This is a genomic window from Natronobacterium haloterrestre (assembly GCF_900112205.1).
Classification (GTDB): Archaea; Halobacteriota; Halobacteria; order Halobacteriales; family Natrialbaceae; genus Natronobacterium; species Natronobacterium haloterrestre.
In genome coordinates this window covers 1-45,198 of the sequence record NZ_FOKW01000016.1, presented here as the reverse complement: position 1 = coordinate 45,198, position 45,198 = coordinate 1, and the positions used below count along the sequence as shown (strand labels likewise).

Annotated in this window: 44 protein-coding genes, 2 tRNA genes, 2 rRNA genes and 1 pseudogene; 26 read left to right on the top strand and 23 right to left on the bottom strand. The window is 64.5% G+C overall.

The window, feature by feature from the left end:
- Positions 1-95: 95 nt before the first annotated feature.
- On the top strand, positions 96-395 hold the full coding sequence (locus BM113_RS22980) for a type II toxin-antitoxin system VapC family toxin (RefSeq protein WP_342708139.1): 300 nt from the start codon (positions 96-98) through the stop codon (positions 393-395).
- A 114-nt stretch (positions 396-509) separates the two neighbouring features.
- Here the strand turns inward: BM113_RS22980 and BM113_RS20770 are convergent, their stop codons facing one another.
- On the bottom strand, positions 510-719 hold the full coding sequence (locus BM113_RS20770; RefSeq protein ID WP_006673862.1) for a hypothetical protein: 210 nt from the start codon (positions 717-719) through the stop codon (positions 510-512).
- Between the two features lie 390 nt (positions 720-1,109).
- On the opposite strand from BM113_RS20770, the gene BM113_RS20765 reads away from it, so the two are divergent.
- From BM113_RS20765 to BM113_RS22495, 7 genes are all read left to right on the top strand, one after another.
- Entirely contained in the window at positions 1,110-2,360 is a 1,251-nt protein-coding gene (locus tag BM113_RS20765; RefSeq protein WP_089789912.1) for an archaellin/type IV pilin N-terminal domain-containing protein, read from the top strand.
- Between the two features lie 2 nt (positions 2,361-2,362).
- On the top strand, positions 2,363-3,022 hold the full coding sequence (locus BM113_RS20760) for an archaellin/type IV pilin N-terminal domain-containing protein (RefSeq protein ID WP_089789910.1): 660 nt from the start codon (positions 2,363-2,365) through the stop codon (positions 3,020-3,022).
- Positions 3,023-3,247: 225 nt separating this feature from the next.
- The gene (locus tag BM113_RS20755) at positions 3,248-3,742 is read left to right on the top strand and encodes a flagellin (protein ID WP_089789908.1); all 495 of its coding nucleotides are present in this window, start codon (positions 3,248-3,250) and stop codon (positions 3,740-3,742) included.
- Positions 3,743-4,216, top strand: a complete 474-nt coding sequence (locus BM113_RS20750) for an archaellum stator protein ArlG (protein ID WP_089789907.1) — start codon at positions 3,743-3,745, stop codon at positions 4,214-4,216. It begins immediately after the preceding gene.
- Between the two features lie 2 nt (positions 4,217-4,218).
- Complete coding sequence (locus tag BM113_RS20745) at positions 4,219-5,574, top strand: FlaD/FlaE family flagellar protein (protein WP_089789905.1); 1,356 nt, start codon at positions 4,219-4,221, stop codon at positions 5,572-5,574.
- A 99-nt stretch (positions 5,575-5,673) separates the two neighbouring features.
- Positions 5,674-7,401 (top strand): archaellar assembly protein FlaJ, encoded by a 1,728-nt coding sequence (gene flaJ / locus BM113_RS20740; RefSeq protein WP_089789903.1) that lies wholly within the window; start codon positions 5,674-5,676, stop codon positions 7,399-7,401.
- Positions 7,402-7,466: 65 nt separating this feature from the next.
- Entirely contained in the window at positions 7,467-7,622 is a 156-nt protein-coding gene (locus BM113_RS22495; RefSeq protein ID WP_177209246.1) for a hypothetical protein, read from the top strand.
- 143 nt (positions 7,623-7,765) lie between these two features.
- Here BM113_RS22495 and BM113_RS20735 read toward each other — a convergent pair whose 3' ends face one another.
- Positions 7,766-8,539: a DUF7500 family protein gene (locus tag BM113_RS20735; protein ID WP_089789901.1), complete on the bottom strand. Its 774-nt coding sequence runs from the start codon at positions 8,537-8,539 to the stop codon at positions 7,766-7,768.
- 284 nt (positions 8,540-8,823) lie between these two features.
- Here BM113_RS20735 and BM113_RS20730 point away from each other — a divergent pair, with 284 nt between their 5' ends.
- The 4 genes from BM113_RS20730 (at position 8,824) to BM113_RS20715 (ending at position 14,801) form a co-directional block, all read left to right on the top strand.
- Positions 8,824-11,352, top strand: a complete 2,529-nt coding sequence (locus tag BM113_RS20730; RefSeq protein WP_089789900.1) for a FlaD/FlaE family flagellar protein — start codon at positions 8,824-8,826, stop codon at positions 11,350-11,352.
- On the top strand, positions 11,345-12,100 hold the full coding sequence (locus BM113_RS20725) for an archaellum protein ArlH (protein ID WP_089789898.1): 756 nt from the start codon (positions 11,345-11,347) through the stop codon (positions 12,098-12,100). Before BM113_RS20730 ends, BM113_RS20725 begins: the two co-directional genes overlap by 8 nt.
- Positions 12,101-12,115: 15 nt before the next feature.
- A complete protein-coding gene (locus tag BM113_RS20720) occupies positions 12,116-13,789 on the top strand; it encodes a type II/IV secretion system ATPase subunit (RefSeq protein ID WP_089789896.1) in 1,674 nt (557 codons plus the stop codon).
- Positions 13,790-13,904: 115 nt separating this feature from the next.
- Complete coding sequence (locus tag BM113_RS20715) at positions 13,905-14,801, top strand: CheF family chemotaxis protein (RefSeq protein WP_089789894.1); 897 nt, start codon at positions 13,905-13,907, stop codon at positions 14,799-14,801.
- 110 nt (positions 14,802-14,911) lie between these two features.
- On the opposite strand, the gene BM113_RS20710 is transcribed toward BM113_RS20715, so the two are convergent.
- From BM113_RS20710 to cheB, 4 genes are all read right to left on the bottom strand, one after another.
- A complete protein-coding gene (locus tag BM113_RS20710; RefSeq protein ID WP_089789893.1) occupies positions 14,912-16,138 on the bottom strand; it encodes a chemotaxis protein CheC in 1,227 nt (408 codons plus the stop codon).
- A 6-nt stretch (positions 16,139-16,144) separates the two neighbouring features.
- Positions 16,145-16,501, bottom strand: coding sequence for a chemotaxis protein CheY (gene cheY, locus BM113_RS20705; protein ID WP_089789891.1), 357 nt, complete (start codon positions 16,499-16,501; stop codon positions 16,145-16,147).
- 163 nt (positions 16,502-16,664) lie between these two features.
- Positions 16,665-18,701, bottom strand: a complete 2,037-nt coding sequence (cheA, locus tag BM113_RS20700; RefSeq protein WP_089789889.1) for a chemotaxis protein CheA — start codon at positions 18,699-18,701, stop codon at positions 16,665-16,667.
- The gene (cheB, locus tag BM113_RS20695) at positions 18,689-19,756 is read right to left on the bottom strand and encodes a chemotaxis-specific protein-glutamate methyltransferase CheB (RefSeq protein ID WP_089789888.1); all 1,068 of its coding nucleotides are present in this window, start codon (positions 19,754-19,756) and stop codon (positions 18,689-18,691) included. Before cheB ends, cheA begins: the two co-directional genes overlap by 13 nt.
- A gap of 520 nt (positions 19,757-20,276) precedes the next feature.
- Here cheB and BM113_RS20685 point away from each other — a divergent pair.
- From BM113_RS20685 to BM113_RS20670, 4 genes are all read left to right on the top strand, one after another.
- Positions 20,277-21,095 carry a ParA family protein gene (locus tag BM113_RS20685; RefSeq protein ID WP_089789884.1) on the top strand — a complete coding sequence of 273 codons (819 nt, stop codon included), beginning with the start codon at positions 20,277-20,279 and terminating at the stop codon, positions 21,093-21,095.
- Positions 21,092-22,234, top strand: a complete 1,143-nt coding sequence (locus BM113_RS20680; protein ID WP_089789883.1) for a chemotaxis protein CheW — start codon at positions 21,092-21,094, stop codon at positions 22,232-22,234. The genes BM113_RS20685 and BM113_RS20680 overlap by 4 nt, the downstream gene beginning before the upstream one ends.
- Before the next feature lie 274 nt (positions 22,235-22,508).
- On the top strand, positions 22,509-24,050 hold the full coding sequence (locus tag BM113_RS20675) for a methyl-accepting chemotaxis protein (RefSeq protein ID WP_245758139.1): 1,542 nt from the start codon (positions 22,509-22,511) through the stop codon (positions 24,048-24,050).
- Positions 24,051-24,177: 127 nt separating this feature from the next.
- Positions 24,178-26,460, top strand: a complete 2,283-nt coding sequence (locus tag BM113_RS20670; protein WP_089789879.1) for a PAS domain-containing protein — start codon at positions 24,178-24,180, stop codon at positions 26,458-26,460.
- A 94-nt stretch (positions 26,461-26,554) separates the two neighbouring features.
- On the opposite strand, the gene BM113_RS20665 is transcribed toward BM113_RS20670, so the two are convergent.
- The gene (locus tag BM113_RS20665) at positions 26,555-27,001 is read right to left on the bottom strand and encodes a chemotaxis protein CheW (RefSeq protein ID WP_089789874.1); all 447 of its coding nucleotides are present in this window, start codon (positions 26,999-27,001) and stop codon (positions 26,555-26,557) included.
- 370 nt (positions 27,002-27,371) lie between these two features.
- Here BM113_RS20665 and BM113_RS20660 point away from each other — a divergent pair, with 370 nt between their 5' ends.
- The 3 genes from BM113_RS20660 (at position 27,372) to BM113_RS20650 (ending at position 29,185) form a co-directional block, all read left to right on the top strand.
- The gene (locus tag BM113_RS20660; RefSeq protein WP_089789872.1) at positions 27,372-27,851 is read left to right on the top strand and encodes a DUF5807 family protein; all 480 of its coding nucleotides are present in this window, start codon (positions 27,372-27,374) and stop codon (positions 27,849-27,851) included.
- A 62-nt stretch (positions 27,852-27,913) separates the two neighbouring features.
- Positions 27,914-28,612 (top strand): hypothetical protein, encoded by a 699-nt coding sequence (locus tag BM113_RS20655; protein ID WP_089789870.1) that lies wholly within the window; start codon positions 27,914-27,916, stop codon positions 28,610-28,612.
- 186 nt (positions 28,613-28,798) lie between these two features.
- Positions 28,799-29,185 carry a hypothetical protein gene (locus BM113_RS20650; RefSeq protein ID WP_089789868.1) on the top strand — a complete coding sequence of 129 codons (387 nt, stop codon included), beginning with the start codon at positions 28,799-28,801 and terminating at the stop codon, positions 29,183-29,185.
- A 67-nt stretch (positions 29,186-29,252) separates the two neighbouring features.
- On the opposite strand, the gene BM113_RS20645 is transcribed toward BM113_RS20650, so the two are convergent.
- Positions 29,253-30,506 carry a DHH family phosphoesterase gene (locus BM113_RS20645; RefSeq protein WP_089789866.1) on the bottom strand — a complete coding sequence of 418 codons (1,254 nt, stop codon included), beginning with the start codon at positions 30,504-30,506 and terminating at the stop codon, positions 29,253-29,255.
- A 135-nt stretch (positions 30,507-30,641) separates the two neighbouring features.
- Complete coding sequence (locus BM113_RS20640; RefSeq protein WP_089789865.1) at positions 30,642-31,157, bottom strand: universal stress protein; 516 nt, start codon at positions 31,155-31,157, stop codon at positions 30,642-30,644.
- A 159-nt stretch (positions 31,158-31,316) separates the two neighbouring features.
- On the opposite strand from BM113_RS20640, the gene BM113_RS20635 reads away from it, so the two are divergent.
- The gene (locus BM113_RS20635) at positions 31,317-31,781 is read left to right on the top strand and encodes a universal stress protein (RefSeq protein ID WP_089789863.1); all 465 of its coding nucleotides are present in this window, start codon (positions 31,317-31,319) and stop codon (positions 31,779-31,781) included.
- Here BM113_RS20635 and BM113_RS20630 read toward each other — a convergent pair.
- Both BM113_RS20630 and BM113_RS20625 read right to left on the bottom strand, forming a co-directional pair.
- Entirely contained in the window at positions 31,773-32,363 is a 591-nt protein-coding gene (locus BM113_RS20630; RefSeq protein WP_089789861.1) for a GNAT family N-acetyltransferase, read from the bottom strand. The two genes, BM113_RS20635 and BM113_RS20630, sit on opposite strands and share 9 nt — an antisense overlap.
- Positions 32,364-32,365: 2 nt before the next feature.
- On the bottom strand, positions 32,366-32,734 hold the full coding sequence (locus tag BM113_RS20625) for a universal stress protein (RefSeq protein WP_089789860.1): 369 nt from the start codon (positions 32,732-32,734) through the stop codon (positions 32,366-32,368).
- 159 nt (positions 32,735-32,893) lie between these two features.
- Between BM113_RS20625 and BM113_RS20620 the strand changes: the two genes are divergently transcribed.
- Positions 32,894-34,345: an ATP-binding protein gene (locus BM113_RS20620; protein WP_089789859.1), complete on the top strand. Its 1,452-nt coding sequence runs from the start codon at positions 32,894-32,896 to the stop codon at positions 34,343-34,345.
- 88 nt (positions 34,346-34,433) lie between these two features.
- A complete protein-coding gene (locus tag BM113_RS20615) occupies positions 34,434-34,877 on the top strand; it encodes an HIT family protein (RefSeq protein WP_089789858.1) in 444 nt (147 codons plus the stop codon).
- Positions 34,878-34,923: 46 nt separating this feature from the next.
- On the opposite strand, the gene BM113_RS20610 is transcribed toward BM113_RS20615, so the two are convergent.
- The 6 genes from BM113_RS20610 to BM113_RS20585 all read right to left on the bottom strand — a co-directional run bounded on the left by BM113_RS20610 (position 34,924) and on the right by BM113_RS20585 (position 37,915).
- Positions 34,924-35,604 (bottom strand): NUDIX hydrolase, encoded by a 681-nt coding sequence (locus tag BM113_RS20610; RefSeq protein ID WP_089789857.1) that lies wholly within the window; start codon positions 35,602-35,604, stop codon positions 34,924-34,926.
- 54 nt (positions 35,605-35,658) lie between these two features.
- Positions 35,659-36,075 carry a DUF5809 family protein gene (locus BM113_RS20605; RefSeq protein ID WP_089789856.1) on the bottom strand — a complete coding sequence of 139 codons (417 nt, stop codon included), beginning with the start codon at positions 36,073-36,075 and terminating at the stop codon, positions 35,659-35,661.
- A gap of 32 nt (positions 36,076-36,107) precedes the next feature.
- On the bottom strand, positions 36,108-36,599 hold the full coding sequence (locus BM113_RS20600; RefSeq protein WP_089789855.1) for a DUF5810 domain-containing protein: 492 nt from the start codon (positions 36,597-36,599) through the stop codon (positions 36,108-36,110).
- A 66-nt stretch (positions 36,600-36,665) separates the two neighbouring features.
- The gene (gene rimI / locus BM113_RS20595; protein WP_089789916.1) at positions 36,666-37,139 is read right to left on the bottom strand and encodes a ribosomal protein S18-alanine N-acetyltransferase; all 474 of its coding nucleotides are present in this window, start codon (positions 37,137-37,139) and stop codon (positions 36,666-36,668) included.
- A gap of 93 nt (positions 37,140-37,232) precedes the next feature.
- The gene (locus BM113_RS20590) at positions 37,233-37,415 is read right to left on the bottom strand and encodes a hypothetical protein (RefSeq protein WP_089789914.1); all 183 of its coding nucleotides are present in this window, start codon (positions 37,413-37,415) and stop codon (positions 37,233-37,235) included.
- A gap of 5 nt (positions 37,416-37,420) precedes the next feature.
- Positions 37,421-37,915: a ferritin-like domain-containing protein gene (locus BM113_RS20585; protein ID WP_029601394.1), complete on the bottom strand. Its 495-nt coding sequence runs from the start codon at positions 37,913-37,915 to the stop codon at positions 37,421-37,423.
- Between the two features lie 257 nt (positions 37,916-38,172).
- Between BM113_RS20585 and BM113_RS20580 the strand changes: the two genes are divergently transcribed.
- The 3 genes from BM113_RS20580 to BM113_RS20570 all read left to right on the top strand — a co-directional run bounded on the left by BM113_RS20580 (position 38,173) and on the right by BM113_RS20570 (position 39,533).
- Entirely contained in the window at positions 38,173-38,400 is a 228-nt protein-coding gene (locus BM113_RS20580; protein ID WP_089789854.1) for a hypothetical protein, read from the top strand.
- 109 nt (positions 38,401-38,509) lie between these two features.
- Positions 38,510-39,349 (top strand): DUF7119 family protein, encoded by an 840-nt coding sequence (locus tag BM113_RS20575; protein WP_089789853.1) that lies wholly within the window; start codon positions 38,510-38,512, stop codon positions 39,347-39,349.
- A 110-nt stretch (positions 39,350-39,459) separates the two neighbouring features.
- Positions 39,460-39,533: transfer RNA gene (locus BM113_RS20570), tRNA-Lys, on the top strand.
- 132 nt (positions 39,534-39,665) lie between these two features.
- Here BM113_RS20570 and BM113_RS20565 read toward each other — a convergent pair.
- From BM113_RS20565 to BM113_RS20550, 3 genes are all read right to left on the bottom strand, one after another.
- A complete protein-coding gene (locus BM113_RS20565) occupies positions 39,666-40,883 on the bottom strand; it encodes an MFS transporter (RefSeq protein WP_449406649.1) in 1,218 nt (405 codons plus the stop codon).
- A gap of 534 nt (positions 40,884-41,417) precedes the next feature.
- Positions 41,418-42,062 (bottom strand): helix-turn-helix domain-containing protein, encoded by a 645-nt coding sequence (locus BM113_RS20555; protein WP_089789851.1) that lies wholly within the window; start codon positions 42,060-42,062, stop codon positions 41,418-41,420.
- Between the two features lie 114 nt (positions 42,063-42,176).
- Positions 42,177-42,845: a hypothetical protein gene (locus BM113_RS20550; RefSeq protein ID WP_089789850.1), complete on the bottom strand. Its 669-nt coding sequence runs from the start codon at positions 42,843-42,845 to the stop codon at positions 42,177-42,179.
- Positions 42,846-43,172: 327 nt separating this feature from the next.
- Here BM113_RS20550 and BM113_RS23060 point away from each other — a divergent pair.
- Positions 43,173-44,302, top strand: a pseudogene (locus BM113_RS23060) (MBL fold metallo-hydrolase).
- Between the two features lie 238 nt (positions 44,303-44,540).
- On the opposite strand, the gene BM113_RS20535 reads toward BM113_RS23060, so the two are convergent.
- From BM113_RS20535 to BM113_RS20525, 3 genes are all read right to left on the bottom strand, one after another.
- Positions 44,541-44,616: transfer RNA gene (locus tag BM113_RS20535), tRNA-Cys, on the bottom strand.
- Positions 44,617-44,745: 129 nt separating this feature from the next.
- Positions 44,746-44,867 (bottom strand): 5S ribosomal RNA (gene rrf / locus BM113_RS20530).
- 127 nt (positions 44,868-44,994) lie between these two features.
- Positions 44,995-45,198 (bottom strand): 23S ribosomal RNA (locus tag BM113_RS20525); the annotation flags it as partial.

The window sequence follows — 45,198 nt, the reverse complement described above, 5'->3', positions numbered from 1 at the left end:
CCTGTCATGCCGACAGGTCGTGAACCAGCAAATATCCCAACTCAACGGCACGGTGCCGTGGGAAGCCTCGCCGTTTACGGCGAGGAGGAGGTCACATTTACGACGAGGTCGTTACGCTCACGCTCAAACGGGGTCAGGCATTCACACCGGCACAACGGATCGGTGAAAAGATTCGTGGTGTCGATCCGTACCCGCAGGTATACGAACTGGTTCGAGTATCAGCGGTCATATTCGACGATGCCGTGGACCTATTCGAACGCTACGACGACCAGGCGTTGAGTTTCACGGACGCGACGACGGTTGCACTTTGTCGGCGCCACGGTATTGACGCCGTCATGAGTTTCGACGACGATTTTGACGGTATCGTCGAACGGATCGACCCAGAATCCGTGTGACTCGAGCAGTGTTTTCGACCGCTCGGAGCGCCGGTGAGTAGCTGGAACGATGAGAGAAGAGCAGTGCCTCGAAACGAATCGGGCGGACGCTGCGATGCTGTCCGTCGCCGTCGGTCACTCGGTCGCCTTCGAATCCTGCTTGAGGTAGCTGACGTCGCGCTCGAGTTCGTACCCCTGCGGAACCCCCACCTTCTCGAGACAGTCGCCACAGATCGGTTTCGCGTAGGACCGGTTGTTGGTCTTGCCGAGGACGTTCGCGTCGTCGAGCGAGAGGAGCTCGTCACAGCGGCTACACTCTACCTTGTCGCCGTCGATGATTTCCATGCTATTGGGTTCGGGAGAGGGACGGAATAAGTGTCCCGGCCGCGGGCGGGCGATCGGCCCCGGGGTTCTCGAGGCGTGACACCCACCTGACTGGTCTCGAGAGAGTGGAGCCGACTCGAGCCTGCGACCGTCGACGCTCGAGGGTCGCTTCCGAACGGTGACTCGAGGGGACAGTATATAGGAGCGGAGGGTTCGGCAAGTAGAGTTAAGTGGGATATCTTCGGATCGGCAAGAAGGCTTAAGTCGATCTCCTGTTGGCAATTAGGCTTATATAGTGTCAGATTGGCGAGTAGATTTAAGGCTGGGTAGTCGGAATCGTGGCATACGTTCCAGCAGCGACTGAACCCCCGGTTCGGGCGGTCATGGACTGCTGGAGCAGGCAACCCAATCATGTTCGAACGAGTAACAGACGAGGAAGAACGCGGCCAAGTGGGGATCGGCACCCTCATCGTGTTCATCGCGATGGTGCTGGTCGCTGCGATCGCCGCAGGTGTGCTAATCAACACCGCTGGCCTCCTGCAGACGCAGGCGGAGGCTACCGGTGAGGAATCGACCCAACAGGTGAGTGACAGGATCTCGATAGTGAGTTCGTCGGGGAGTGTAGACACAGTTGCAGAAGTGAGAGACGATGATCCGGGTGATGCTGGAGACCTGACCGTTGACTTTACCGACACTGATGGTACCAACGGCGGAGACGACGTACAGGGAGAAGAAGTGACCATAACTGCTGCAACGGGCGGAGCAGCTGGATTTGAGGAAGTGAAGACAACGGTGATAGAGGACGACTCTTCAGAAGTTGTCTTCACGAACTTGCCAAATCCAAATGAGCTTACGAGTCCCCTCCATGTGACTGTTGACGGAGAGAACATCGGAGCATCAACTGAAACGCTTGATGGCAGTTCACTTGACGCCAATAACGATCATACGGTCTCCTACAGTGACCTTGCAGCTCCGACGGCTGATCCCGATGATGGTGGGTCCACAAATGGATTCACAACTACTGTGAACCTTGATAATGAAGGGGTTACTGACAATGAAGAAGGCCGAACGAAGGCGAAGGAAGACCTGACAGTTCGGTTGACTGACGAAGATCGAACAGAGCTCGCGTTTGATCAAATTAGTGCAGAAGACACGTTAGAGTACACCCTCCCGAACGATGAAGTCGCAACCGGTGACTATGCAGTGGAGGTTGTCGGCAGTACCACAGTTGAAGCAGACACCGTAACAGTGGCAGATGGAGCTGGTACTACCTCTGACAAGTCATTCAGTGGTGTTAATTTCGGTGTGACTGATAATCGAGTAAGCGGGATTCAGTTTGTGGTCGCAACATCACCCGGTTCAGACCCCATCGACCTGAAGCAGACATCTGTCCAATTTATTGGGGAGCAGGGTGAAGATACGATCGCAGTCGATAGCAGTCATGTTGAAAATATCCAGGGCGTTACTGATAGCGTTCTGACAGAGAGTACTGACCGGGCTGAAGTTTCTTTCTCGGTGGTCGAAGATCTTGACGGATACGCTGAATTAACTGAAGACGAACGGTTATCCGCCGTCTTCACGACTGATTCCGGCGCGACAACCGAAACGGAACTTCGCGTCCCAACTACGATCACGCAGGATGATCAATCGGTGAGGCTGTAACAATGTTCGAGACAATTACTAACGACGACCGCGGTCAGGTCGGGATCGGTACGCTCATCGTGTTCATCGCGATGGTACTGGTCGCCGCCATCGCCGCGGGCGTCCTGATCAACACTGCAGGGCTTCTGCAGTCACAGGCGGAAGCGACTGGCGAAGAGAGTACCGATCTGGTATCCGAACGGATCGATACGACGAGTGCAGTCGGTATCGTCGCTGATCCTGGTGGCGCAGATAATGGTGAACTCGAGGAAATTCGCGTCGGCATCACTGCTGCACCCGGAGCAGACGATATCGCACTCGGAGATACCGTCGTTCAAGTCGTCGGGCCAAATGGACAGGAAAACCTAGTCTACGATGATAATGTCGGTGGCCTCAACAACGAACCGACAGATTCGGATGGGAACGCTCTGGACGGCACCTTCGTCGCCGAAGACGATGAAGGAGAGTACATCCAGGCTTCGAACGCCGTTCTCGACGACGACAACGACGACTTCACGCTCGTCTTCAACCCAGAAGACGCACCGTTCGGGTCCTCTACTGAACCGTTCGGCGAGGGTGACCAGTCCACGCTGGACATCGTCTCCCCGTCGTCCGCAACGACTCAGGTCGACCTGACCGCGCCCGACCTCTTCAGTGAGGACGGCGAAGCGGTCCGTCTCTAAGCGAGACGCACCGACCCGAACCGATTCGAGCGGTCATTTTTTCTCGGCGTGTCCGATCCCCTCGAGTGGCGACGCCCCTCAGTAACCCCCTCGAGCGTCCCGAACGACCACCCCCACTGGTATCTACGACCTACGATCCACGACTTACGATCCGCGAGACACGTTCGCACGACGCGATCCGGGTGGCCAGAGCACTTTTACAAGTTACCTCCCTCCCAACACACAATGGGGTTCAGTACGAGCGGCGCTGTCGCGGTCATCCTGATCGGCGTACTCATCGCCGTCAGCGCCGTCGTTCCGACCCTCTTCGAGGTCACCGCCGCGACCGGTGATGCGTTCTCCGGACAGAACGAACAGTTCCGGGACCAGCAAAACACCGCGATCACCGTCGAGTCGTTCACCTACGATAGCGACGCGGACGTCTCGACCGTCCGAGTCACCAACGACGGTGCGACGGCGCTGTCGGTCGCCGAGACCGACGTCGTCGTCAACGGCGCGTACTACCACGTGGAAGGCGACGACGACCGGACAGCGGTGATCCGCGACGGCGAGGAGCGTCCCGACAGCGACGTCTGGACGCCGGGAACCGTCCTCGAGATCACGATCGACAACGCGGACCTCGAGACCGAGTACGAGGTCACCGGCGACGACGACAGCGTCCGGATCACGACCGAGAACGGAATCGCCGACCGAGTCGAGGTCGGCGGAGGTGGGAGCTAGATGTCGAGCGTCACGGCCACCCACCTGATCATGTTCGTCGCGAGCCTCGTGGTCGCCTCCGCCGTGGCGGGGACGGTCATCATGGAGGTGACGGAAGTGGGGAGTTCGATCGAGACCCGCGGATCGGCGGTCGCGGAGGAGATCGACACCGAAATCGAGATCATCAGCGACGAGACCAAGCCGAACGCGATGGTCGAGGAGGACGCGGACGGGAACGTGGTCGCGATCACCGTGCTGGTGAAGAACATCGGCGACGAGAGTATCGACGCCTATCCGGGGGCCGTCGACGCGCTCGTGGACGGGTCGTATACGAACGTCCAGCGCGTCGAGCGCGTCGACAGCGACACCGGAAACTGGGGGCCGAACGGGGTCGTCGAGATCGAGATCGACACCACGGACAGGGAGATAAGCGGGGATACCGAGGTGGCGATCATCGTCAACGGGAACGAAGACGCGATCGACTTCTATTACTGATCATGACACTACTGATACAACTGTTCGGCGAACTCGGCGACGACGGCGACGGGGAAGACACCGACGGCGACGCCGATGCCGCGGACGACCTCATGGGCGGCGCGGAAGACAGCCTGATGAACGACGACTCGCTGTTCGACGACGGCGACGACGGCGACGACGACGAGCAGGAACTCTCCTATCGCCTCGACGAGGTCGAGAAGGAAGTCGACGGCCTCGAGAGCAAGGTCGAAACCGTCCGCGGGGAAAACGAGAAGATCAGCGACTCGATCGAGACGGTCGAGCAGAACGTCGACAAACTCGTCGACATGTACGAGATCGTCACCCAGGGGATCAACCCGTTCGTCGGCGACCAGGAGATCGGCAGCGCATTCGAGTCGGCGACTGGACAGAGCGGCATGCTCGGCAGCGACCCCGAGGGCGAGATCGACGACGACCTGATAGAAGCCGAAGCCGACGAGTTCCTGGACGACGACCTCGAAGACGAGGACGAGGACGAGGACGAAGACGGCTTCGACGATGGGTTCGACGACGGGCTCGGAGACGTCGACGGGACCGACGAGGTCGAGGACGACTTCGACGACGGGATGGGCGGACTCGAGGACGACTTCGACGACGGCGAAGACGAGCTGGAGGCAGACGACGACTTCGCAGATCCGCTCGAGGAGGACGGGGACGACGGCGACCTCGAGGACGGGTTCGACGATGCCGACGACCTCGAGTCCGACGTCGAATCCGAAGCCGACTTCGAGGCCGACGCCGGACCCGCATCTGAACTCGAGACCGATACTGACTCGGTCGAACCTGAACCCGAGAACGAAGCCGAAACCGAACACGAGGAGGCCGAAAACGCCGAGGACGCCGAGGACGCCGAGGACGCCGACGCCCTCCCACAGAACGGGGACCTGGACGACCCCCCCTACCTGGCCCGGCACCCGTCCCGGACCGACGCCGAACTCGTGACCCTCGAGTGGCTCCAGTTTCTCGTCGAGGAAGCGGGTGCACGCGGGGCCGCACGAACCATCGCCTACTACGAGTCGATCGGCTGGATTTCGGAGCCGGTCGAAACCTACCTGCAGTCGATGTTGCGTGGGTTCACGGACGAACCGACGGTCGACCCGGACGAAGCGCCCGAGCCGAGATCGGTGCTGGGGACCGAAGACCACAAGCGGAGCCTCCAGTACATCGCGTGGATTGCGACGCCGGAACGTGCGCCACAGCCGCTCGGTGACGAATTTGGAGGGCCTGCGACCGACGAACCTGAATCCGAACGTGAACTCGAGTCTGGGTCCGAATCCGAACTCGAGTCCGAGTCCGAGTCCGAGTCCGAACCCGATCCCCCTCCCCCGGGGCAGTAGGCCGGTGACGCGCCCAGAAACTTTGTATAGCGGGCATAACTACGTGGCGGGTACGCTCGGGCTCCGCTCGAGGGACTGGTCGTCCGGGAGATACGTACTATGAGTGTCGTTGGGAACACGGAATCAGCAGCCGACGCCGGGAGATCCATCATCCGTGCGTACGACGAGATGGAGGTCCCGACGCGGCTGTACGTCCTCGGGATCCTGTTTCCGTCCGTTCTCGTCTTCTTCGCGACGATCGTGGCTGCGGTCGTACTCGACGTGTTCTTTCTCGTTCGGGTTCTCATTCCGGTCTTCGGGCTGTTGATTCTCGCGTCGGCGATCGGTTACCCCCGCCTGGCCGTCGACAGGCGCCGCGTCGAGATGGAGAACCGGTTTCATCTGTTCGTGACCCACATGACGATCCTCTCGACGACGAACATCGACCGGATGGAGGTGCTTCGCCAGCTCGCCCGGGAGGAGGAGTACGGCGAACTCGCGAACGAAGTACAGCGGGTGGTCGACCTCGTCGACGTCTGGCATATGAGCCTGGACGACGCGTGTCGCCGGCGGGCCGAAGCCGTCCCCAGCGAATCGGTCGCCGACCTCTTCGAGCGCATGGCCTACACGCTCGGGGCCGGCCAGGACTTAGACGAGTTCCTCGTCCAGGAACACGACGTACTGGTCGACGAGTACGCGACAGTGTACAAGCAGTCCCTGACCAACCTCGACGTGCTGAAAGACCTCTACCTCTCGCTGATCATCTCGATGACGTTCGGGCTGGTGTTCGCGATCGTCCTGCCCCTGCTGACCGGGAACGATCCGACACTGACCGTCTCGCTCGTCATCGTTCTGTTCATCTGCGTCCAGATGGGGTTCCTGTTCGTGATCCGGGCCATCGTTCCCGACGACCCGATCTGGTTCCTCGAGGAGGGATACCGTACCACGACGAAGAAACTGCTGCTCGGCTCGACGGTCGTCGGCCACGGCCTGAGCCTGCTTTTCATCGTCGTGATGACGCTGATCTTCTTCAAACTCGTTCCGGGTGCGAGGCAGGTGCCGATCAGATCCATCCCGCTTTTGCTGTACATGCCCATCGCGACGACGCCGTTGCTGATTCCGGGGTTGGTCTTCTGGCACCAGGAGCGGCAGGTGTTCGATCGTGACCGGCAGTTCCCGAACTTCATCCGGGCGCTCGGGACCAGCGAGAGCGCGAAACAGAGCACGACCTCGGAAGTGCTCGCAACGTTGCGGGACAAGAACTTCGGTGCGCTCACCGAGAACGTCGACGACCTCTACCGGCGACTGAACATGCGGGTGAGCACCGAGAAATCCTGGCGATACTTCACCGGCGACGCCGGCTCCTTCCTGATTCAGAAGTTCAGCGAGATGTATCTGATCGGCCGCGAGATGGGGGGTGGCCCGAAAAAGCTCGGCGAACTCATCAGCCAGAACATGAACGAGATGATCAACCTGCGAGAGGAGCGGAAACAGCAGACGACGACGCTCATCGGTGTCGTCTACGGGATCACCGCCGCATCGGCGTTCGCCTTCTTCATCGGCCTGGAACTCGCGGTGCTCCTCTCGAGTTTCGACATCGATATGGGCGGGGAAATCGCCGGCGGCTCGCTGATCTACACCGACCAGTACGACGTGCTCATGCTCCGGTACCTGCTCATCCTCGTGTTGATCTTCAACGCGTTCATCTCCTCGATGGTGATCCGCGTCTCCGACGGCGGACACTTCGGCAACTCCTACATCCACTTCACCGCGTTGCTGTGGCTCGGGGCCGTCACCGGGGCGGTGACGAACCGACTGGTCGATATGCTGATCTCGGTCGATCTATAACGGCGACCGATCGAACGCGAACGGCCGTAAAACCGTTAATACCTGACCGGCAACATCCGGTCACGATGTTGCTCGAGTACACCGACGCTGACTCCGATTCGCACCCTCGCCTGGACCGGGCGATCGCGTCGGCCCATAGCGCATTGTTGCTTTTCGGTTTCACGATCGTCCTCTCGATTTTCATGGCCGGCGTCATCTTCTTGAACGGGACGGGCCACTGAACGTCGATACCTGAGTCGGCAGCGCAAGGGCAATGAATTACGACCGAGTCGACCGTCGACTCATACGGATCCCTGTCCCGATGTACCGGTACAACCGCGACCCGGGCGGCGGGCGTGCCGAAACTGACGGTCAGTAACCCGTATCACTCGAGGGCCTCGAGCAGTTCGCCGATCGAACTCGATTCGTCGAGGTCGTGTTCCCGAAGCGCGGCCCGCAGTTGTGGTTCCGACAGCGGAGCGTCGAAGTCGGATTTGGCGAACAGAAGCGAGGCGGCCCGGTCCGTGCGGGTGTCGCGGGCGACGTTCCGGGCGTACCAGAACACGAGGCTGTTGAACGTATCGAGTACGTCGTCGGAGGTCATCCGGTGGCGGACGGTTTCGTCGCCGAACCGGGAGACGATGTCCACGGCGTAGCGGGCGTCGACCCGGCCGAGTTCGTCCGCGAGGATGGAACGGGCGGTCTCGGGGCTCTGGACGGGTTGGTGCTGTTGCTGGGGCTGGCGTCGGGGCGACGACGCTCCGGCGTTGGGTTCGGTTGGCGCGTTGTGGGTGGAAGGATGTCCGTGTCCCTGTCCTTGACCTTGGCCTCGACCCTGCCCACGCCGTCCCTCGCGAGCGCCCCCGTTCCCGTTCCCGCCCCTCGCCTCGAGGTCGGTCTCCTCGTCCGGCCCGGAACCCGCCGACGGCGACTCCCGCGTGGGAAGCGAGTCGCTCTTGTCGGGTGCGTTCGGCGGCGACCTGTCCGCCGACACGACGTACCGGCCCTCGGAGATCTCGCTGACGTATGGACTGTCGGAGATGTCCAGGTCCTCGGGCGAGAGGACGCTCCCGGCCTCCGAGGAGGACTGTTCGCTCGGCAGGACCGGCGGCACGTCCGCGTTGTCTTTCGGGTTCCCGTCCTCGTTACGTTCTGTCATTGCGGACCGATACGCGTAGTTCGGGATCACGGAAAAAGAAACCTTCGCTCAAACGGACCTGTTGGGAACTCGAAACGGGCGGAATATCTACTGTCAGCCGGCTGGACGTGACCGGATCGGAGGATCGAACGCGGCCAGAATTACTTAATACATCGAATTGCAAAGCATTCACAGATGACGACTCGTCACAGCCTCGATCGGATGGGCAACGAGAGCGGGTTCCGGCGACAGCGGTCGCCGGCCGGGGCTGTGGGAGGAACGAGCCACTCGAACGATACGTCACCATGTTACTATCCATAATCGGCAACATCCTCGGAGAGGACGACGACGGGAGTAGCGGAGACTCCGGGAACGACGACCTGATAGGCGGTGATCTCTCCGGTACCGGAAGCACGAGCGACCAGGGGCTGATGCCCGACGCGGGCGGCGGAACCGCATCCGGTACCGACGACTCCGATGCCGGCGGGATGGACATGGGTGGCGACGACTTCCTCGACGACGACGGTGGCGACGACTTCCTCGAGGACGAAGGCCTCGGAGGCGGCGACGAGATGTCCCTCGACGAGGTCGAAGACGACGGCGGCGTCTCGAGCGAGCTCGAGGCCCGCATCGAGGAGATGGAGAACGACGTCGGCTCGCTGTCCTCGACCGTCAACACCGTCCAGAGCGAGAACGAGAAGATCAGCGATTCCCTCGAAGAGATCGAGGAGGACATCCGGAAACTGCTCGAGGTCTACGAGATGGTGACTCAGGGGGTAAACCCCTTCGTCGAGGGCGACTCGCTGAGCGAGAGTTTCGACGGCGGAGGCGGTGGCGGCATGGCTGCCGGAACGGGGGAGTTCGGCGGTCAGAGCCTCTTCGACGGCGGTGACGAAGGGGGAGGCGACGAGGACATGGACGAGGACATCGCGGACGCCGAAGCCGAGGAGTTCCTCGACGAGAGCATCATCGAGGACGACGATGGCGGCGACGACTTCGACGACGTCGGGATGGACGACGGGTTCGACGATGCCGAGGACGACCTCGGCGGCGACGACCTCGGCGGTGACCTCGGAACGGACGACGGCGCGGACGACGTCGGTGGCTCGGACGGTGACCTCTCGTTCGACGAACTGAAATCCGAGTACGAATCCGGCGAGGCCGACTGGGACGAGAACCCCGACGCCGACGACGCCGAGGCCGATAGCACCGAGATCGACGGCGCGGCGGACGAAACCGCGGACGTGGAGATGGACGCCGCCAACGGCGACGATGACGACCTCGAGTTCGACGAGTTCGACGAGGGGGCCGAGGAGACCAGCCCCGGGGACGAACTCGAGGAGGCGGGGATCGGCGTCGCCGAGGAGTCGGACGACTCAGAACTCGAGGCGGAACTCGGGATCGGGGCGTCCGAGGAGGACGATACGACGGAGGCCGAACCCGACCAGGACGGGGACGCCGTGCTCGACGACTCGGCGTCCGAAACCGACACCGACAGCGAACTCGAGAGCGAGGGCGACGCTGTCGACGAAACCATTCCGTGGGACGACGGCGGTCGCCCGTACCTGGCCGAGATCCCCTCGGAGTACAACACCGAGTACGTCGTGATGGACTGGCTCGAGTACCTCGTCGAGCAGGCCGGGCTAAACGGCGCAGCACAGACCCTGCGCTTCTACGAGACGATCGGCTGGATCTCGGCGTCGGTCGAGGACTACCTCCAGACGATGTTGAACGGGTTCGAGGGCGGCCCGGACCTCGAGGACCCCGAACCCCGGTCCTCGCTGGGGGTCGACCACAAGCGGAGTCTGTGGCGAATCAGCCAGATCGCAACGCCGGCGAAGAAGCGCCGGTCGTTCGACGAGTGGCTCGCCGACGAAGGCATCTCGACGCGGCGGACGATCGAAGTGGAGGAGCCCGGCGAGACGGCCGCCGAGGCTGACGAGGACACAGACCACGAGGCCGACGTATCGGGCCCGGCCGACGACGACCTCGAACAGTCGCTCGAGGCTGAACTCGAGATCGAAGACGAGGCCGAAGACGAAGACGACGAGGGTGAAGACGATGCGGAAGAAGCCGGAGAGGCGGACGACGAACGGACCGAACTCACGTACACGGAGGTCGAACCGGCGGACGACGCCGAGAGTGGCGGCGAGGACGTCGAAAGCCACGAGACGGACGAAATCACGGAGAAGTTCGCCGCGGAAGACGTGATCGTCGACGAGGACACCGTGGACGTTCCGGTCGCCGCAGCAGGCGACGCTGGTGGGACGGCAGTCGACGACGGCCCCGAGGTCGGCGAGGTGAGTCCGGAGGAACTGGTCGCGGAGACGGAACCGGACGACGAAGACGACGTCGGGCTCGAGGGGTCGACCGGGAGCGGAAGCGAGACCGAGACCGAGACCGAGACCGAGACCGAGAACGGGACCGTAGCCGAAACACAAACCGTGGCCGAGCCCGCGAGCGAGACCGGGACCGAGAACGGGAACGGGAACGGGAACGGGAACGACCTCGGCGAACGCTGGGAAGAAGCGAGCGAGGAGGACGAGTCGAACACCGCCCAGCGGATCGTCATCGACGAGTCGGGCATCGCCGAAACCGAGACGACCGAACGGGAACGCGACCGCGATCACGACCCCGGAGGGATGGTCTGGGCCGACCCCGAGGTCGTCCAGACCGAGTCCGGGACCGAGATTCGCGACGACTACTACGGGTACACGGACCCCGACGACCGCGGCAAGCCCGTGCTCGTTCCCGACGAGAGTGCGGATCTCGAGCCGTGGCAGGTCGAGTTCATCAACTCGATTCTAATCTCCGACGAGACCGACTATGAGTAAGTTAAACAATATTTTCTCGATCGGACTGGACGACCGGGATCGGCTGAACAAGGAACTCGGCGGGGGCATCCCGACCGGGAGTATCGTCCTGATGGAGGGCGACTACGGGGCCGGCAAGAGCGCGATCTCCCAGCGGTTCGCGTACGGCCTCTGTGAAACCGGCAAGTCCGTTACCTTCCTCTCGACGGAACTCGAGGTCAAGGGGTTCATCGAGCAGATGGATTCGCTGAACTACAACGTCGAGGAACACCTGCTGTTCGAGAACATGCTGTTCCTGCACGGCGACCTCGACAGCGGGGGCGTTCTCTCCTCCGACGAGGAACAACAGCGCCAGGACCTCCTGACGGACCTGATGGAGGAAGACACGATCTGGTCGGCCGACGTCATCATTATCGACACCTTCGACGCCATCCTCCGTAACGATCCGAAGTTCGAGGCGCTGGTCAGGGAAAACGAGGAGCGCCAGGCCGCCCTCGAGATCATCTCGTTCCTTCGAGACATCATCTCGCAGGGGAAAGTCGTCATCCTGACCGTCGACCCCTCGACCGTCGGCGAGGAGGCGATCGGGCCGTTCCGGTCGATCGCCGACGTCTTCATCGAACTCGAGATGATCGAGGTCGGCAACGACATTCGCCGGCAGCTGTTCATCAAGCGCTTCGCTGGCATGGGCGAACAGGTGGGCGACCGGATCGGGTACTCGGTCCGATCCGGAACAGGTATCGTTATCGAGAACCGGAGCGTCGCCTAACGCGGTGGTTGCCCGATGACGGAAATGGGGACGCCCAAGCCGTCGGACGAGCTTCAGGAGCTTGCAGCTCGCCGACCGCATTTGCGCGAACACCTCAAGAAGTTCCGCCAGATCACCGGCGAGTTCCCGATGTTAGTCGACGAGCCGACGGCCGAACACGAAGTCAACCATCCGAACGTGCTCTACCCCGTCGGGGGACCGATCTACAGCCACGTCTACGGCGACGTCGGGACGAAGATGCAGTACTTCGCCGTGGAGCCGACCCTTTCCCAGGAGGAACAGGAGGTCTTCGAGAAGATCAAAGACTCCCTGCTGCGCCGGAGCGCGACGAAGAAGGCCCCGGAGAAGGAAGCCGAGTACGACGACCGTATCGAGGAGTTACTCAACGAGACGACCCACATCAAAGACGACGAACTCGACAGCCTCATCGACCGGCTGAAGGTCAAGTTCCACCCGGGCATCCAGGAGATCCCCGAGGAGACCTACGAGAACATCCGTTACCGGCTCAACCGCGACATCGTCGGCCTCGGGCCGCTCGAGCCGGTCATGCGCGACCCGGAGAACGAGGACATCCACGTGATCGGCCCCAACGAGTGTTACGTCGACCACGGCGTTTTCGGGCTGGTCGAGACTTCCGTCGACTTCGGCACTCCCGAGGAGTTCGACCAGTGGCTCTCGAACATGGGCGAACGGATCGGCAACCCGATGACCGACGCCGAGCCGATCATCGACTCCACCCTGCCCGACGGGTCGCGTCTGAACGTCATTTACAGCGACGACGTCAGCGTGAAAGGGCCCTCGCTGACGATCCGTCAGGGAGACGAGGTCCCGCTGTCGGTGACCCAGATTACGAACTGGGGGACGCTCTCACCGCAACTCGCGGCCTACCTCTGGCTCTGTCTCGAGAACGAGCGGACGGTGTTCGTCGTCGGTGAGACCGCGTCGGGGAAGACGACGACGCTGAACTCCATCATGACGTTCATCCCGCGGGACTCGAAGATCTACACCGCGGAGGACACCGCCGAGGTGCTGCCGCCCCACGACACCTGGCAGCAACTCCTGACCCGCGAGAGTCGCAGCGACGACAGCGCCGACGTCGACATGTTCAACCTGGTCGAGGCCGCGCTGCGTTCTCGCCCCGAATACATCGTCGTGGGTGAGGTCCGTGGTGAGGAGGGTCGGATGGCGTTCCAGGCGGCCCAGACCGGCCACCCCGTCATGCTGACCTTCCACGCCAGCGACATCGTCTCGATGATCCAGCGCTTTACGGGAGACCCCATCAACGTCCCGGAGACGTTCATGGACAACGCCGACGTCGCGCTGTTCCAGAACCGCGTCAAGCAGGGCGACGACGTCTTGCGCCGCGTGACGAGCGTCCAGGAGATCGAGGGCTACTCCGAGGAGATGGAAGGGGTCGTCACCCGGCAGGTGTTCTACTGGGACCCCGTCGAGGACGAGATCATCTTCCAGGGGATGAACAACTCCTACGTCCTCGAGGAACAGATCGCGACCCTGCTGGGGTACGCCGAAACCCGGGACATCTACGACGACCTGCAGTTCCGGGCCGACATCATCGAGCGGATGATCCAGGAGAACATCCTCGAGTACCACGAGGTAAACTCGGCGATCGAGTCGTTCCAGCGCGACGGGGTCGAAGGGCTGCCGTTCCACATCACCCGGCAGGACTGACGACTGACGTTTCACGCTCGCGCCCGCGCCAGCACCCCCACCACCGATCGAATAAGTCAATGGAAACGAATATGACGACGAAACCGCTACAGTACGGCATTCAGAACGACCGACCATGAACGAAGACATCGTCGCCGACTTCACCGGTCACTTCTTTCTCGGACAGTCAGGCGGTGGAGACGGCGGATCGGGGGGGAAGCCGGTGAACGGTCGGATCATCATGACGAAACGGCGGGTCGTACTCGCGTCGTCGGACGGGAAGGAAACGATCCCGCTCTCGCGGGTCGTCGACGTCAACGTGGGGAGCGTGCCGAACCACGTCAAGCAGTTCTTCAACGATACGGTGACGATCGGCTACCGAGACGAGGAGGGGTCGACCAGGAGCGCGGTCATCGAAAGCGAGGGCGAGATTGCCGAGAAGTTCGTCGCGATCCTGTTTCGCTGCCTGCTGAACGGGCGGAAGGTCGCAGTGAAACACCCCGCCCGCGTCGGCGGCCGCGTCAAGGACACGCCGGTCGTCCCGGGAAAACTCCGAATCAAGAACCGACGGATCGAGGTCCAGACCAAAGGCGAGAACTTCAGTTTCGACGTCGAGCGAGTGATGTCGATCGACCGCGGAAACAAGATCGGCGAGAGCGACGACCGGGTGACCCTCGTCGTCAAGCACATCGACGACGACTCCGGACTGACCAAGACGTCGCTGATCGCGCCCTCGAAGAGCCAGTACGTCAACCTGCTCGCACGATTCCTCCGCCTCGAGTTCGACGAACTCCGCGAGGAGGTCGACGACATCGACCTCTCGGACCCCGAGAAGCGCGTCCTCGTCAGCGTCCACGCAACCGGCGGCGATATCGACTTCACGAACATGCTGGACGGAGATCCGGCCTACGTGACCAACGTCTTGAACTCGGTTCGAAACAAGGACCTGATCGTCGAGAGCGGCGACGAGATCTCGCTGACGCCGAAAGGGCGGATCATCGTCAGCGAACGGATCGAGGACGTCAACGCCTGATGGAGCCCTGATTCGGGTCGAGCGTATCGACGGGCAGGGACCCTCGAGTGCGACGAGGACGGCGGGAACGGGAAACGGAAACGGAAACGGAACCGAAAGCTCGAACCGACTCAGTCGCCGTTTTTCTGCTGCTCGAACAGCTCTTCGGGATCGACCCGCGTGTTCTCCGAGTTCTCGACCAGCAGGTCGTCCAGGGCCTGCTCGAGTTCGTCGCGCCGCGGCAGGGCGAGCATCTGACAGGTGAATACCTGATCGCTGTTGGTTTCGATGCTCGAGTCCAGCAGGAACGCGTGATCGTCGGTCTCGCCGATGCGAGCCGTAACCGGATTCATCACCGACGCACCGGTGTCGGCGACGAACTGCGGCGGCTTGTGTTTGATCTCGGCGTTTAACACGTTGGCCCAGCCGTCGACGAACCCGCTGGTCATGATGTTCGAGAGTTCCTTGAGCGCCTCCTGTTCGACGTCGCCCCACTGTTCGTCGGTCTCCATCGGTACCAGCGAGTCGACGACGGCCCGTCCGGAGGGCTGGTCGAACAGGATCACGAGGAAGCCGCTGATCTTCCCTTCGTACTCCATGACGGTACCGACGTAGCGTTTGCTGCCGACGGCCTTCGGGATGTCCTCGATCGGCACCAGCGTCAGGCGGCTGACGTTGACGGCGGTGTCGATCCCCGTCATCGAGGTGATGTTGGTCGCGGCCTTCTCGGCCCCCTCCTTGGTCATATCCGTGAAGACCTCGAGTTTCTCGAAGGAGATGCCCCCCGCCGTCTGCGGTTGCATCGTCCGCTCGAGCGAGGTGGAGTCGGGGACGAGCAGGATTCGGAAGTCGACGGCGTTATCGACGCCGTCGCCGGCCTCGACACGGCTGCGGAAGACGAACAGGTGGCCGTCACCTTCGGTCGCGGACTGGGGCAAGACGTCGGTCCCCGTTCCCTCGATGTAGGTCGGTGGCGAACTCTTGATCCTGGCGTTCAGGTAGTTGGCCCAGCCGTCGACGAAGCCGCTTGACATGATGTTGCCGACTTCCTCGATGCTGCTTTTCTTCTTCTCGGGGTCGTCGGCCGGGACGAGCTTGTCGGTGATCGCTCGTCGCCCCTTCTCGTCGAACGCCAGGGCGACCTCACCGGAGATTTCGCCGTTCAGATCGACGCTGACGCCGGCGAACTCGCTGCCGATGAATTCCTGTTTGAGGTCCGTGGAGGACATCAACGAGACGTTCGTGATCTGAACGTTCGTCTGGATACCGGTCAGTTGGGACAGCGAGTCGGCAGCCGACTGTGCACCGTCGTGGGCGAGTTGCTGGTAGTTCTCGAGTTCGCGGATGTCGATCTCCATGGCGAGTTACCCGGCAGCGATGCTGTTGAGTTCTTCGAGCACGCTTTCCTTCTGGAACGGTTTGGTGATGTAGCCTTCCGCGCCGGCCTTGATCGAGTCTTTCATCTGCTCGGCCTGCTCGACGCTGGTGCACATGACGACCTTCGCGTTCGGATCCATATCCGTGATCTCGTCGGTCGCCTCGATCCCGTCTTTGATCGGCATCACGATGTCCATAAAGACGATATCCGGCTCCTCTTCCTGATAGAGTTCGACGGCCTCGACGCCGTTTTCGGCCTCACCGACGATGGTGTGGTCTTCCTCGAGGATTTCGCGAAGAAGATCCCGCATGAACCCGGAATCGTCTGTGATCAATACGTCCATAGGGGAGTGAATACACCCGGATGACTTAATGATGTTGACCGATTCGATGTCGTATTCGTAGCAAACGGGACGACGGAACGGCCGTTCGTACAGCTGTTGAATCCGAACGCGAGCTGAAAATTCAATCTATATTACGCGCGGAATAACGACGGCGTGATCGTAACTAGAGCGTCTCGACGTCGAGGATCATCACGACCTCGCCCTCGCCGAGCACGGACGCCCCGCTGATCCCGGGCGTGCCGCTGAGGACGCCCTCGAACGGCTTGATGACGACCTCTTCCTGTCCGACGACGTCGGAACAGCGCAGACAGACCTGGCGGACGTTGTCCTTGATGCGAACGACCATGTCGTCCTCGGCGTGCTCCGCGTCGGGGACGTCAAGCCGGTCGCCGAGCGAAAGCAGCGGGTAGACGCGGTCGTCGTGGGTCACGGTCGGCCGTCCTTCGACGGTCTCGACGGTGACGTCCTCGAGTTCGGAGATCTCGTCGATGTTCTTGATGGGGACGCCGTACTGCTCGTCGCCGACGGTGACGAAGAGGACACGGACGATGGCGACGCTGACCGGCAACATGAGCGTGATCGCGGTCCCCTCGCCGGGTTCGCTCTCGACGTTGATCGAGCCGTCGACCCCGCGGACGACCTGGTTGACGACGTCCATTCCGACGCCGCGGCCGCTGACCTCGGTGACCTCCTCGGTCGTCGAGAAGCCGGGGTGGAAGATCAGGTCGTAGACCTCCGAGTCGTCGAGCACCTTGATCTCCTCTTCGGTCTTGACTCCCTGCTCGACGGCCTTCTCGCGGAGTTCGTCGACGTCGAGCCCGCGGCCGTCGTCCTCGACGGTGACCGAGACCCGGTCGCGTTCGCGCTCGCCGATCAGCTTGATCGTCCCCTCGCGGGGTTTGCCCTTCCGCTCGCGCTCCTCGGGGGGTTCGATCCCGTGGTCGACCGCGTTCCGGATGAGGTGCATCAGCGGATCGCCCAGTTCGTTGAGGATCGAGCGATCCATCTCGATGTCGACGCCTTCCATCCGGAAGTCGATCTCCTTGTCCTGCTTGCGCGAGAGGTCACGAACGACCCGCGGGAAGTTGCCGACGATCTTCTTCAGGGGGACCAGCCGGATCTCGAGGACCGTATCCTGCAGGCTCGAGGTGATCTTGCCGTGTTCCTCGAGTTCGTCCTCGGCCTCGACGAGGTCGTGTTCCTCGATGATCTTCCGGAGCTTGATCCGGCTGGTGACCATCTCCTCGACCTGGTTGTAGAGCTGGTCGATCTGTTCGACGTCGACGCGGATGGATTCGACCTCCTGGGTGTTGTGCGAGAGGTCGGATCCGGACTCGCCCCCGTCCGCGTCGTCTTCGTCCGTCGCGTCGTCGCCGTCGGCCGTCACGTCGTCGCCACCGCTCTCGTCCGCATCGCCGGCCACCTCGTCCGTCAGCCGTTCAGCGGTCGCCTCCGCCACGTAGCGGTTGTCCTCGTAGAAGCCCGCCACGTCACCGGCCGTGACGTTCGCGTCGGTCCGGAGGTAGGCGTCGAACTCCCCGCCGAACTCCTCGGACTCGAGGACCTCGTCCTCGGGGACGGTCTCGGCGAGATCGTACTCGTCCTCGGTCGCGTCGATGACGAACATCGCGTCGACCTGTGGGGACTCGTCGTTGTCGATGACGACGGTCGCCCGGAACAGGTCCTCGCCTTCCTCGAGGTCGACCGTCTCGCGGAGGTGCTCGAGGGGGACGTCGTGGGTGGCGGTGAGTTCGTCGCCCCCGGCGTCGTTCGGACCGTTGCCGTCGTCCTCGGTCGCGTCCGAACCGGTGTTCTCCTCGATCGAATCGCGGATCTCCGAGATCGTTCCCTCGGGGTTCGTCTTCGTCTCCCCGTCGTCGGAGATCTCGTTGACCATCTGCTCGAGGAGGTCGACGCCCCGGAAGATCAGGTCCATCCGCTCGCCGGTCACCGCGAGTTCGCCGTCGCGGATGCAGTCGAGCAGGTCCTCGATGGCGTGGGCCAGGTTGCTCGCCTTCGTATAGCCCATCACGCCGAAGTTGCCCTTCAGGTTGTGCGCGACCCGGAACACCGTCTCGATCGCGTCGGATTCCTCGGGGGTCGCGGCCTCCTCGAGTTCCAGCAGGGCGTTGTTGAGTTTCCGGACGTCCTCTTTGCTCTCCTGGACGAAGGTGCTGGTCGGGTCGCTCACGAGGACCACCCCCGGAAGGCGTTGACGACGCCCTCAGCGATCCGATCCTTGGGCAACACCATGTCGAGGTCGACCCGGTCCGCGGCCTCCTTGGGCATCCCGTAGACTCGCGAAGTCGATTCGTCCTGTGCGATGGCCTTGCCGCCGGCATCTTTGATCGCTGCGAGCCCGTCCGCGCCGTCGGCACCCATTCCGGTGAGGACGACGCCGGCGAGGTTGCCCCGCCGGCCGATCGTCTCGGCCGCGGTCTCCATCGTGACGTCGATGGCCGGCTTGACGTTGTGTCGCTCCGGCCCGTCGTCGTGGGCGACGGTGAGCCGTCCGTTCCGGAGGCTCGTCACCTCGAGGTGGTAGCCGCCCTTCGCCAGGACGCCCTCCCCGGGGCCGATCGTGTCGCGGCCGGTCGATTCTCGGATCTCGTAGTCGGTTCGTTCGTCGAGACGCGTCGCGAAGCGTTCGGTGTAGTGATCAGCCATGTGTTGAACTATCACAATTCGCAACCCTGCTCGCTCGGGCAGTTCGGACAGCACTCGTTCGACGACCCGCGGGCCGCCGGTCGATGCGCCGATGACGAGCGTCGGATCGTTCGGGAACTCCTCTGTCGCGCCGACGTCGACGGTGGTGGGTTCCTCGCGCGTCGAGCGTGACGTCCCGGCGTCGGATCCGGAGACGTCCGCCGCGGCGACCGCCCGGACCTGATCGACGATCTCGTCTTGCTTCGACCAGATCGGGACGGAGTTGTCGCCGCTCGGTTTCGCGATGAAGTCGACCGCGCCGGCCTCGAGGGCCTCGAACGTCGCCTCGGCGTTTTTCGTCGTCTGGGAGCTGATGACCAGCATCGGCGTCGGCCGCTCGGCCATCACCTGCTCGATCACCTCGTGGCCCGTCAGGCCGGGCATCTGGATGTCGATCGTCGCGACGTCCGGCTCGAGGCGGGTGATCTGCTCGACGGCCTCGGTCCCGTCCTTGGCGCGGGCGACGACGTCGATTCCGGCGTCCTCGAGGATCTTGCCGAGCGTTTCCCGCATGACGGCAGAGTCGTCCGCAATGACTGCCCTGACCATCAGTGACACCGAAACTGGCGCTCGCGGGTGTGAATCACGCTCGATACCTGCCCGACGGCGTCGGTCCGTCGGTGCTGTCGTCGTCCGGTTTTCGGAGAGAAAATAGTGCTCATAGCTGTCAGGTACTCGTTCGCGCTCTTCGCGACCGCCGCGGTCGGCCGCCAGTATACTCAGCGGACGATACGTTCCCTGCCATGGAACTGAATTGCGATGTTCGACTGATAAAGAATTCGGCCGATTCGACACGTCGCCCGCCGACGACGGCGAATCCGGTCTCGAGGAGGTCCGTTCGACGTCGACCGACGGGGACGATCGACGACGGGTCCCCGCCGGGGTTGGAGCGGGACTCGTTCGCCGGTGGTTCGGAAAACTTCGAAGGACTTCGAAGGATTTCGAAGGACTTCGGATCCCCACGGATCGTTTCGGACCGCAAAATCCCGTCGCCTAACCCGTCTCGAGGCCGTCGTGCGGTCGGTTGGCCGTGTGAGTTATGTGGGCAGAGTTGAAATCTCACGAGAGAATGGCGGAACCCGCTCGGCTGTGTGTGACAAATCAGAAGGGAGGTGTCGGAAAGACGACCGTCGCGATCAACCTCGCCGGCGCGCTGAACGACCGCGGCCGGGACGTACTCTTCGTCGATCTCGACCCCCAGGGGAACGCGACGGAGGGACTCGGGCTGCTCGAGGCCTACGACGCGGAGCCGCCGACGCTGCTCGACGCGCTCGTCGACCCCGAGGGCGTCCCCCGCGAAGAGATCGTCTACGACCACGAGGAGATGGACGTCGTCGCGAGCAACGTGGACATGAACGCCGCCGCCTCGACGCTGGCCGCCGAGGACGACGCTGAACTACGACTCGACCGGCTGCTGACGTCGCTCGAGAGCGACGCCGGCGCCGACGTCGACGTCGACTACGACTTCGTCGTCGTGGACTGTCCCCCACACCTCGGCGCGGTAACCGACAACGGGCTGGTCGCGGCCCAGAACCTCGTGATTCCGGCGCTGGCCGAGCCCACGAGCAAGCGCTCGCTCGAGTTGCTGTTCGACTACGTCGGCGCGCTCGAGATGGATCACGACGTCGAGATCGAACCGCAGGCGCTCGTGGCAAACCGGATCGAGAACACGAACGCGGCCGACGAGATGCTCGAGTGGTTCGAGGACGCGCTGCCGGAGACGCCGCTCTACCGGGTCCGAAAACGGGTGGCCTTCCAGCGGGCGTTTTCCGCCGGGAGTTCGATCTTCGCGGTCGAGGAGGAAAACGACATGCGAGAGGTATTCGCTTCGATGGCCGAGACACTCGACGAACGACTCACCAGTACCAGACTGGAGGTATCGGCATGACCGACGACAGAGCCCGGCGGATCCGGGAGATGCGCAACCGTTCGAGTCGTGGGGACGGCGAGGGCGGATCCGGCGACGAGACGGGGACGAACGAGGAATCGGCGTCCGAATCGACTGACGAGATGGAGAGGGCCGACTCGGAACCGGAAGCGACCGACGGGGGGTCCAGCGACGCCACAGCCGAGGGGGGAGACGACGCCGAGACTTCCGAGGAGTCTACGGACTCGAACGTCGATACGAACGACACCGACGACGGCGACACGAACGACGACTCGAGCGGCGGAGAGACGGTTTCCTACGACGAATCGGAGATCGTCGACGCAGAGGACGAGACGAAAGCAGACGCAGACACCGAAGGCGAACTCGATCCCGAAGCCGAGTCCAGTCCCACGCCAGCCGTCGCGGACGCAGACGACGACGGCCTCGAGGCGATGGTCGAACGCCCCGCCGACGAGGAAGCCGCCGAACAGGGGATCGACCCCGCCTTGCGCGGCGCGATCGCCGGCATCGGAGGCGACGTTGACCTCGGGAACGGTGCCACCGTCGACGCCTCTGCCGTCGGTCAGGAGGGCGATCGGTACGGCGACGCGACGCTTACCCGCAGCAAGGAGGTCTTCGAGCAGGGCGACTCGCTGATCGCCTCGACCCACAACCAGGCGGACACGATCCAGATGCTCGAGTTCTACCTGCGTGACAGCCGCTACGCGATCGAGATCGACCGGGTCAGCGCGATCGTCGAGATGAAAGACATCACGCGGTTCCCCCGCGGCCCCGACGCGATCGACGGCGTCACCGACCTCCGCGGCGAGATCACCGGCGTCCTCGATCCGACGGCCATGCTCGATATCGAGCGCAACGAACTCTCGGAAGAACACTACATCGTCGTCCTCGAGCGCGACGACGACAAGCAGAAACTCGGCGTGCGCGTGACCGACGTCTCCCAGGCGGTCACCTACCGGGAGTCCCAGATCGACGACCCCAACAGCGCGATGGACGGCGACGTCGGCGCCCAACACGAGTTCGTCGAGGGGATCGTCAAGAAAAACACCGATGGGGAGACGACCCTCGTCACGTGGCTGGACGTCGACGAGATCATCGACAACATCTCGACCGAGCACACGCCGGCGGCGGACGCGTAACGCCGGGACCGAACGTCGTTTCTTCTCGTCGCTGGCCCGTGTCACCGGCCCGCGTCGCCGTAGCCGCGTCGCCGTAGCCGCGTCGCCGTAGCCGCGAGTGCCGACGGCCCGTACCCGACGGACGACGACCCGAGCCGCCCCGGTCGGCGACGAGCGGGTATCGAACCGAAACGGAAACTCGAAACAGGAGCGCAGTTCCCGACGAAACAGCCTCGAAACGGCCGATCTGCCACGAGATTTAACTACCCCAGGTTAGACGTTCACAGTGATACGAATGAGTGAACGGACTGTCGACCGAAGGGGCCGTGGAGAGACGGTGGGGACGGACGACGAACCCGAGCTCGCGGGAACTGGGGACACGACCGATGACCGAACGCTCCGTCGCGCCGGCTACCAGCAACTGTTCGACGGGACGGGCGTGCCGACGTTCGTGCTCGACGCCGACGGCCGCGTCCGCGAGTGGAACGCGGCCATCGTCGAACTGACCGGCGTCGACCGCGAGGAGGCGATCGGCCACGAACACGTCTCCGAGCTGTTCTACCCGGACGGCCGCCGTGCGGACACCCTCGCCGACAAGGTCCTGCAAGCGCCAGACCGGGCCCACCGGGAGTTCGACGTCGAACTTCGGGACCCGTCGCGCAACCGGTACGGGGACAGCAGTACGATGGTCGACCGCCACGGCGACGAGAAGCACATCGACTTCTCGGCGACGCCGCTGTACGAAGACGGCGATCTCGTGGGGGTGATCGAGGTCGTCGTCGACAGAACGGACGTCGTGAACCAGCGCGACGCCACTGCCGACCTCGTCCGCGAGATACAGGCGACGGCGAACCGGATCGGCCGCGGCGACCTCACGGCGCGAGCCAGCCGCCGCGAGGAGTTCGCAGCGCTCGAGTCGGAACTGACGGCGGTTATCGACGACGTCAACGAGATGGCAGACACCCTCGAGACCCTGACCGGACGCGTTACCGAGCGCGCCGAGCAGATGGAGGCCGCCGTCGACGAGGCGACCGGCGCGGCCGACGAGATCTCGGGGAACGTCTCCGAGCAGCACGCGCTCTTGCAGGACTCGGTCGACGAGATGCAGTCGTTCGCGGCCGGGATGGAGGAGTTGGCTGCCCAGGCCGACGAGGTCGACTCGGCGGCCGAGGACGCCAGCGAGGCGGTCGAGAACGGCCTCGAGGCCGGCGAGGACGCACGCGAGGCGATGGCCGACGTCGTCGAGATCGGCGACGAACTCGTCGAGAGCGTCGACGCCCTCTCCGCGCGGATGGACGAGATCGGCGACGTCGTGGAGGTGATCTCGGACGTGGCCGACGAGACCAACCTGCTCGCGCTCAACGCCAACATCGAGGCCGCCCGCGCGGGCGAGAGCGGCGACGGCTTCGCGGTCGTGGCCGACCACGTGAAGACGCTGGCCGACGAAACCCAACAGCACACCGAGGAGATATCGACCAGCCTCGAGGAACTCCAGGCCCAGACCGACGAGACGGCCGACGCGGTCGAACGCTCCCACGGGCGGATCGACCACGCCGACGAGCAGATCGAGGCCGTCCTGGACGCCCTCGAGGGGATCTCGGCATCGGTCCAGGAAGCGACGAACGGCATCTCGGAGGTGGCACGCGTCGTCGACGACCAGACGGCCAGCGTCGAAGAGCTCACGTCGACGATGGAGACGGTCCGGGATCGCTCCGACGAGAGCGAGGCGGCCGCCGAGCGGGTCGTCGCGGCGACGGACCACCAGCAGCAGACGATCGATCAGCTGGTGGACGAAGTCGACGAGCTACGGACGGAGACGGACGTGGACGAGCGGTAGGCCGCGGGCCCGATAGCCGATAGCGGCGACTCCCCTCCCGCGGACGCGGCGCTGCGAACGCTCCCTCGGACGGCCGCGAAGCATATCACCGTCGCTCGTCTAGACGTTCACCTCGAGAAGACATACGATGAACGACGATCCCGAGACAGCCACGGATAACGATACCGACTCGCTCGGCGCGATCGATTCCGGGGCCGAGAACGTCTACGAGACGATCTTTCGGGCCATCGACGACGCCGTGTTTCTGGTCGACGTCGAGCGGACGGACGACGGCAGCGACGGGGGTGGAGGGTACACGTTCACGTTCCGACGGAACAACGCCTCACACCGGGACCAGACCGGCCTCTCGGAGGACGAACTCCGGGGACAGACGCCGCGGGAACTCCTCGGCGACGAACAGGGGGCGACCGTCGCCGAGAACTACCGGCGCTGTGTCGAACGGGCCGAGCCGATCGAGTACGAGGAAACCCTGCCGTTCGGTGCTGGCACGACCTGCTGGGAGACGAAGTTGACGCCGATCCTCGAGGACGGCGAGGTGAGCGGCATCGTCGGGACCTCGCGGAACGTGACGGAACGAAAGAAGCGGGAACGGACGCTGAACCGCATGCACCGTCGGTTCGAAACCGTGCTCGAGACCATGTCCGCCGCGGTGTTTCTGAAAGATACCGACGGCAGCTACCTGCTGATGAACCGGGCGTGTCGGGACCTGTTCGGCATCGACGCGGACGTGGACGTCACCGAGTTGACCGACGAGGATCTGTTTCCCGCCGATCGGTTGCCCGACTATCGGCGGCAGGATCGACGCGTCCTCGAGACCGGCGAGTCGATCGAAACGGAGGAGACGGTCCCGACTGCCGAGGGGGAGACCGTGCGGCTGACGCGGAAGTCGCCGGTGTCCGACGAGGACGGGAACGTCGAGGCCATCTGTGGGGTCTCGACGGACGTCTCCGAGCGGAAGCGACAGCAGGAGCGACTGCAGCGCCAGTCCTCGCTGCTCGAGGCCGTCACGGAGGCGACCAAGGACGGGACGCTGGTCACCGATCTCGACTGGACAGTCCTCCACTACAACGACCGGTTCCTCGAACTGTGGGGGCTGGCCGATCGAGACGAGGTCCCGACCGACGGGGAAGCGTTGCTGGCGGACGCCCTCGACGTGATCGAGGAGCCCGAGCCCGAACGATTCGCCGCCACGATCGAGCGGTTGTACGACCGCCCCGACGAGGTCCACGGCGAGGAGATCCGGCTCGAGGACGGGCGCACCCTGGAGTTCTATTCGACCCCCGTCGTCGACGACGAGCGGCGATACGGTCGCCTCTGGGTCTATCGCGACGTCACCGCACGCACCGAGTACGAAGCGGCCATCGAGCAGGCCCACGAGGAGCTCCGCCAGATCATCGACCTCATTCCGGACCTGATCTTCGTCAAGGATCGCGACGGCGAGTATCTGCTGGCGAACGAGGCGACCGCCGAGGCGTACGGCACGACGCCCGCGGACGTCGAAGGCAGCACGGAGTCCGAGGTCATTCCCGCGGCCGAGGATTCCGAACAGTTCCGGTCCGACGACCTCGAGGTCATCGAGTCGGGCGAGCCCAAATCGATCCCCGAAGAGGAGTTGACGACCGCCGACGGCGAGACGAAGACGTTCCGCACCGTCAAGATCCCCTACGAGGTGTCCGGCAGCGGCGACGACGCCGTGCTCGGCTACGCCCGGGACGTCACCGAGCGCAAGGAGTACGAACGTACGCTCGAGCGACAGCGGGACAACCTCGAGTTGCTCAACCAGGTCGTCCGCCACGACGTTCGCAACGACCTCCAGCTCGTGCTTGCCTACACCGAACTCCTCCGGGAACACGTCGACGAAGGAACCGAGGAGTACGTCGAGCAAGTACTGGAGGCGGCTCGCGAGGCGGTCGACATCACGGAGACGGCCCGCGACGTCACGGAAGTGCTGTTGCAGGTCGGGGTCGACCGCTCCCCCGTGCGATTGCGGCCCGTCCTCGGGGACCAGGTCGACGACGTCCGCTCGAACCACGAACGCGCGTTGCTCACCGTCGAGGGATCGCTTCCGGACGTCACGGTGCTGGCCGACGAGTTGCTGGAATCGGTGTTCCGGAACCTGCTTTCCAACGCGATCCTCCACAACGACGAGGACGTGCCGACGGTTACCGTCTCGGCGGAGGCCGACGACGAAACCGTCCGGGTCCGGATCGCGGACGACGGTCCCGGTATTCCCGACGAGGAGAAGAAACGGATCTTCCAGGAGGGAGAGAAGGGACTCGACAGCGACGGAACGGGACTGGGTCTCTACCTCGTCAGAACCCTCGTCGACCGGTACGAGGGCGACGTTCGAATCGTCGATAACGAACCGGAAGGAAGCGTCTTCGTCGTCGAACTTCCGGTCGTCGACTGAGACGGCGTCGTCTCCCGCACGATCGGGTTCGACAGTCGGCTTCGCTCGAGCGTCGACGGAAAACGCGAACGACGAAGGACGGACTTGCCAGGAGTTAGACGCGAACGTCGGTCGGATCGATCCAGAGCACGAACTCGTCGCCCCGGCGGATCACGCCGGCGATTCCTTCGCCCTCGACGGAGGTGTCGACCTCGTCGACGTCGATCTGCTCGACCTGGTGAACCTCGTCGGCGAGCCAGCCGATCCGCTCGTCGGAGCCGCGTTTCCGCTTGAAGACGATGATTCGGTTGCCAAGCGACGGCTCCTCGTCGCCGAAGATCATCCGCAGGTTGACGATCTTGGTCGTCTCCCCGCGCAGGTCCATGACGCCCTCGATGTGATCCGGCGTGTTCGGCACGGGTGTCAGTTCCTCCGTGTTGACGATCTCGGCGACGTAGCCGATGTCGACACAGTAGCGGTTCTCCCCGAGGCTGAACTCGAGGACGTGGGTGGTGATGCCGTCCGAATCCGCGTCCGTGGTGGTCTGGTTCGTCGTGGCCATGGTCAGGTTCGTTCCGTTCGGTCGCTCGCGGTCGCGTCGCGGCCCGGGTCGACCCCCGTTCGGCGACGAGCTTACCGAGCGACTGCGTTCGGAACCGTCCCCCGGCCGTCGTACGGCCGTCGGCCGGGTGTGCGGACGGGCGTGGCTTCCCCTGTCAGGGGCGAGCGCGAAACCCGTCGGTTCCGGACATAGTCGTGAAAGGGGAGGTAACACAGATAAGTGTTTTTGCAGCGAGACCGCTTCTGACGGCCGATGGCCGTAATCTTCATGTGCGAGCATCCGGGCGACCGACTCGAGCGGATACCGAACCGAGTCGCCGATATCGGGCGGTGTCGCGGCTTTTATCCCGCTCGAAGGCCGATAGCGGGCCATGACCGCAGACGAGAGCGAGTTTCCCGCGCGCGAGGAGTTTCTGGCGGGCGACCGACCGGACGACGTCGCCCTCTTTCTGGCCGATTCCTACGTCTCCGACGACCGGCTGGCGGAGTTCGGCGAGGACGTCGACGGCGGCGTCCTGATCGTCGTCGACGGCGAGCGCGGCCGAAGCGCGTTCCAGGCCGCGACCGGCACCGGCGCGATGCAGTTCGCCAAATCGGCGATGGAACACGAGGGGATCGTCGACGCCGACCTCGCCGGCGGCACCTGCCCGGAGACCCCGGGCGACGACGCCGGAGACCACGAGGTGCAGTTCGTCTTCGCGTTCACCGAGGAGCAGAACGAGGACGTCGGCGGCATCTACGCCGAGGGCGACGTCGTCCACGCCTACGCGCAGTGTTCCTGTGGGGTGGCGTACTCGGATCGGTGGAACCCTGGTGATGCGGGCGACCCCGGCACCGACCTCGAGGCGTAACCGGCAGGACCGGTCAGGAGTAAGGAATATCCTTTTCAGCGCCCGGAAGGTAGTCGCGGCCAATGAGTTCCTTTGACACCCCGCACAAGACGGAACGGTTCGCGCTGACGGGCCGGGAAGGCCGCGTGATGGGTGGCGCGAGCGCGCTGATGGCGCTTACCGTCGCGTTGATGTACGTCTTCGTGGCGACGCCGCTCGCGACCGTCAACGATCTCCTGTTCGGGACCGCGCCGATCCTCGGCGTGCTCGTCTACGGTGCGGTGATCTTCGTCGGCGAGTTGATCGCCGAACGCGGCGTCGAGAACGGGGACATGGGAACGGCCTTCGTCGGGATGGTCCTCCTGCAGGTGGCGTTCGGCGTCTTCGGTGCCGGCGTCCTCCGGTTCGCATCGCCGGAGTCCCGCCTCACGATCCTCGGGATCACGGCGATCGTCACCGCGGTCATGACTGCCCTCGTGACCGGCTACGTCTACGCTCGCTCGACGACCTTCGAGCACTGGGGCCGGTTCGCGAACTACGCGTTCCTGGGCGGGATCGGGGTCATCGCCGTCGGCTCGTTCGTCCTGCCGACCCTGCTTTTGGTCGGGTTCGTCCTGGTGTTCCTCGGGTTCGTGCTTCGGCTTGGCTACGAGATCTGGCAGGTCAGGGACCGCCGCGACGTCTCGACCGGCCTGCAGATCATCGGCGTCTACATCGCCGTCGCCGGGGTCTTCGTCCACGTCCTCCAGCTCGTGATGCGGTATTTCGCCTCCCAGGAGTAGCCGTCGACGGACGGTCCGCACTCGAGTCTCCGCTCTTTCTCGACTCGGATCAAAAGTAATACAGCGTATATTTCTGATGTCACTATCCATCAAATACCATAAAATATCCCATAGAAACGATTATCGACGGAAACTATACTACAATGGCCACTACGTTTATTTGATATAACTGGAAACTGAGGACTGATGACGATGGACCGTCGCCAGTGGCTGACGTCGATCTGTACAGCCTCGATAGGCGCGATAGCAGGCTGTACCGGGGAACTGGAAGCCATGACCGAAGACGTCAACGAGGAAGCGACTGAGACAGTCGACGAAACGGTCTCCGACCTGGCGCGGCCGCCGAACGCGGACGTCGAGATCGAATCGGACGGGACGATCCTCGTTCTGTCGACCGATCCGGGGACGGTCGGCGTAATGTGTGGGCTCCCGGAGACCGACGACCCCGTCGAGGAGGTCCGAACCGCGGACGAAGCCGTAACCGGCCCCGGCGAAATCGAGGGCTGTGACGCGGAGCGAATCGTCGCGGTGAACGAAGCGGGGGACATCGAGGTCGTCGAACGCCTCGACTGACAGCAGGTTCAGACGGATCGGCGAACGTGAGGGCTCTCGAGCCGCGCCACGCAGTGTGCCCGACCGGCTACGTGTCCTCGGCTGGTTCGTCTTCCTCGCCTTCGTCCTCGATGACCTCGCGGAACGCGTCGAGGATGACCTGCTTCGTCACCGCGCCGCGCGAGGTCCAGTGATTCGCGTAGTCGAGCATGTCGTCGTAGATGTCGGGCTTGCAGCCCGCGGCCTTCGGGTGGCCCCCGCCGTTTACCTTCCCTGCGACCTCGTGACAGCGGTCGAACGCCTCGGTCCCACGGATGGAGGCCGAGCCGGCGGGTTTGACGACCACCGATGCGTCCGCCCCTTCCTCGCGCATCGCTTCCGCGACCTCGTTTTGCGAGCAGCGCCCGTAGGTGACGCCAACCGTGTAGTCGCCGATCTCGCGGTACTCCGCCCGGGCGATCGCCCGGTCGATCAGCGCCTCCTTCTCGACGCGGCGTTCCTCGATGAACTCCCGGACCCAGTCGGGCAGGTCGACGCCGTACTCGCGGACGACCTCGACGTACTCCGCGGGGTTGGTCCAGTAGGCGTAGTCCGCCAGGTCGTCGCTGCGGGGATCCTCCTGCAGCCAGAGGTCGTGGTCCCGCGTGACGGCTGCGAGTTCCTCGTACATCGGGGAGAAGTCGTACTCGAGCGAGCGATAGACCACGTCCGCCGAGCACTCCTCGTCGGAGTCGCCGACGACGAGGTCGACGCCGGCCTCCCGAACCGCCTCGGCGACCGCGTCGTCCCACTGGTGGTGGTCGTACCACGCAACCGAGTCGGCGGTCTCGAGGGCGGCCTCGAGTTCGTCCTCGACGTACTCGTAGCGGTCGGGACAGAGGTCACAGACGTAGAGGTCGATCCCGGGTTCGGCGTGGTCGGCGACCCGCTGGATGGCGTCCTCGACGTCGTGGGGGCTGGCGGGGACCAGCGCGACCTCGTGGGGCGTGGGTTCGGGGGCCTCGACGGCGTCGTCGCCGGGGAGATCGAGCGTTTCGCCCTCTTCCTCGCCGCCGGCGGGGGCGTCGTCGCCTTCGGGGGAGGGGGCTTCGTCGTCGTCCTCGTCGTCGGGCTCCGGCACCGCCCGAACGTCGTCGTAGGCCTCCCGAAGCAAGGCGACGCAGGCCAGCCCGTCGGCGTCGGGATCGGCGATTACCGCGACGTCGGCCCCCTCGAGGGCGGCCGCAGTCCGTTCGTCCTCCAGGTCCTCCTCGAGGGAATCAGGCAGGAAGAAGCCGGTTCCCGGGAGGACTGACTTGCGGGCGACCGGGAGATCGCCGCTGTCGATGAGTTCGTCGTACATGTCCCTCGATGGGGGACGACGGGGGAAGTAAGCGCCGGTCTCGGGAGCGTTCGACCTGGATTCGGGTTCGAGTTCGGGTCCGGACACGGACACGGACTCAAGCACTCGAGCACTCGAGTCCGACTCCCTGGCCGATCAGGCGTCGGCGGCTCCGGCTCCGTCGGTCTCGGTCTCGGTCTCGGTCTCGGTCTCGCTCGCGGCCTCGGCGTCGTCCCCACCCATCGGATCCAGCTGTCGCACCGTCAATACCGGCACCGGGGAGGTCCGGACGACCCGCTCCGCGACGCTGCCCAGCAGCAGGCGGTTCTCGCCGTGGCGACCGCGGGTCCCCGTCGCGATCACGTCGGCGTCGATCTCGCGGGCGTACTCACAGATCTCGCTGGCCGGTCGCCCCTCGCGGACCGCCGTCTCGATCTCCCGGTCCTCGTCGGTGCGCTCCTCGACGGTCGCCAGCGCGGCGTCCGCAGTCGTCTCGAGGGCGGTACGAAGCTCCTCCCGAAGCTGCTGTGGCGAGGCGTCGACCTGGCTCGCGTCGACGACCGAAAGGGCGTGTATCTCGGCGTCGAAGCGGTCGGCGAGATCGAGCGCGACGTCGACGGCCCGCTCGACGCTCTCGGAACCGTCCGTCGCGACCACGACCGTATCGAACATATCCAGTCGTTACGCCCGTAACCGCTTAAATACCACCGAAAGCGGACCGTCTCCGGGAACTGAACGGCCCACTCGAGGGTGGGACGAAACCGGAGAGAGGGCGGCGGCGCTCGAGACCACGGGGGAGGGTTTTTTTGGTCGCGGCACAGACTGAGCCGTATGGGTAAGGACGACAGCGAGCAGTTTACCGTCGATACCGTCCTCGCGCCGGTCGACGGCAGCGACGAGTCCGCCACCGCAGTCGAGTACGCCGTCGCCGTCGCGGACCGGTACGACGCCGACGTTCACGCGCTCTTCGTGCTCGGTCGCGGGGTCGTACGCGGGTTGGATGCCGGCACCGTCGACGAGGACGACGTTGCCGAGAAGACCCAGGGCTTTTTCAACGATATCGGATCGATCGCCGACGACTACGACGTGGCGCTGTCGACGTCCGTCGACGACGGCTTCTCCCAGACACGCAAGACCCGCCACCCCGGCAACGTCGTCCTCGACACCGCCGACGAACTCGACGCCGACTTCATCGTCTTGCCGCGGGAGCCCGTCACCGAACCGTCGGCCGAAGTCCTCGAGAAAGCCGCCGAGTACGTCCTCTCCTACGCGAGCCAGCCGGTCCTTTCAGTCTAGCAGGATCGCCATTTCCTGTTCGAAGCTCTCCCCACCGGTCGTCTCGAACCCGACCCGCTTGTAGAGCGCGATCGCCGGCTTGTTCCACCGTTCGACGGTCAGCCAGACGCGGGTGATCCCCACGTCGCTCGCGTGCCCGAGCAACTGCTCGAGCAGGACCGTGCCGATCCCGGCCCGCTGGTACTCCTGGAGGACGAAGATCGCGAGTTCCCACTCGATGTCGCCGGGGCCGGGACCGTCGGCGTCGTCACCCTCGCCGTCCATCGACGGCGGATCGTCCGCATCGGGAACCAGCATGGCGTGTCCGACCACGTTCCCGTCGTGTCGTGCAACGACGTTGATGCTCTCGTCGGCGATCGTCTCGAGCCAGCCCCGGATACGCTCCTCACCGGTCGGCGGGATCCCCTGGGCGCGGTCGGTGGGGTCGAAGGCGTCGTACATCTCGACGACGTCGTCGATAACCTCCTCGAACGAGTCCGGCGCACGGACCTCGATCGTACGGCCCTCGCCGTCCTCGAACGTCGACGGCGGCGAGGGGAACGGGCCCGATGGTTCGTCCGGGTAGACGCGCGTACCCGACATCGTTATCGCACCAGCTTGACGGTCGTCGGCGCGTTCAGCAGAACGAATTCGGTGATCGGCCCCAGCTGGATCTTCCCCATCGGACTCAGGGTGCCGCCGCCGATGACCAGCTGGTCGAACTCGCCCTGTTCCGCGTAGTCGACGAGCGCGCTTCCCGGATCGCCCTCGAGTTCGACGATATCGGCGTCGATGTCAGTGCCGTCGAGTAGCTCCTCTGCCTGCTCGCGCATCTCCTCCTGCGAGCGTTTCGACTCCGGTTTCTCGAGGATGGCGACGGTGAGATCGTCGTCGACTTCCCTGGTCCGCTCGATCGTCCGGCGGAGCGTCTTTATCGATTCGTCGCTGCCCCCGAGACCCATCAGTACGTCCATACGAACAGGTGTTGCGCCGACGCACGAAAACCGTTATGCCGCTGTCGAACCGGTCGTCCGCGTCGGCGTCCATTCACGGGCCCGCATTCGGACGTGAATCGCGTTCGCCAGCGCAGCAGGACGACGCTGTTAAGAGCGTGTGGGCGTTACGTCGAACGAATGAGTGATGCGGCGCTCGATGTCGTCGAGTTCCTGCTCACGACGAGCGTGTACTCGGACGACCGGACGTTAGACGAGAACGACCTGCCGCCGTCGTTCCGACAGGTGTTCTGGACCGGTGGGAGCGGCGGTTCCGACGCCGGATCGGACGACGACGACGACGGGAGCGGTCGCCGCCGTGCCGGGATCACCCGGCCGCTCTCGGCGACCAACGCCACGACGCGCGAGGCGACCGGCGTCGAACGGCCCTGGGAAGCCGTCTCGGACCTCATGTTCACCGAACGCGACGAGTTCTCCGGGACGATCACGCTGACCCAGCGGGACCTGGCCGAGGAGTGGTTCCTCGAGCGCGTCGACGACCAACGGCTCCTCGAGAACCCCACCCTGGCGAAACACTTCGAGGACCACGAGGCCTACGACGGCGACGCGACCCACGAGGAGGCCCGCGAGCGCAACCGGCCGATCCAGGCCGACCGCGCCTGGATCGACGGCCTGCTCGAGGAGTACTTCGACGAGGAGGAAGACGAGGACATGCTCGACCTCGTCGAGGTCCGGGCACCCGAGGAGGTCGACATCACGCTCGACGACCTCGTGCTCACCGACGACCAGGAGAACGAACTCGACAAGATCGCGAAGGCGATCGAACACCGCGACTATCTCTCCCAGATCGGCCTGCGGGAGATCGGGAAACTGCTGTTCGTCGGCCCGCCGGGAACGGGGAAGACCTCGACCGCGCAGGCGCTGGCCCGCGATATGGACCTGCCGTTCGTCGAGGTCAAACTCTCGATGATCACCTCCCAGTACCTCGGCGAGACGGCGAAAAACGTCGACAAGACCTTCGAGGTCGCAAAGCGGCTCTCGCCCTGCATTCTGTTCATCGACGAGTTCGACTTCGTCGCGAAGACGCGCCGCAGCGACGAACACGCCGCGCTCAAGCGGGCCGTCAACACGCTGCTCAAGAGCATCGACAACATCTCGCTGATCGAGGACGACGTGTTGCTGATCGGCGCGACCAATCACCCGGATCAACTCGACGACGCCGCCTGGCGCCGCTTCGACGAGATCATCAACTTCCCCAAGCCCGACTACAACATGCGGGCGGACATCCTCCAGGTCATCACCCGCCAGATGAGAATCGAGGAGTTCGACCCGCAACTGATCGCCGAGGCGACCGAGGGCCTGACCGGCAGCGACCTCCGGATGGTGCTCCGGGAGGCGGTGCTAGAGGCGCTGACGGAAGATCGGACGACGCTGACCCAGGAAGACCTGCTAAACGCCGTCGAGGAGTTCGAGGAGCGGGACAACCTCAAGAACATGGACATGATCGAGGGTGACCACGACGCGCTCGTCGCGGGCGGCGACATCGGGAAGGCCAGCGACGGGGGCCACTCGCACGGGCACGATCACGATCACGATCACGACCACGACCACGACCACGATCACGATCATTGACCTCCGATAGCCGCCTCCCCGCTCGAGCGCCCCTCTACACGACGACCTCGAGCGACGCTGTTTTCAGTTTTGCCGACGATATCTCGCCGTGACCTGTCCGTTCTGCGACATCGTCGACGGTGACGGGGACGGAGACACCCTCGTCCTCGAGGAAACGGACGAAACGATCGCGTTCGTACCCCTCGACCCCGTTTCCGAGGGGCACCTGCTCGTCGTCCCGAAAACGCACTACGAGAGCCTGTTCGACATCCCGGCGGAGACGCTCGCCGAGGTGACGACCCACGCCCGGAGCATCGTTCGACGGCTCCGCGACGCCGACTTCGACGGCGCGAACCTCCTCCACGCCAGCGGCGAGGCCGCCCAGCAGTCGGTGTCACACTTCCACCTGCACGTCGCGCCGCGGCGCGCCGACGACGGGCTGGATCTCTGGCCGGCGAGCGGATACGACGAAGGGGAGGGGAAGTTCGACCGTCCCTACGAGCGGATACGCGACGCTCTCGAACTCGAGTGTGCCGATCGAGCCGACTCGTAGACGGAAAGAGCAGGTCTACGCCGCCGAACGGGAGCGGCTCGGCGCCTCAGAGCAACCCGTCCTCCTTCGCCAGCAGCAACGCCGTCATCGTCGAGTCGTTGGCCGGCTGCTCGCGGGCGCGCTCGAGCGCCTCGTCGACCGAGACCGTCGTCACCTCGAGGAACTCGTTGTTGTCCAGTTCGCGCTGGCCGGGCTCGAGCCCCTCCGCGTAGACGATCCCGCGGTCGTGTCGGAGCACGCCCGTCGCGACCGCGTACTCCTGGAGCAAGGCGGTACTCGTGGGGCGGAACCCGGTCTCTTCCTCGAGTTCCCGCGTGGCGGCCGTCGTGTAGGACTCGCCGTCCTCGACGATCCCCGCGGGGAGTTCGAGGTGGGTCTCCCGGATCGTCGGACGGTACTGTTCGACGAACAGGAGCCGGTCGCCGTCCGTGTCCTCATCGGACGCGCCCGATCCGTCGACCGTCTCGAGGACGCTCCCGTCGATCCGGGCCACCACGACGACCGCCGGCGGTAGGTCCGCCCAGTAGTAGCGTTTCTCCGTGCCGTCTGGCTGTTCGACGCGGTCGTAACCGCCGTCGTACCAGTCGGTCTCGTACTCGGTGACCTCCTCGAGCAGCCTCCAGTCGTCGGGCGTGTTCGCGTCCGGGTGAGGATCCGGGTTCGGGTCCGGGTCCGGGTCCCGGTCTCCCTCACGATCCCCTGACGATGATGGTGGCGATGGCGTCATCGGCGAACGCTCCGCCCTCGATGGAAGAATAGGTGGCGATGCCCGCCCGCAGAGCTATCCGGAGAGGTGCTCGCGGTACAGCCGGCCGAACGCCTGCCGGCGGAGGGTCGCGACCGCCGCGTCCTCCTCGTTCTGGAAGGTGGCTGCGACGGCTTCCCCCTCGGGACCGGCGTGCCAGACGACCCGCTCTACGTTCTCGTGGCCGAGGGTCGTCACCTCGCCGTCGTAGGACTCCCGCCAGGCCTCGTACTCCTCCCGGGAGCCGACCCGTACCTCGAGCAGGCTCGCGAACAGGGCGTCGCGTGCGGTCTCGACGACCTCGCCCGTGACGCGGTCGTCGTACTCCTCGCGGTCGAACTCCATGGCCTTCGCGACCTCGCGGACGACCGTCTGGGCCGCGGGGCCGACCGTCTCGTACTGCGCTCGTGCGTCCTCGACCGACGACGGCGAGAACGTTCCGACCGTGTGCATAGCGGAGAATGTCGGCGGCAGCCTGTTACCTGTTACGCGTCGTCGCCGGTCCCGTCGTCTCTGTCGTCCCCGTCGTCTCCGTCCTTCCCCTCCTCGAGACCACCGTCTCCCGTTCCGCTGGCCCCGTCCCCGGAGGTCTCGTCAGCGTCCTCGTGCATCCGTCGCGTCAGTTCCTGGGCTTCCCGGAGCACGCTTTCCGCCTCCGAGGTGAGCGAGCCGCGTCCGGTCTGGCGGGTCTGGCGAGCGAGTCCGTCCTCGAGTGCGTCCGGACGGCCGGGGCTTGCGTGCCCGTGCCCGTGCCCGTGACCGTGCCCGTCCTCGAACTCCGGCGTCTCGATCTCCGGGGCGTACTCGGCGACGACCTCACCCAGACTCTCCGGATCGCGGTCGCTCCAGTCGGGGGCGTGGTCCTCGAGCCACTCCCGGTGGTCCTCGCGACCGAGCGAGGCCGTGATGGCGAGGTGATTCGCGAGGTGGGCCGCGTCGGCCTGTTCGGCGTCGCAGACGGGGCAGGCGTATCCCATGTTCGACCGATACGCCGCGAGCGGTAAAACGTCGCCGTCCCGCGGCGGAAGAACGTCGCGTCGGGGTCAGTCCAACTTCCGGATCATGACGATCGCGTCCTCGTCGTCGTAGTAGTCCGGCACCCGCCTGAGCGGCTCGAAGCCGAACTCCCGGTAGAGCCGCTTTGCCTTATCGTTAGATCTGCGGACCTCGAGTTTGACGCTGTCCGCGCCGTGGGCCGCCATCACCGCGAGCGCCCGGGACAGCAGGGCCGAGCCGATCCCGTTGCCGCGGTGGTCGGGGTGGACGGCGATGTCTTTGATGTGGCCGATGCGGCGGCCGACGTTCGAACTCACGTCGGCGACGACGTACCCGGCGACCCGCCCGTCGTCGACGGCGACGAGAAAGCCGGGTTCACCGAGGAAGCGGTCGAACGCGTCGTACGGCCAGGGCTGTGAGAACGAGGCGTTCTCGATCCGAACGACTGCCAGCAGGTCGGCACGCTCCGCGGGCCGAATCGAGAGGTCGCCGCCGCGATCCGTCGGGAACTGGACGGTCACGGACGCGTGTAGCACCCGCGAGATAAAAGAACTGTTCGCCTCCCTCTCCCGTCGTCGGTTCCGTCCTCGAACCTCGTCGCCTGCATTATCGTCTCAGGCGTCGTTCTCGCTTTCGTCCCCGTTTTCGTTGCCTTCGCTTTCGCCTTCGTCCGCCTCGTCGATGGTCGTCGTCGGCTGCTCGTCCTCCGTCCCGCCGTACTGTGTCTGAGACTCTTCGTTCGCGTCCTCGCTCTCGCTCTCGCCCTCGCCTTCGCCTTCGCCTTCGTTGGTTCCCATCGAAATCACTCCGCCGGAATGGCGTCCATCGCGTAGGTCTCGGTTAGTTCTTTCAGTTCGTCGAGCGCGTCCTGCTCCTCGCGGAGGTTCTCCTCGAGGAGGTCGGCCGCCTCGTCCATCCCGAGTTGGTCGGCAAGCGGGATCAGGTTCCCGTAGGCGGCGATCTCGTAGTGTTCCGTCTTCTCCGCGGCGGCCATGTTGTGGTAGTCCATGACCTCCTGGGCGGGATCCATCGACTCGAACTCCTCGTACTCCTCGATCAGTCCCTCGATGCCCTCACACTCCTCTTTCTCGGGTGGCTCCCCGAACATCTCGAAGACCTCCTCGAGGCGATCGATCTGTCCCTGCGTCTCCTCGCGGTGCTCGGCGAACGCCTCCGCGATCTCGTCCCGTTCGGTGTTCTCCTCGAGGTCCTCGAGCGCGTCGACGAGCTGGTGCTCGGCGTGGTAGATGTCCTCGAGGCCGTGTTCGAACAGGTCCTGAATCGTGTCCATGCTCATGTCTCCGGGCGGCGGTTCGCCAGCCGCGAGAAAAAGCGACGAGCCTGCGACGGCAGGCGAACGGCCGGCAGCGAGGGGTTTCGGAGCCCGGGTTCCGCATAATCTCTCCCCGTAGCTACAGGCGGCCAACCCGGACGACGGCGACCGCGAGTGCGAGTGCGAGCCCTGACTTCCCCGGCACGTCCACGTCCGAACCGGAGCCGACGGCCGAACGATGTCGGAGCATGACTTATACGCTTCAGAGGCGAATCGCGTCCATGACCGCACCCGAGGATCCCCTGGACGACAATGAACGACCCGAATCCGACGGGTCCGAAGGGGCCGAAGATGGGAACGACGACGGCAGCGACGATTCCGAGCGGGAACGGGAGCGGGAGCAGGAACGCGATCCAGGATCCGACTTCGAGATCGACGTCGAGGACGGTGCGGGCTGTGTGGAGATCTGGGAACGCCTCTCCGAGAGCCGGTCGGACGACCAGTCCTGACCGGACAGGACCGGCGGCCGCTCTCCTCTCACGGCGAGGATATCCGGCGTCAGGGGAGAGATTCGCCACAGTAGCGACCTTTTTGCGTTCGAAGTCCCTACCGCGGTGCATGACTACCGATCGGTCCGGGGAGCCACCCGATCAGCGCGATGGGGACGACGGTTCCCCCACCCACGAGAGTCGCGACACACCCGACCGAGAGAGAAACCGGATCCCGAGAACCGACGGCGGCGGGGCAGGTGACCGTTCCACCGACGGCGAGCGGTCCCGCGAGCGCGACCCCGACGACGGCCGCGCCCGGGACGCGTCGATTCCCACCGATCGAGAATCCCCCGTCGGCGCGCCGGTCATCCGTGGCGACGAATCCGTCGCCGGACCCCACGCCCGCGAGGCCGTCCAGTTCGATCCCGATGATCCCGACAGCCTCGAGGAGGCCGCCGAAACGGTCCGGACGTTCGCGAGCGACAGCGGCGGCGACGACCACCTCTTCATGCTCCGAGGAGCCGCTGCCTGTGCCGCGCTCGTTCGTGCCGAAGGCTCCTACAAGGCAGCCGCCGAACGCGCCGGCAGCGAAGTGACCGTCTCGTTCATTCGAAAGTGGGCCCGGGTCCACGACCTCCCGCGGTCCGTCCGCAAGCAGGTCGCGATCGGCGAGATCGCCCCCACGGCCGCCAAGCACATCGCTCGAGTCAGCGGGGAAGCTCGACTCCTGCTCGCCTGGGCCATCCTCGACGGCGACCTCACCGTCCGGGAGGTTCGCAGCGTCGCCAGCGCCGTCAACGACGGCACGTCGATCGAGCGTGCCCTCGCCGACTGCGACGTCGCGCTCGGGGAACTGGAACTCCGGCTGCCGCCCGAGACGTACCGCGACCTCCGGCGGCGCGCCTCCATCGACGATGTCGATCCCGGACGGATCGTGACCGACGCGCTCCGTGAGTACCTCGAGTAGTTTCGTACTGCTGTCCCCGAACCGGACCGAACCGAATCGAACCGAACCGGCCGCAGTCCCGGCGTCGAAAGAAAACGTTTAACCACCACTCACGGATAGTGGTAAGCACAGGGCCGGTAGCTCAGTCTGGCAGAGCGTCTGGCTTTTAACCAGACGGTCGCGTGTTCAAATCGCGCCCGGCCCGCTTTTGCCACGAACAAATCCGTGAGTGGCAAAACGGCCCCGCGATTTGAACGCAGGGAAAGCGCAGTCTCGCGAGCGAAGCCCTCGACTCGAACGTATCGGCGAACCTTCCCCCGACCGCTCTCCGCTCGAGTTAGAACGGGCGGCGCTGCGGGGAGACGACATCCTCGACCTGGGTCGCGACGAGCACGACGCCGATGCTGGCCAGGGCAGCGCCGACGACGAACGGCACCGGGAAACCGAACCTGACCAGAACCCCGGAGAGCAACGGTCCGACGGCGATTCCGAGACCGAACGCCATCGTCAACACTGAAAGCGTCGACCCGGAGCCATCCTCGGGCGCGAGATCCCCAGCGAGCGCGAGCGCCGGCGTGAACACCATGGCCCCGGCCGCTCCCTGGGCGAACCGTGCCCCGAACATCACCCAGGAGTCGAGGATGAAGCCCTGGACGGCCGTCGTCGGGATCAAAAGCACCGCGCCGGCGACCAGAAACAGCTTGCGGCCGTAAAAGTCGGTTGCGCGGCCGATCGGCACCTGCAACACGATGTGTGCGAAGACGAACGCCGCGAACTGGAGCCCGAACATGCGTGCCCCCTGCTCGAGACGGGCGTTGATGACGTCGCCCAGAGTGGCGAACATCGCGATGCCGACCGCCATCAGGAACGAGACGGCGCCGAGCGCGAAGACCGGATCGAAGAGGTTGCCGCCGGTCCGGTCGAACACGACGAAGCCGTCGGCGGCGGCCTCGGGTTCGGAACCGGCCGAATCGATCGCCGGATCACAGACGAACAACAGGACGAGCGAGGCCCCGATCACTGCGGTCACGGCTGCGAAGGAAAACGCCGCTTCGAATCCGGTGAAGTTGACCCCGACTTCGCCGAACGCGAGCGAGTACGGGCCGGCCGCGAGCACGGCTCCTGCGCCGATCGGACCGACGCCGAACCCGACGAGCCTGAACGCGTTGTAGATCCCCATGTTTCCGCCGCGGTCGTCGTCGGTCGCGAAATCGTTGACGAGGGCGATAGACGTCGGGACGATCAGCGCGCCGGCGACCCCCTGCAACACGCGCAGGGCGAGGAGGTGCCAGTACGTCGATGCCATCGCGTACCCGAGACTCGAGACGCTCAGGAGCCCCAGCCCTGCGAGGAGGAAGACCTTCCGACGGCCGGTTCGGTCGGACAGTCGGCCGGTGATCGGTTGCAACGGGCTGTTGACGAACCCGAACAGCGCGAGGACGATCCCGGTAATGGTGACCTCTGCCAGCCCGAACGAGCCGCCCCCGACGAAGTCGCTCGCGATAAACAGCGGGAGGACGACGATGAGAAACGAGTTTCCGACCGCCTCGGCCATCCGGGCGAGCGCCAGGACCAACACCTGTGGCTTCACGCCCAATCTGGACGCGAGACGGCCCTGCCCGCCGTCGGCTACCGATCCGCGTCGAAACCGCCGGTGACACCGATCGAGTCCCGAGAGTCGACCGGCCGACGTCGACTCCCGTTCCGTCCGTTCGCCAGGTTCGTTCGTGTTCGTATTCGTGTTCGTAACCGGGGTATCCGCCATACACCGGTTCACGAGGGATAGCTCCCTCTCGGTACCTCCTAGCCCGCGGGGTGCGTTTATGACACATAGCGAGCGAAAGCCCACCCCTTCAGGGGTAGGAAGATGTCAAGGAGACGCCCGAAACGCTCGCCGACTGGCAGCGGTCGCGGTCGACGACGAACGGGCGTGCGAGGTGTGGAGAGATCGTACAGACGACCTCATCACGATGTCGCTATCGCTGTCCGCTGTGCTCGAGCCCCCGAGTCGGTAACCGAGGAATGGGACGAACCGAAAGGCTTCCCGAGGTCCGATGGATGAGGAGGGGACCGACCCCTCGAGAGCGGGTCAGTCCTGGACCGCGAGTTGCTGGGTGAGCAGGTTCCGTTCCGCCCGCTGGAGGTGTTCGGAGATCGTGCCGCCGTCGAGCCCCATCTCGTCGGCGATCTCGTCGATCGACGCCTCCCGGGGCACCTCGTAAAACCCCATGTCGTAGGCGGTCTGGAGAACCTCGAGTTGCCGATCGGTCAGCGCGTCGAGCGTCCGCTGGCCACCCTCGTACTCACCGAGTTTGTGGAGGTCCGGCGCGATCCCAGCCTCCTCGAAGTTGCGGAGCATCGCTCGAATCGACTCCTGGGACCCGACCAGCGACAGCAACATTCCACGGTCGCTTACCGTCGGATCGCACATTCCCACCAGGTCGTCGTGGTCGACCGACGCCGTCTCGGGCATCTCGAGCGCCGTCACCTCGAGGAGGTAGAGATACGAGTCCTCCTTCTCGGTGATGAACTCCCAGTCTTCGACGCTCTCGGTACGATCCAGCCGGTCCTCGTCGAATCGCGTCTCGACCTCGATCTGCGAGACTCCGCCCGTCCCCTCGTCTTCCAGCAACTCGAGTTCTCGAACACCCGCCTCCCGACACAGCGAGACCAGCTCCCCGTACCCCATGGCCTCGATCTCCTCGTCGGTGAGGTTGATGATAGCTTCCCGCATACGTCACTAGACTCGACACCCCCACAAAACGGTTCGCCCACGACACCCGCCAGTATCGCCGGTAGAGAAGGTCTTCCCTGACGACAAACCGATCCACTGCTGCCGGCTATCGAGTCACTCCGGCCAGTCCGTCGCTCGGCTCCAGCCGAACTCGAGCCAGCCGACGGCGACGACGAAGCTTCCCATGCCGGCCACGGCCAGTGGTCCGTGATGGGCACCGATCGCGACGCTCGAGGCGACGAGCAACGCGAGCGGGACACGCGGTGCATCCGCACGATAGAGGACGACCGCGAGCGCACCGACGGCCACGAGGTAGCCCACGGCACCGATGACGCCGGCGGCGAACAGCAGCGGCTCCGTGTGGAGGTACTGTACGGCTTCCGCGACGCCTGCCTGCTGTTCGGCCGGCAGGGTCCGCCCTTCGCGAATCAACAACCCCTTGGCGACACCGACGATAGCGACGTAGCCGAGATAGAAGAACCCGAACACACCGGTCCCGGCTCGAGCGAGCGTCGCCGACAGTCCCCGGTAGCCGCTCGAGAGGAAGTACAGGCCCATGGCGATCGTCGCTAACGATGCGAACAACAGGACGTGTATCACAACGAAGGTGTCTGCGACGGCCGACAGGCTCGCGTAGACGTCGTGGCCAGCATGTGGGTGGAACCACATCGCGACCGCCGCACCGACCGGCCCGCCGAACAGGACGAGACGCCGAACCACGCCGGAACTCTCCTGCTGGTTACCCGTCTTTCCTATCCGTTTCGTCTTGCTGGGTGCACTCATGGTATCACCGCACCCCATCGTACAGCCGGCTCTACCGTCGGTTTCACCCCCACCCTGCTAGGCGAGTTTACCTGACGGCGGATGCGTCGGATCGCCACGTTCGCGACTCGGCCGGGGAGATCCGACAAATGGCTGCCGGGTTACGACTGCGCGGCGATCGTACTGCCATCGATCGATCGGAACTGTCCTCCGTTCGTGACCGCATCGATCCGATCGACCGTCGAACGGACACTCCACCGGACTGCTCCATTAGAACCGGCCGTCATAAACGCCCCCAGTGGACCCGGAAACAGGGCTTCGGGGGTCCGGGCCCATGACCTCCACGTGATGACCGAAATCACGCCCGACCGACTCGCTGATCGACTCGCTGACGAAGACGACGGTATCTTCGTCCTCGATATCCGGCCGGAAGAGGAGTACGAAGCGTGGCACATCCCCGGTAGCGAAAACATCCCGATTTACGATCTATTGACGGAGGATCCCGGAGCGGCCGATCCTGCCCTCTCGACTCTCCCGAGAGACGCGGAGATCGTCACCGTATGCGCGGCCGGGGTCGTCTCACAGAAGGCGACCGATCGCCTCAGAACGATCGGGTACGACGCCAAGACACTCGTCGACGGAATGCAGGGGTGGAGTCGCCTCCATCGACGCACCCCGGTCGGCATCGATATCGACGGTACGCTCGTCCAGGTCGCACGTCCCGGCACGGGTTGTCTCTCTCACGTCCTGCTCTCGGACGGCGAGGCGGCAGTCTACGACCCCTCACAGTACGTCTCGGAGTACGAATCGATCATCGACGAGTACGATGCCGATCTCGTCGGCGTTTTCGACACGCACGCACACGCCGATCACGTTTCGGGAGGACGACGGCTTCGGGACGACGACGGCTCGCCGATCGCCACGAGGTCCCGTACTACCTTCACCCCCACGACGCCCACGGGGTCGACGCCACAGCGTTGATCGACGGCCGGAGTTTCGACGTCGGTAACGACTACGTCGGCGTCGTTCACACGCCCGGGCACAGCCCTGGAGGCGTAACGTTCGAACTCGAGACCGAGGCGCTGCTCACCGGCGACACCCTCTTCCACGAGAGCGTCGGTCGGGTCGAACTCGGTGTTACGGCCGGACTCGAACGCAGTTCGGCCGCTGAGAACGCCGGGAAACTGTACGAAAGCCTACGGCGTCTCCGCGGACGAGACGCCGATCCGGTAATCCTCCCGGCCCACGACCCCGGTTCCCCGGAGCCGCCGGTCGCCGCCCGCTTCTCGGACATCGCGCCCCGAAACGCGGATCTACGGCGCACTCGTTCGACACTCGTCGACGCACTCACCTCCGATATCCCTGACCATCCGCCGAACTTTCAGCGGATCAAGCGCGCGAACACCGGCGTAACGAATCCCCTCGAGGAAGAATTGTCGACGCTCGAACGAGGGCCGAACCGGTGTGCGGCCAACTAGTCCGGAGGGCTATGACCCTCCCAGTCGGAGTTACGATCTCGAGCGGAGTAAATGAAGGCCAGGGGATAGTTCGCGTGATACGGAACCGACTCGACGGGATGGAATCAGTTCGATTTCCTCACGCGTCGCTGTCGAGCAGATAGAAGGCAAAAAGACAGCTGACGAAAAACGATCACGTGGCCGACTACCCGTCGGCAGTATCCGGAAGGTACGCGAGAGAACGTTGGAGGAAATTGGAAGCCAAGGGCCGGATTTGAACCGGCGGTAGGCGGCTCTGCAGGCCGCTGCGTTCGGCCGGACTCTGCCACCTTGGCGCGTTCGAAAGTTATCACTGCGTTCGTTTAAGCATAGCGGTACGGCTCGACGACGGGAGCCTATAACGAGAAAAAGCCACAGGCACCGGACGGGACCTGTGGCTCTCGATCGCTTAGTATGAAGTATGAGTGGGGCGGCGAATCGACGTTCCCAGAGGGTCTCCCACTCCAGTAGTTGCCGATACGCAGGCGGGCTTATCTTCCGTGTTCGGGATGGGTACGGGAGGACCCCCGCCGCTGTGGCCGCCTAACGCCGATCGACGGAATCGAACCGTCGCAACACCAGGCCAGGATCGGTCTGACGATGGCAACCGTGTCTACGTGTAGTCCAGTTCGCGCCTGGACCCGTCTCCGGGCTCCAGTTCCGAGAATGCGGTATGAGTGTGTGGCTCGGCCGATTAGTGCTCGCGGGCTCAACGCCTCGTTGCCTTGGCGCGTACACCCCGAGTCTATCGAACTCTTCTTCTAAGAGTGGCCTCAGTGGTTCCTCGTTTCCAGGTGGGTTTCGAGCTTAGATGCGTTCAGCTCTTACCCCGTGGTGCGTGGCTGCCCGGCACGTGCCCTCTCGGACAACCGGTACAC

Excerpts from the sequence above, each read along its gene's own strand:
- BM113_RS20770 (WP_006673862.1), bottom strand. The coding sequence starts at position 719 with ATGGAAATCATCGACGGCGACAAGGTAGAGTGTAGCCGCTGTGACGAG.
- BM113_RS20765 (WP_089789912.1), top strand. The coding sequence starts at position 1,110 with ATGTTCGAACGAGTAACAGACGAGGAAGAACGCGGCCAAGTGGGGATC.
- BM113_RS20760 (WP_089789910.1), top strand. The coding sequence starts at position 2,363 with ATGTTCGAGACAATTACTAACGACGACCGCGGTCAGGTCGGGATCGGT.
- BM113_RS20755 (WP_089789908.1), top strand. The coding sequence starts at position 3,248 with ATGGGGTTCAGTACGAGCGGCGCTGTCGCGGTCATCCTGATCGGCGTA.
- BM113_RS20750 (WP_089789907.1), top strand. The coding sequence starts at position 3,743 with ATGTCGAGCGTCACGGCCACCCACCTGATCATGTTCGTCGCGAGCCTC.
- BM113_RS20745 (WP_089789905.1), top strand. The coding sequence starts at position 4,219 with ATGACACTACTGATACAACTGTTCGGCGAACTCGGCGACGACGGCGAC.
- flaJ (WP_089789903.1), top strand. The coding sequence starts at position 5,674 with ATGAGTGTCGTTGGGAACACGGAATCAGCAGCCGACGCCGGGAGATCC.
- BM113_RS22495 (WP_177209246.1), top strand. The coding sequence starts at position 7,467 with ATGTTGCTCGAGTACACCGACGCTGACTCCGATTCGCACCCTCGCCTG.
- BM113_RS20735 (WP_089789901.1), bottom strand. The coding sequence starts at position 8,539 with ATGACAGAACGTAACGAGGACGGGAACCCGAAAGACAACGCGGACGTG.
- BM113_RS20730 (WP_089789900.1), top strand. The coding sequence starts at position 8,824 with ATGTTACTATCCATAATCGGCAACATCCTCGGAGAGGACGACGACGGG.
- BM113_RS20725 (WP_089789898.1), top strand. The coding sequence starts at position 11,345 with ATGAGTAAGTTAAACAATATTTTCTCGATCGGACTGGACGACCGGGAT.
- BM113_RS20720 (WP_089789896.1), top strand. The coding sequence starts at position 12,116 with ATGACGGAAATGGGGACGCCCAAGCCGTCGGACGAGCTTCAGGAGCTT.
- BM113_RS20715 (WP_089789894.1), top strand. The coding sequence starts at position 13,905 with ATGAACGAAGACATCGTCGCCGACTTCACCGGTCACTTCTTTCTCGGA.
- BM113_RS20710 (WP_089789893.1), bottom strand. The coding sequence starts at position 16,138 with ATGGAGATCGACATCCGCGAACTCGAGAACTACCAGCAACTCGCCCAC.
- cheY (WP_089789891.1), bottom strand. The coding sequence starts at position 16,501 with ATGGACGTATTGATCACAGACGATTCCGGGTTCATGCGGGATCTTCTT.
- cheB (WP_089789888.1), bottom strand. The coding sequence starts at position 19,756 with ATGGTCAGGGCAGTCATTGCGGACGACTCTGCCGTCATGCGGGAAACG.
- BM113_RS20685 (WP_089789884.1), top strand. The coding sequence starts at position 20,277 with ATGGCGGAACCCGCTCGGCTGTGTGTGACAAATCAGAAGGGAGGTGTC.
- BM113_RS20680 (WP_089789883.1), top strand. The coding sequence starts at position 21,092 with ATGACCGACGACAGAGCCCGGCGGATCCGGGAGATGCGCAACCGTTCG.
- BM113_RS20675 (WP_245758139.1), top strand. The coding sequence starts at position 22,509 with ATGAGTGAACGGACTGTCGACCGAAGGGGCCGTGGAGAGACGGTGGGG.
- BM113_RS20670 (WP_089789879.1), top strand. The coding sequence starts at position 24,178 with ATGAACGACGATCCCGAGACAGCCACGGATAACGATACCGACTCGCTC.
- BM113_RS20665 (WP_089789874.1), bottom strand. The coding sequence starts at position 27,001 with ATGGCCACGACGAACCAGACCACCACGGACGCGGATTCGGACGGCATC.
- BM113_RS20660 (WP_089789872.1), top strand. The coding sequence starts at position 27,372 with ATGACCGCAGACGAGAGCGAGTTTCCCGCGCGCGAGGAGTTTCTGGCG.
- BM113_RS20655 (WP_089789870.1), top strand. The coding sequence starts at position 27,914 with ATGAGTTCCTTTGACACCCCGCACAAGACGGAACGGTTCGCGCTGACG.
- BM113_RS20650 (WP_089789868.1), top strand. The coding sequence starts at position 28,799 with ATGACGATGGACCGTCGCCAGTGGCTGACGTCGATCTGTACAGCCTCG.
- BM113_RS20645 (WP_089789866.1), bottom strand. The coding sequence starts at position 30,506 with ATGTACGACGAACTCATCGACAGCGGCGATCTCCCGGTCGCCCGCAAG.
- BM113_RS20640 (WP_089789865.1), bottom strand. The coding sequence starts at position 31,157 with ATGTTCGATACGGTCGTGGTCGCGACGGACGGTTCCGAGAGCGTCGAG.
- BM113_RS20635 (WP_089789863.1), top strand. The coding sequence starts at position 31,317 with ATGGGTAAGGACGACAGCGAGCAGTTTACCGTCGATACCGTCCTCGCG.
- BM113_RS20630 (WP_089789861.1), bottom strand. The coding sequence starts at position 32,363 with ATGTCGGGTACGCGCGTCTACCCGGACGAACCATCGGGCCCGTTCCCC.
- BM113_RS20625 (WP_089789860.1), bottom strand. The coding sequence starts at position 32,734 with ATGGACGTACTGATGGGTCTCGGGGGCAGCGACGAATCGATAAAGACG.
- BM113_RS20620 (WP_089789859.1), top strand. The coding sequence starts at position 32,894 with ATGAGTGATGCGGCGCTCGATGTCGTCGAGTTCCTGCTCACGACGAGC.
- BM113_RS20610 (WP_089789857.1), bottom strand. The coding sequence starts at position 35,604 with ATGACGCCATCGCCACCATCATCGTCAGGGGATCGTGAGGGAGACCGG.
- BM113_RS20605 (WP_089789856.1), bottom strand. The coding sequence starts at position 36,075 with ATGCACACGGTCGGAACGTTCTCGCCGTCGTCGGTCGAGGACGCACGA.
- BM113_RS20600 (WP_089789855.1), bottom strand. The coding sequence starts at position 36,599 with ATGGGATACGCCTGCCCCGTCTGCGACGCCGAACAGGCCGACGCGGCC.
- BM113_RS20590 (WP_089789914.1), bottom strand. The coding sequence starts at position 37,415 with ATGGGAACCAACGAAGGCGAAGGCGAAGGCGAGGGCGAGAGCGAGAGC.
- BM113_RS20585 (WP_029601394.1), bottom strand. The coding sequence starts at position 37,915 with ATGAGCATGGACACGATTCAGGACCTGTTCGAACACGGCCTCGAGGAC.
- BM113_RS20580 (WP_089789854.1), top strand. The coding sequence starts at position 38,173 with ATGACCGCACCCGAGGATCCCCTGGACGACAATGAACGACCCGAATCC.
- BM113_RS20575 (WP_089789853.1), top strand. The coding sequence starts at position 38,510 with ATGACTACCGATCGGTCCGGGGAGCCACCCGATCAGCGCGATGGGGAC.
- BM113_RS20565 (WP_449406649.1), bottom strand. The coding sequence starts at position 40,883 with ATGGCCGAGGCGGTCGGAAACTCGTTTCTCATCGTCGTCCTCCCGCTG.
- BM113_RS20555 (WP_089789851.1), bottom strand. The coding sequence starts at position 42,062 with ATGCGGGAAGCTATCATCAACCTCACCGACGAGGAGATCGAGGCCATG.
- BM113_RS20550 (WP_089789850.1), bottom strand. The coding sequence starts at position 42,845 with ATGAGTGCACCCAGCAAGACGAAACGGATAGGAAAGACGGGTAACCAG.